Source organism: Sphingomonas sp. P2_B6, from assembly GCF_056404755.1.
In genome coordinates this window covers 110996-154398 of the sequence record NZ_JBFUDK010000013.1, presented here as the reverse complement: position 1 = coordinate 154398, position 43403 = coordinate 110996, and the positions used below count along the sequence as shown (strand labels likewise).

36 protein-coding genes (1 of these 36 cut by a window edge) are annotated in these 43403 nt (G+C 66.6%); 20 read left to right on the top strand and 16 right to left on the bottom strand.

Annotated elements, in window-relative coordinates; all coding sequences use genetic code 11:
- Window positions 1-311: 311 nt before the first annotated feature.
- Window positions 312-1955: a chaperonin GroEL gene (gene groL, locus AC1DX5_RS17985; protein ID WP_332720395.1), complete on the bottom strand. Its 1644-nt coding sequence runs from the start codon at window positions 1953-1955 to the stop codon at window positions 312-314.
- 49 nt (window positions 1956-2004) lie between these two features.
- Window positions 2005-2292 carry a co-chaperone GroES gene (gene groES / locus AC1DX5_RS17980; protein WP_372849354.1) on the bottom strand — a complete coding sequence of 96 codons (288 nt, stop codon included), beginning with the start codon at window positions 2290-2292 and terminating at the stop codon, window positions 2005-2007.
- A 266-nt stretch (window positions 2293-2558) separates the two neighbouring features.
- Here groES and sppA point away from each other — a divergent pair, with 266 nt between their 5' ends.
- The 9 genes from sppA to AC1DX5_RS17935 all read left to right on the top strand — a co-directional run bounded on the left by sppA (window position 2559) and on the right by AC1DX5_RS17935 (window position 13179).
- Window positions 2559-4451: a signal peptide peptidase SppA gene (gene sppA / locus AC1DX5_RS17975; protein WP_478016582.1), complete on the top strand. Its 1893-nt coding sequence runs from the start codon at window positions 2559-2561 to the stop codon at window positions 4449-4451.
- Window positions 4448-5008 carry an N-acetyltransferase family protein gene (locus AC1DX5_RS17970; RefSeq protein ID WP_478016581.1) on the top strand — a complete coding sequence of 187 codons (561 nt, stop codon included), beginning with the start codon at window positions 4448-4450 and terminating at the stop codon, window positions 5006-5008. The genes sppA and AC1DX5_RS17970 overlap by 4 nt, the downstream gene beginning before the upstream one ends.
- Before the next feature lie 580 nt (window positions 5009-5588).
- The gene (locus AC1DX5_RS17965; protein ID WP_478016580.1) at window positions 5589-8522 is read left to right on the top strand and encodes an isoleucine--tRNA ligase; all 2934 of its coding nucleotides are present in this window, start codon (window positions 5589-5591) and stop codon (window positions 8520-8522) included.
- Entirely contained in the window at window positions 8519-9037 is a 519-nt protein-coding gene (gene lspA / locus AC1DX5_RS17960) for a signal peptidase II (RefSeq protein ID WP_465170032.1), read from the top strand. Before AC1DX5_RS17965 ends, lspA begins: the two co-directional genes overlap by 4 nt.
- Window positions 9030-9446, top strand: a complete 417-nt coding sequence (locus tag AC1DX5_RS17955; RefSeq protein WP_465170031.1) for a DUF3035 domain-containing protein — start codon at window positions 9030-9032, stop codon at window positions 9444-9446. Before lspA ends, AC1DX5_RS17955 begins: the two co-directional genes overlap by 8 nt.
- 46 nt (window positions 9447-9492) lie before the next feature.
- Window positions 9493-9909 (top strand): endonuclease domain-containing protein, encoded by a 417-nt coding sequence (locus AC1DX5_RS17950; RefSeq protein ID WP_465170030.1) that lies wholly within the window; start codon window positions 9493-9495, stop codon window positions 9907-9909.
- The gene (locus AC1DX5_RS17945) at window positions 9894-10808 is read left to right on the top strand and encodes an ABC transporter permease (RefSeq protein WP_465170029.1); all 915 of its coding nucleotides are present in this window, start codon (window positions 9894-9896) and stop codon (window positions 10806-10808) included. Before AC1DX5_RS17950 ends, AC1DX5_RS17945 begins: the two co-directional genes overlap by 16 nt.
- Window positions 10805-11587, top strand: a complete 783-nt coding sequence (locus AC1DX5_RS17940) for an ABC transporter permease (protein ID WP_465170028.1) — start codon at window positions 10805-10807, stop codon at window positions 11585-11587. Before AC1DX5_RS17945 ends, AC1DX5_RS17940 begins: the two co-directional genes overlap by 4 nt.
- Window positions 11584-13179, top strand: a complete 1596-nt coding sequence (locus tag AC1DX5_RS17935; RefSeq protein WP_478016579.1) for an ATP-binding cassette domain-containing protein — start codon at window positions 11584-11586, stop codon at window positions 13177-13179. The genes AC1DX5_RS17940 and AC1DX5_RS17935 overlap by 4 nt, the downstream gene beginning before the upstream one ends.
- Here AC1DX5_RS17935 and AC1DX5_RS17930 read toward each other — a convergent pair.
- The 3 genes from AC1DX5_RS17930 to sseA form a co-directional block, all read right to left on the bottom strand.
- Window positions 13176-13919, bottom strand: a complete 744-nt coding sequence (locus AC1DX5_RS17930; RefSeq protein WP_465170026.1) for a TorF family putative porin — start codon at window positions 13917-13919, stop codon at window positions 13176-13178. The genes AC1DX5_RS17935 and AC1DX5_RS17930 overlap by 4 nt on opposite strands.
- A 452-nt stretch (window positions 13920-14371) precedes the next feature.
- Complete coding sequence (gene metC, locus AC1DX5_RS17925) at window positions 14372-15571, bottom strand: cystathionine beta-lyase (protein ID WP_478016578.1); 1200 nt, start codon at window positions 15569-15571, stop codon at window positions 14372-14374.
- Window positions 15572-15580: 9 nt separating this feature from the next.
- Window positions 15581-16429 carry a 3-mercaptopyruvate sulfurtransferase gene (gene sseA / locus AC1DX5_RS17920; protein WP_465170024.1) on the bottom strand — a complete coding sequence of 283 codons (849 nt, stop codon included), beginning with the start codon at window positions 16427-16429 and terminating at the stop codon, window positions 15581-15583.
- Window positions 16430-16654: 225 nt separating this feature from the next.
- Here sseA and queF point away from each other — a divergent pair, with 225 nt between their 5' ends.
- The 3 genes from queF (at window position 16655) to AC1DX5_RS17905 (ending at window position 20841) form a co-directional block, all read left to right on the top strand.
- Window positions 16655-17101, top strand: a complete 447-nt coding sequence (queF, locus tag AC1DX5_RS17915) for a preQ(1) synthase (RefSeq protein WP_465170023.1) — start codon at window positions 16655-16657, stop codon at window positions 17099-17101.
- Between the two features lie 144 nt (window positions 17102-17245).
- On the top strand, window positions 17246-19519 hold the full coding sequence (locus AC1DX5_RS17910; protein WP_478016577.1) for a glycosyltransferase family 4 protein: 2274 nt from the start codon (window positions 17246-17248) through the stop codon (window positions 19517-19519).
- Between the two features lie 44 nt (window positions 19520-19563).
- Window positions 19564-20841 carry a glycoside hydrolase family 130 protein gene (locus tag AC1DX5_RS17905; protein WP_465170021.1) on the top strand — a complete coding sequence of 426 codons (1278 nt, stop codon included), beginning with the start codon at window positions 19564-19566 and terminating at the stop codon, window positions 20839-20841.
- A 31-nt stretch (window positions 20842-20872) separates the two neighbouring features.
- Here AC1DX5_RS17905 and AC1DX5_RS17900 read toward each other — a convergent pair whose 3' ends face one another.
- Together AC1DX5_RS17900 and AC1DX5_RS17895 are read right to left on the bottom strand one after the other, a co-directional pair.
- Window positions 20873-22822: an OPT family oligopeptide transporter gene (locus tag AC1DX5_RS17900; RefSeq protein WP_478016576.1), complete on the bottom strand. Its 1950-nt coding sequence runs from the start codon at window positions 22820-22822 to the stop codon at window positions 20873-20875.
- Window positions 22823-23242: 420 nt separating this feature from the next.
- A complete protein-coding gene (locus AC1DX5_RS17895) occupies window positions 23243-23659 on the bottom strand; it encodes a hypothetical protein (RefSeq protein ID WP_478016575.1) in 417 nt (138 codons plus the stop codon).
- Window positions 23660-23836: 177 nt separating this feature from the next.
- On the opposite strand from AC1DX5_RS17895, the gene AC1DX5_RS17890 reads away from it, so the two are divergent.
- Both AC1DX5_RS17890 and AC1DX5_RS17885 read left to right on the top strand, forming a co-directional pair.
- A complete protein-coding gene (locus AC1DX5_RS17890; RefSeq protein WP_478016574.1) occupies window positions 23837-24214 on the top strand; it encodes a MarR family winged helix-turn-helix transcriptional regulator in 378 nt (125 codons plus the stop codon).
- 16 nt (window positions 24215-24230) lie between these two features.
- Window positions 24231-25496 carry an MFS transporter gene (locus AC1DX5_RS17885; protein ID WP_478016573.1) on the top strand — a complete coding sequence of 422 codons (1266 nt, stop codon included), beginning with the start codon at window positions 24231-24233 and terminating at the stop codon, window positions 25494-25496.
- Window positions 25497-25605: 109 nt separating this feature from the next.
- Here AC1DX5_RS17885 and AC1DX5_RS17880 read toward each other — a convergent pair whose 3' ends face one another.
- From AC1DX5_RS17880 to AC1DX5_RS17870, 3 genes are all read right to left on the bottom strand, one after another.
- On the bottom strand, window positions 25606-28329 hold the full coding sequence (locus AC1DX5_RS17880) for a M1 family metallopeptidase (RefSeq protein ID WP_478016572.1): 2724 nt from the start codon (window positions 28327-28329) through the stop codon (window positions 25606-25608).
- A gap of 68 nt (window positions 28330-28397) precedes the next feature.
- Window positions 28398-29615 (bottom strand): M20 metallopeptidase family protein, encoded by a 1218-nt coding sequence (locus tag AC1DX5_RS17875; RefSeq protein WP_478016571.1) that lies wholly within the window; start codon window positions 29613-29615, stop codon window positions 28398-28400.
- An 85-nt stretch (window positions 29616-29700) separates the two neighbouring features.
- Window positions 29701-30750 (bottom strand): phytase, encoded by a 1050-nt coding sequence (locus AC1DX5_RS17870; RefSeq protein WP_478016570.1) that lies wholly within the window; start codon window positions 30748-30750, stop codon window positions 29701-29703.
- An 81-nt stretch (window positions 30751-30831) separates the two neighbouring features.
- Between AC1DX5_RS17870 and AC1DX5_RS17865 the strand changes: the two genes are divergently transcribed.
- Window positions 30832-33636: a TonB-dependent receptor gene (locus tag AC1DX5_RS17865; protein WP_478016569.1), complete on the top strand. Its 2805-nt coding sequence runs from the start codon at window positions 30832-30834 to the stop codon at window positions 33634-33636.
- A 54-nt stretch (window positions 33637-33690) separates the two neighbouring features.
- On the opposite strand, the gene AC1DX5_RS17860 is transcribed toward AC1DX5_RS17865, so the two are convergent.
- From AC1DX5_RS17860 to hflK, 4 genes are all read right to left on the bottom strand, one after another.
- Complete coding sequence (locus AC1DX5_RS17860) at window positions 33691-35355, bottom strand: helicase HerA-like domain-containing protein (protein ID WP_465170012.1); 1665 nt, start codon at window positions 35353-35355, stop codon at window positions 33691-33693.
- A 102-nt stretch (window positions 35356-35457) separates the two neighbouring features.
- On the bottom strand, window positions 35458-36999 hold the full coding sequence (locus AC1DX5_RS17855) for a Do family serine endopeptidase (RefSeq protein WP_465170011.1): 1542 nt from the start codon (window positions 36997-36999) through the stop codon (window positions 35458-35460).
- Window positions 37000-37110: 111 nt separating this feature from the next.
- Window positions 37111-37986 (bottom strand): protease modulator HflC, encoded by an 876-nt coding sequence (gene hflC / locus AC1DX5_RS17850; RefSeq protein WP_465170010.1) that lies wholly within the window; start codon window positions 37984-37986, stop codon window positions 37111-37113.
- Window positions 37983-39125 (bottom strand): protease modulator HflK, encoded by a 1143-nt coding sequence (gene hflK, locus AC1DX5_RS17845; RefSeq protein WP_478016568.1) that lies wholly within the window; start codon window positions 39123-39125, stop codon window positions 37983-37985. The genes hflC and hflK overlap by 4 nt, the downstream gene beginning before the upstream one ends.
- A 70-nt stretch (window positions 39126-39195) precedes the next feature.
- Between hflK and AC1DX5_RS17840 the strand changes: the two genes are divergently transcribed.
- The 5 genes from AC1DX5_RS17840 (at window position 39196) to AC1DX5_RS17820 (ending at window position 41920) form a co-directional block, all read left to right on the top strand.
- Window positions 39196-40158 carry an Mrp/NBP35 family ATP-binding protein gene (locus AC1DX5_RS17840; RefSeq protein ID WP_478016567.1) on the top strand — a complete coding sequence of 321 codons (963 nt, stop codon included), beginning with the start codon at window positions 39196-39198 and terminating at the stop codon, window positions 40156-40158.
- A gap of 1 nt (window position 40159) precedes the next feature.
- Window positions 40160-40591, top strand: a complete 432-nt coding sequence (locus tag AC1DX5_RS17835; RefSeq protein WP_478016566.1) for a CoA-binding protein — start codon at window positions 40160-40162, stop codon at window positions 40589-40591.
- A gap of 71 nt (window positions 40592-40662) precedes the next feature.
- Complete coding sequence (locus AC1DX5_RS17830; RefSeq protein ID WP_478016565.1) at window positions 40663-41136, top strand: hypothetical protein; 474 nt, start codon at window positions 40663-40665, stop codon at window positions 41134-41136.
- A complete protein-coding gene (locus AC1DX5_RS17825) occupies window positions 41133-41477 on the top strand; it encodes a hypothetical protein (RefSeq protein WP_478016564.1) in 345 nt (114 codons plus the stop codon). The genes AC1DX5_RS17830 and AC1DX5_RS17825 overlap by 4 nt, the downstream gene beginning before the upstream one ends.
- 71 nt (window positions 41478-41548) lie before the next feature.
- A complete protein-coding gene (locus AC1DX5_RS17820; protein WP_478016563.1) occupies window positions 41549-41920 on the top strand; it encodes a hypothetical protein in 372 nt (123 codons plus the stop codon).
- Between the two features lie 7 nt (window positions 41921-41927).
- Here the strand turns inward: AC1DX5_RS17820 and AC1DX5_RS17815 are convergent, their stop codons facing one another.
- Together AC1DX5_RS17815 and AC1DX5_RS17810 are read right to left on the bottom strand one after the other, a co-directional pair.
- Window positions 41928-43217, bottom strand: coding sequence for a homoserine dehydrogenase (locus AC1DX5_RS17815; RefSeq protein ID WP_478016562.1), 1290 nt, complete (start codon window positions 43215-43217; stop codon window positions 41928-41930).
- 135 nt (window positions 43218-43352) lie between these two features.
- On the bottom strand, window positions 43353-43403 hold the 3' end of the coding sequence (locus AC1DX5_RS17810) for an isopenicillin N synthase family dioxygenase (protein WP_478016561.1). The gene runs 903 nt beyond the window's last position; only the last 51 of its 954 coding nucleotides appear in the window; its start codon lies off the right edge, out of view — the gene reads right to left on this strand; it ends in the stop codon at window positions 43353-43355.

Sequence of the window (43403 nt, the reverse complement as noted above, 5' to 3'; positions counted from 1 at the left end):
GGCTTGGAGCGCGGAACATCTTTCCCGCGCTCCAAGCCCCTCCACCATTTGCAGAAGGTGCAAATGGTCCCCCTCCCCGTTCCGGGGAGGAATGAAAAAGAAAAGGGCCGGAGGTTTCCCTCCGGCCCTTTCTCTTTTCCAGCCAGTCGGCCGGGCAGTTCTGGAATTCCGGCGCAGGCCCTTCGACTGCCTGCCAAGGCAGGCGCTCAGGGCCGGCGCTGTCGTCGGACGGGTCGGCGGCTTGCCGCCGACCCGCCGTCCTTCCTCGGGCGGCCTGCGCCAGCTTGCGCTGGCGCAGGCCGCCCTTCGGATCAGAAGTCCATGCCGCCCATGCCGCCCATGCCGCCGCCGCCCATGGGCATGGCGGGCTTGTCTTCCGGCAGCTCGGACACGGCGGCTTCCGTCGTGATGAGCAGGCCCGAAACCGAGGCCGCGTCCTGGAGTGCGGTGCGAACGACCTTGGTCGGGTCGATCACGCCGCTCTCGACGAGGTTCTCATACTGGTCGGTCTGCGCATTGAAGCCGAGCGTCGGGTCGTTGCCGTCGAGCAGCTTGCCCGAGATCACCGCACCGTCATGGCCCGCATTCGCCGCGATCTGGCGAACCGGCGCGTAAAGCGCCTTGCGGACGATATCGATGCCGCGGGTCTGGTCGTCGTTCGCGCCCTTCATGCCCTCGAGTGCCTTGGTGGCATAGAGGAGCGCCGTGCCGCCGCCGGGGACGATGCCCTCTTCGACCGCTGCGCGGGTTGCGTGGAGAGCGTCGTCGACGCGATCCTTGCGCTCCTTGACTTCCACTTCAGTCGAACCGCCGACCTTGATCACGGCAACGCCGCCGGCGAGCTTGGCAAGACGCTCCTGGAGCTTCTCCTTGTCGTAATCGCTGGTGGTGTTCTCGATCTGCTGGCGGATCGCGTCGGTGCGGCCCTTGATCGCGTCATGGTCGCCAGCACCATCGACGATGGTGGTGTTGTCCTTGTCGATCGTGACGCGCTTGGCGGTGCCCAGCATGCCGATCGTGACGCTCTCGAGCTTGATGCCGAGATCCTCGGAGATCATCTCGCCCTTGGTCAGGATCGCGATGTCCTCGAGCATCGCCTTGCGGCGATCGCCGAAGCCCGGTGCCTTGACCGCTGCGACCTTGAGGCCGCCGCGCAGCTTGTTGACGACGAGCGTGGCCAGAGCCTCGCCCTCGATGTCCTCGGCGATGATCAGGAGCGGACGGCCCGACTGAACGACGGCTTCCAGGATCGGGAGCATCGCCTGCAGGTTCGACAGCTTCTTCTCGTGGATCAGGATGTACGGATCGTTGAGCTCGACCGACATCTTCTCCGGGTTGGTGATGAAGTAGGGCGAGAGATAGCCGCGGTCGAACTGCATGCCCTCGACGACGTCGAGCTCGAATTCGAGACCCTTGGCTTCCTCGACGGTGATCACGCCTTCCTTGCCGACCTTCTCCATCGCCTCGGCGATCTTCTCGCCGACGACGGTGTCGCCGTTAGCCGAGATGATGCCGACCTGGGCGATTTCCTTGGTGCCCGACACGGGCTTGGAGCGCGCCTTGAGGTCCTTGACGACTTCGATGACCGCGAGGTCGATGCCGCGCTTCAGGTCCATCGGGTTCATGCCGGCGGCCACCGACTTCATGCCCTCGCGGACGATCGCCTGGGCGAGCACGGTCGCGGTGGTGGTGCCGTCGCCGGCGACGTCGTTGGTCTTCGAGGCCACTTCGCGCAGCATCTGCGCACCCATGTTCTCGAACTTGTCCTTCAGCTCGATCTCCTTGGCGACGGTGACGCCGTCCTTGGTGATGCGCGGTGCGCCGAACGACTTGTCGATCACGACGTTGCGGCCCTTCGGCCCAAGCGTGACTTTCACTGCGTCGGCGAGGATGTCGACACCGCGCAGAATGCGTTCACGCGCGTCACGCGAAAATTTTACGTCCTTGGCTGCCATGTGAGGCTACCCTTTCAAATTGGAAGTTGAGAAAGTTCGGGGGCTGAATTCAGCCGACGATCCCGAGAATATCCGACTCTTTCATGATCAGCAGGTCTTCACCGTCGATCTTGACCTCGGTGCCGGACCATTTGCCGAACAGGATCTTGTCGCCGGCCTTGACGTCCAGCGGGGTGATCGTGCCGTCCTCGGCGCGAACGCCGGTGCCGACGGAGACGACTTCGCCTTCCTGCGGCTTTTCCTTGGCGGTCTCGGGGATGATGATCCCGCCCGCGGTCTTCTCTTCAGCCTCTACGCGGCGGACGAGGACGCGGTCGTGCAACGGACGAAAGGTCATATGCGCTAGTCCCTTTTCAATGGGTCGATGAATCGTTGTTAGCACTCGCCTCAGGTGAGTGCCAGCACGGCGCATATGTGCCCGGCCTTGTCGCGCGTCAACCGCCGCTGGCTGAAAAATGCCACCAATCGTCGTTCCGTCGAGACGGCGCACAGAGGACCGGCCAGGGGCCAGGCTGGGGCTTCCGGGGCTGGTACGGAAGTTTACTCGCGTTCGCGCTTGCTCTAGCGGTTGGGGCGTAACCGCATGTGCAGGGGTACCGCTTAGTGAAACTCGTTCGGGGCGCCTGGAAGATCCTGGTCGGCATCAAGGACGCGCTCGTCCTGATCGCCATGCTCATCTTTTTCGGCCTTATCTTCGGCGCGCTTTCCGCAAGGCCGGGGCCCACCGTGATCCGCGACGGCGCGCTGGTGCTGCGGCTCGACGGGCGGATCGTCGAGCAGCCGGCCGAGGCCGATCCCTTCGCGGCGCTGGGCGGTTCGGCCCCGCTGCACGAATATCGGCTGCGCGACCTGGTCCGCGCGCTCGACAAGGCGAAGGACGATGATCGGGTCAAGGCGGTGGTGCTCGATCTCGACTCGTTCGCCGGCGGCTACCCCGCTGCGGTCGACGAGGTCGCCAATGCGGTGCGGCGGGTGCGGGACGCGAAGAAGCCGGTGCTCGCTTACGCCACCGCCTATACCGATTCCGCCTATCGCCTGGCCGCCAATGCCGGCGAGATCTGGATGAGCCCGATGGGCGGCACCCTGTTCATGGGCCCCGGCGGATCGCAGCTTTACTATAAGGGGCTGATCGACAAGCTCGGGGTCAACGCGCATGTCTACCGCGTCGGCAAGTATAAATCCTTTGTCGAGCCCTATACCCGCGCCGACGCCTCGCCCGAGGCGAAGGAAGAGAATCTGAAGCTCTACGGCGTGCTGTTCAGCCAGTGGCAGGAAGCGATCGCCAGGGCGCGCCCCAAGGCGAAGTTCGCCGATTTCCTGACCAGGCCGGGTGAAGTGGTCACCGCCGTCCAGGGCGATATCGCCAAGGCGAACCTGCAGGCCGGGCTGGTCGACAAGCTCGGCACCCGCTTCGATTTCGGCAAGCGCGTGGCGGAGATCGTCGGGTCCGACGGCAGCAAGCCGGCCGGCACCTTCAACACGATCAAATATGCCGCTTATGTCGATGCCAATCCCTTGCCGACCGGCGGCGCCGCGATCGGCGTGCTGACCATTGCCGGCGACATCGTCGACGGAAAGTCCGGCAGCGGCACTGCCGGCGCCGACACGGTGAGCAAGGCGCTGCTCGACGGGCTGGCGAAGAAAGACCTCAAGGCGCTGGTCGTGCGGATCGATTCGCCCGGCGGCTCGGCGCTCGCCTCCGAGGACATGCGCCGCGCGATCATGGAGGCGAAGGCGCAGAAGCTGCCGATCGTCGTGTCGATGGGCAGCCTGGCCGCGTCGGGCGGCTATTGGGTGTCGACCGCGGGCGACGTGATCTTCGCGCAGCCCAACACCATCACCGGATCGATCGGCATCTTCGGCATCATCCCCTCGTTCGAGAATACGCTGAAAAAGATCGGCGTCACCACGGACGGGGTGAAGACGACGCCGCTGTCGGGCCAGCCCGACGTGATGGGCGGCTTCACCGCGGAGACCGACACGATCTTCCAGGCGGGCATCGAGAATGGCTATCGCCAGTTCATCACCCGCGTGTCCGAGGCCCGCAAGCTCAGCCCGGCGCGTGTCGACGAGATCGGCCAGGGCCGGGTGTGGGACGGCGGTACCGCGCGCCAGATCGGCCTGGTCGATCGTTTCGGCGGATTGCAGGACGCGATCGACGAAGCGGCGAAGCGCGCCGGCCTGAAGCCGGCAGACGTCCATGCCGAATATCTGGAAAAGAAGCCGGCCTGGTTCGGACAACTCGTCCAGAAGTTTCTCGGCGACAATGACAATGACGACACCAGCGAGGGCACCGACGCCTTCACCCGGATTTCGGCCGAGCGCCGGGCGATCTTCGCCCGCGCGCTGGGCGATGTGAAGCGCATCGGCACCGGCGCCGCGATCCAGGCGCGCTGCCTCGAATGCGAAGGGCTGGGCGGCGGTTTCGGCACCGCCAGCGCGTCCGCCTCCGACATCAAGCTGCTCGATTTCGTACTCGCAAAGGTGACTCAATGATCGCAATCCGCGCCGCCCGATCCGACGACGCCGCCGCCATTGCCGGAATCTATGCACCCTATGTCGAGACCGGCACGGTCTCGTTCGAGCTCGAGCCGCCGGACGCGCGGGCGATGCGGACTCGCATGACGTCGTCCGACGGGCTCTATCCCTGGCTGGTCGTCACCAATGGCGACGAGGAGGGCGGAGTGCTTGGCTATGCCTATGCGACCAAGTTCCGCGACCGGCCGGCGTACAAGTATATCGTCGAGACCTCGGTCTATCTCGCCAGCGGCACCCAGGGTCAGGGCAATGGGCGGCAGCTCTACGAGGCGCTGGTCTCGACCTTGCGGGCGCAGGGTTTCACGCATGCGGTCGGCGCGATCGCGCTGCCCAACGACCATTCGATCCGCCTGCACGAATCGGTCGGCTTCCGCCGCACCGGCGTCCTGCGCGAAGTCGGCTACAAGCAGGGCCGCTGGATCGACGTCGGCTTCTGGCAGCGCGAGCTGAACCCGGCGACGATCCCGCCGCTCGAGCCCAAGCCGTTCAGCGAGGTGGGGCTGGTACGTAGCTGACGTCGCTCTTTCGGGCGGCTGGCCTGGCGATCAGGTCAAACAGTCGTGCCGGAACAGGTCGTTGCTTGTTGGAGTAGATGGCCTTTGTGCTCCCGCGAAGGCGGGAGCCCAGACTGGGCTTCCGCCTTCGCGGGAGCACAACGAAGCAGACATCGCGCCCGGTACCGGGGAGGCGGTCGATTCAAGCCGCTTTGGTTTGTTGATATGGCCATCGCGCCATCTCGCACGAGGCGCGAAGTACAGCATGAAGATAAACCGATACCCCTCGCGTAATTGTTACTTGCCGGCAGAATGATGCGCGACTCGTCCGGCAGTCCCCCGAAGCTGTGCGCGTTACTTGCAAGATCGCGCTCTGCCGGTGCCGCGAAAAGATTCTGCAGGTCCGAAATAGCGTCCGATTCCGGCCCCTTCGCAGGTGGGTCGCAAAATTCGTTCGTTGCTTGGTCTGGTTCGCGGGCCCATCTTGCGCGTTCCCGAACAGCATCGAGAAATAGTGTCTCTCCAACACCGCGTCTTGATCCGCTCTCGCACGGCACGGGTCTTTCAACCCATCATCCTCTCGTCTAAAGCCCGCCCACTCATGACTGACGCATCCGACACCCAGCGCGATTATCGCGACACCGTCTTCCTCCCGAAGACCGATTTCCCCATGAAGGCAGGCCTCGCCCAGAAGGAGCCCGCCATCCTCGAGCGCTGGGCGTCGATTGGCCTGTACGATCGCCTGCGCGAGCAGCGTAAGGGACGCGAGCGCTTCATCCTGCATGATGGCCCGCCCTACGCCAATGGCGACATCCATATGGGCCATGCGATGAACAAGGTGCTGAAGGACATCATCGTCCGCAGCCAGTCGCTGCTCGGCAAGGACGCGCCCTATGTGCCCGGCTGGGATTGCCACGGCCTGCCGATCGAATGGAAGGTCGAGGAAGCGTACCGCGCCAAGAAGCTCGACAAGGATCAGGTGCCCGTCGCCCAGTTCCGCGCCGAATGCCGCGCCTATGCCGAGAAATGGGTCGCGGTGCAGCGCGTCCAGTTCGAACGGCTCGGCGTGATGGGCGACTGGGAGGACCCCTACCTCACCATGAAATACGAGGCGGAAGCCGCGATCGTGGGCGAGCTGCTCAAGTTCGCCGAAAGCGGCCAGCTCTATCGCGGCGCCAAGCCGGTGATGTGGTCGCCCGTCGAAAAGACCGCTTTGGCCGAGGCCGAGGTGGAATATGAGGACGTGGTGTCGACCCAGATCGACGTCGCGTTCGAGATCACCGAGGCCCCGAATGCGCCCGAGCTGGTCGGCGCTTATGCGGTGATCTGGACGACCACGCCGTGGACGATCCCGGTCAACCAGGCGCTGAGCTATGGGCCGGAGATTGAGTATGTGCTGATCGCGGAAGGCGATCGACGCTATCTCATCGCGGAAAATTTGATCGGCGAGTTCTATTCTCGCGTCTTCTCCACTTCGTTCCCCGGCGAAGGCCGGGGCCCAGTTACGCAGGTCCCTCAACTGGACCCCGGCCTTCGCCGGGGAACAGAAGACGGAGGCGATGCGATAGGCCGTGGCGCGATCCTGTGGCGTGGCAAAGGCTCGCAGCTCGCCGGCGCCATCGCCCGCCACCCGATGCACCATCTCGGCGGCTTCTTCGCCAAGCCGCGCCCGTTCCTGCCCGGCGACTTCGTCACCACCGACGCCGGTACCGGCCTGGTCCATATGGCCCCCGATCACGGCGAGGACGATTTCCTGCTGTGCAAGGCGCACGGCATCGATCCGGTCTTCGCCGTCGATGGCGCGGGTATGTACCGCCCTGACTGGCTGTGGCTGGGCGGGCAGGGCAGCGTCATCAACAAGAAGTTCGTCGCGTCGGACGGGCCGATCTGCACCGATTTGCGCGAGGCGGGAGCCTTGCTCGCCGCGTCGGACGATTTCGCGCACAGCTATCCGCATAGCTGGCGGTCCAAGGCGAAGGTGATCTTCCGGGCCACGCCGCAATGGTTCATCCCGATGGACGAGATCAAACAGGATCTCGCCGTCGCCGAGCCAATCGAGCTTGGCGCCGATGCCGGTTTCGCGCCGATGCTCGGCCACGGCGTCGGCAATGCGCCGACCCTGCGCGAGATCGCGCTCGACGCGATCGAGCGGACGCGCTGGGTGCCCGAGCGCAGCCGGAACCGCATTCGCGCAATGGTCGAAGGCCGGCCCGACTGGGTGATCTCGCGCCAGCGCGCCTGGGGCGTGCCGATCGCGCTCTACGTCAATCGCGTGACCGGCCAGTATCTCAACGACCCCGCGGTGAATGCGCGCATCGTCGATGCGTTCAAGGCCGGCGGCGCCGATGCCTGGTTCGCGGCGGACCATCAGGCGTTGCTCGGCGAGAAATACCGCGCCGAGGATTATGAGGTGATCACCGACATCCTCGACGTGTGGTTCGATTCCGGCTCGACTCACGCCTTCGTGATCGAGCAGCGCTATGGCGAGGGTGTCCGCGCCAATCTCTATCTCGAAGGCTCGGACCAGCATCGCGGCTGGTTCCAGTCGTCGCTGCTGGAAAGCGCCGGCACGCGCGGCCGTGCGCCCTACGACGCGGTGCTGACGCACGGCTTCGCGCTGGACGGGCAGGGGCGCAAGATGTCGAAGAGCCTCGGCAATGTCGTCGATCCGCTCAAGATCATCCAGGAATCGGGCGCCGACATCCTGCGCATGTGGGTCGCCTCGACCGACTATTTCGACGATGTGAAGATCGGCAAGGAAGTGCTCGCGACGGCCTCCGACGCCTATCGCAAGCTGCGCAACACCTTCCGCTATCTGCTCGGCGCGCTCGACGGGTTCAGCGACGCCGAGAAGGTCGATACGCGGCACATGCCTGAGCTGGAGCTCTACGTGCTCCACCTGCTCGGCCGGCTCGATGTCGAGCTAAAGGCGGCGGCGGAGAATTTCGAGTTCAACCGCTATCTGCGGCTGCTCACGGATTTCGCGCAGGACGATCTGTCGGCCTTCTTCTTCGATATCCGCAAGGACAGCCTCTATTGCGATGCGCCGGACGATGCGAAGCGCCGCGCCTATCGCACGGTGCTCGACATATTGTTCGACGCGCTGGTGCGCTATGCCGCGCCGATCCTCTGCTTCACCGCGGAGGAAGTGTGGCAGGCGCGCTATCCGGACGATCAGGGCTCGGTCCATTTCCTCGAATGGCCCGTCCTGCCCGCACTCCCGGGCGACGATGCCGTCGCGACCGTCTGGGCCGATGTCCGTGCGCTGCGCGAACAGGTGACCGAGGCGATCGAGCCGCTGCGCCGCGAGAAGATCATACGCTCCAGCCTCGAGGCCGAAGTGGTGGTGCCGAAAGCGCCGCTGTCCAACGAGGCGCTGGCCGAACTGTTCATCGTGGCGAAAGTGACGACGGGCGATGCCGTGTCGGTCACCCGCACCGCTTTCCACAAATGCGGCCGTTGCTGGCGCCATCTGCCCGACGTCGCGGAAGATGGCGCGCTCGACGATCGCTGCGCAAAGGTCGTTTCGCGATGAGCAAGCTTCCCGTCACCGGCCTCGCCACCGGCGCCGTCCTGTTCGTCGTCGACCAGGCGGCGAAATATGGCATCACCGAGGTGCTCGACCTCGACGCGCTGAGCAGTGAACGCGCGATCACCCCGTTCTTTATGTTGCGTTTCGTGCCCAACCCGGGCGTTTCGCTCGGATTCTTGCGCGCGGATAGCGACGTCATGCGCTGGGGTCTGGTCGCGCTGACCGCAGCCATCGCGATCGGCGTGCTGGTATGGATGCTGCGAGAACGCAACAAGCAGGATCAGATCGCGCTCGGCCTCGTGCTGGGCGGCGCGATCGGCAATATCCTCGATCGGGTGCGTTTCGGCTATGTCGTGGACTTCGCGGATTTCCATATCGGGGCATGGCGCCCCTTTTTGGTCTTCAATGTCGCTGATGCGGCGATTACGATAGGGGTGCTCATCCTGCTTGTGCGAGCGCTCCTGGTGCGCGACAAGCCGCGGGCAGGGCGTGCTTCAGTGGAGAATATGAATGCGTAAGTTGGTGTCGATCGCAACCGGGCTCGGCCTGTCCGTCCTGCTCGCCGGTTGCGGCCATGGCGGTATGGACCGTACCCGCCCCGACGAGTTCGCCGTCGCCCGGCAGGCGCCGCTGGTGATTCCGCCCGATTTCTCGCTGACCCCGCCCCAGCCCGGCGCCGCGCGCGCCAATGACGTGAGCCCCAACGCCCAGGCGCTCGACGCGCTGTTCGGCGGCAAGTCGGCGCGCTCCGCGTCGGAGAGCGCGACGATCGACGCGGCCGGTTCCGACGTCGCCGATCCGGGCATCCGCTCGGCCGTGGGCGATCCCGGCACGACGGTGGTCGACAAGGGCTCGACCACCCGCGACATCGTCGCCGCCCCTGAAGGCGACGGCCAGGACGCCCGCGCCGCGACGCCGAATCCTTGAGCCAAAACTCCCCTCCCGCTCGCGGGAGGGGTTGGGGGAGGGCTTGTTGGACAAAGGCTACGGCAGACCGACGCTGCGGGCTCGCGAATTGCGCGCCAACGCGACGGATGCCGAACGCTTGTTGTGGGTCCATCTCAGCGCCCGAAAGGTCGCAGGCGTCCGGTTCAACCGGCAGGTCCCCATTGGTACCTTCATCTGCGACTTTGTATCGCGTGCGGCCAAGCTGATCGTCGAGGTGGACGGTGGCCAGCATGATTCAAATGCGTCGGCGGATGCGGCACGAACACGATACCTTGAAGCACGGGGCTTCAGGGTGATTCGCTTCTGGAACAACGAAGTGCTGCAGCAGATCGAGGGTGTAGTAGCTGAGATCGAGCGCGCGCTTGCGGACATGCCCTCCCCCGACCCCTCCCGCGAGCGGGAGGGGAGTAGTATCGCGCCCGAACCATGCGCGCGATCCTGATCCGCAGGCTCGCGACCGCGGTTCCGACGCTGCTGGCGGTCATCCTGCTGTCGTTCGTGCTGATGCGGACCGCGCCGGGCAGTCCGTTCGATGGCGAACGGCCGCTCGATTCCGCCACCCGCGCCGCCTTCGCGGCTGCCTATGGGCTCGACAAGCCCCTGCCCGAACAGGCGGCGCGCTACCTGGGCGGCGTGCTGACCGGCGATTTCGGACCGTCTCTGGTCTATAAGGACTTCACCGTCGGTGCGCTGATCGGGCAGGGCCTGCCGGTGTCGCTCACCCTCGGCGGCCTCGCGCTGCTGCTGGCGCTGGCGCTCGGCATCGGCGCCGCGACCCTTGCCGGGACGCATGCGGGCGGCCGGATCGACCGTGTGATCATGAGCGCCGCGACGCTGCTGACGGCGATCCCGACCTTCGTGACCGGCCCGGCCCTGGTCCTGGTCTTCGCGCTTTGGTTTCAGGTGTTGCCGGTTTCCGGCCTGGACGGCGCCGGGTCACTGGTGCTCCCGGTGGTCGCGCTGGCGTTGCCGGTCGCCGGTGCGATCGCGCGGCTGGCCCGCGCGGGGCTGGCGGTGGCGCTGGCGCAGGACCATGTGCTGACCGCCCGGGCGCGCGGCCTCGCGCCGCGCACGATCCTGTGGCGCCATGCCCTCAGGCCGGCGCTGGTGCCGGTGGTGAGCTATCTCGGCCCGGCCGCGGCCGGGCTGCTGACGGGCGCGGTGGTGATCGAGACGGTGTTCGGCCTGCCCGGCCTCGGCCGCTATTTCGTGCAGGGTGCGCTCAACCGCGACTACCCGCTCGTGCTCGGGGTGGTGATCCTTTATGCGGGCCTGATCCTGCTGTTCAACCTGATCGCCGACCTTGCCTATGGCTGGCTCGACCCGCGAGTGCGCGGATGAAGGTCGCGGGGTGGACCATCGCTGCATTGGTGCTGGCGGCGTTGCTGCTGCCCTTTGCGCTGCCCTGGGGCTATGACCAGATCGACTGGCAGGGCGTTCGCGCCGCGCCCTTCACGCATGGCCATCTGCTCGGCACCGACAGCGTCGGGCGCGACCTCCTGGCCAGGACCCTGATTGGCACCCGGATCACGCTGACGGTCGCGGCGGCGGCGGCGCTGGTCGCATTGCTGATCGGCACTGCCTGGGGCGCGGTCGCCGGCTGGGTCGGCGGGCGGGTCGACGAGGCGATGATGCGCGTGGTCGACGCGCTCTATGCATTGCCCTTCATGTTCGTCGTCATCCTGCTGATGGTCGTGTTCGGCCGGTCGATCGTGCTGGTCTTTCTCGGCATCGGCGCGGTCGAGTGGCTCACCATGGCGCGGGTCGTGCGCGGGCAGGTGATGGTGCTGCGCCACCGGCCCTTCGTCCTCGCGGCGGAAGCGGCGGGCGCCCCGCCCGGCGCGATCCTGCTGCGCCATGTCCTGCCCAATGTCGCCGGCGTCGCGCTGGCCTATCTGCTGCTGACGGTGCCGCAGGTGGTGATGGTCGAGAGCTTCCTGTCCTTTCTCGGGCTCGGCGTGCAGGAACCGCTGACCTCGCTCGGCATCCTCGTCCATGACGGCGCGGAGGACATGGACGTCGCGCCGCTCGCGCTGCTGGTGCCGGGCGGGGTGCTCGTCGGTCTGATCCTTGCCCTGACCGCGCTGGGCGAGCGCCTGCGCGATCGGCTCGCGCGGTGACGCTCTACGCGGTCGAGCGGCTGGGCGTGGCGATCGGCGGGGTGCCGCTGGTCCATGACATGAGCTTCGTGGTCGCGCCCGGCAGATGCACCGCGCTGGTCGGGGCGTCAGGGTCTGGCAAGAGCCTGTCCTGCCTTGCGCCGTTCGGCCTCAGCCCGGGCGTCACGCGCGGATCGGCGCGGTTCGAGGGGCGCGAGCTGATTGGCCTTGGCGAGGCGGATCTCCGCCCGATCCGGGCGCGGGCCGGCTTCGTGTTCCAGCATCCGTTGACCGCGCTGACACCGCATCTGACGATCGGCGCCCAGCTGACCGAAGCCGCGACGGCGCTGGGCGGGGCGCGGCCCGATCGGAGAAGGCTTGCGGCGATGCTCGACCGGGTCGGGCTCGCCACGCCCGACGCGAAGCTCGACGCCTATCCGCATCGCCTGTCGGGCGGCGAGCGCCAGCGCGTGCTGATCGCCGCGGCCATCGCGCACGGGCCGTCGCTGCTTGTCGCGGACGAGCCGACCAGCGCGCTCGACGCGCATCTGCGCCACGCGATCATGGCGGTATTGGCGCGGCTGCGCGATGACGGGCTTGGCCTGTTGCTGGTCAGCCATGATCTTGGGCTGGTCGCACACCATGCCGACACGATCGTGGTGATCGAGGCAGGGGCGGTCGCTGAGGCAGGCGCCACCGATGACGTCATGACGCACCCCAATAGCGCCGCGGCCCGCGCGCTGATCGCCGCCAGCCCGAAGCTGGACGATCCGGCGCCGGATCCGCCGGCGACGGGCGGGACTCTGGTCGAAGCGCAAGGGATTCGTGTCGGCTTTCGCGCGCCGGGCTGGCGCGGCGGGCGGATCATGGCGGTCGACGGCGCGTCGTTCGCGCTCGCCGAAGGCGAAGCGCTGGCGATCGTTGGCGCCTCGGGATCGGGCAAGTCGACCCTTGCCCGGGCGGTCGGACGGATCGGGCCGTGCGATAGCGGTCAGGTGCGGTGGCGCGGCGAGGCACTGCCTCCACGTCGGGCAATGCGGCGCGAGCACCGCGCGCGGATGCAGGCGGTGTTCCAGGATCCGGCGGCGAGCCTCGATCCGCAATGGACAGTGGCACAAAGCGTCGCCGAACCATTGCGGCATCTGATGCCCGGACTGACCGCCAGCGAGCGCCGGACACGCGCGATCGAGGCCCTCGAGACGGTCGACCTGGGCGCGGATTTCGCCGACCGGCGCCCGGCCGGGCTGTCCGGCGGGCAGGCGCAGCGCGTCGCGATCGCGAGGGCGCTGGTCGCGTCGCCCGATCTGCTGATCCTCGACGAGGCGACCTCGGCGCTCGATGTGCTGGTGGCCGGGCGCATCCTCGAGCTGCTGGAGCGGCTGCAACGGACGCGCGGGCTCGCGATCCTGATGATCACGCATGATGTCGCGGTCGCGCGCCGCCTGTGTCACCGCATTGCGGTGATGGAGGCGGGACGGATCGTCGAGGACGGGCCGGCCGATGCAATCGTCGCGGCGCCGCGATCGCCGGCGGCGAAGGCGCTGATCGCGGCGAGCGGGCAAGGAAAAGGGGACGGCGCAGGCCGTCCCCTTCCGCCCGTGACGATTGCTTAGAAGGCGGCGCCGACCGAGAACACCACGCCCGATCCGCTCAGGTTGCGGTTGCCGAGATAGACGTCCTTGTTGGTGTCGACATAGCTCGCACCAAAGGTCAGGTGGTTCCAGGTGACGGTCGCGCCAAGGCCCCAATCGGTATATTCGTCGCCGATCGAGATATAGCTCGGCCCGAAGGTGTGGCCGAGATGCGCGGTGAGGCCGATCGGCGTGTTGGGAATGCCGGCCGACAGATCGCCGGCGAGATAGAGATTGTCCTCCTTGCCGTTGCCGACACTGAGCGCATCCGCCTTGGGCGCATAGTTCGCGGTCACCTTGCCGGTGACCGGTCCCGACGTTGCGGAGACCGAGATATAAGGCTCGACGAAGTCGGTCGGCGCATGGCCACCGCCCGGATAATAATAATAGAGAACGCCGCCATCGAGCTTCACGCCATTACCGAAGGTGTGCGAATAGCCCATGATCAGGTCGAGCTCCTGGTCGCTGCCGGCAGCGACATAGTCGTCGATCGAGGAGCCCCAGACGGTCGCGTAGAGGCCCGACTCGTGGCTCACGGTGAAGGTGCCCTGCAGCGCCACCTTCTTGTCGGTCTGCGAGATGCCGCGGAAACGGTAGTCCGACACGACGGTCGCGCCGCCGGAGACGGTGAAGGCCGGCGGCGGCGCGGTTTCTTCCTGCGCGAAGGCCGGGGTGGCGGAGGCGAGCATCAGCGCGCAGAGGCTGATCGTGGAAAAGCGCATGGGTGTCCCTTTCGATTGAAAACGGGTCCCCACCTGCAGCCGACCAGACCAGGCATCTATGGAAGGCCGTGCAACGACCCGTGCCAATGTTTCCGTTCGGTAAGGAAAGATTGCCGAAACACGCTGCAGCGCACAACATAATTCTGTCACACGCCCGCCGGTTTGCGGAGCATGTTGCACCAGCGCAACAGTGGTGAGGCATCAGATCACCGGTTTTGCGGGCGATGAATAGTTGTTGACATGTATCTGACGATGCGCAAACGGGATCTGGATTCCATGGTCCCTGAACAGCCACAAGAACCGGTTGAGCATGTCGGAGCGGACCCTGCCGATCCCGGTTTTCGGGCTCGCTGATCCAGGCGAGGACGATGCGTGCAACCTGTCATTCACGCCCGGAGCTCATTTGCCGGATTCTCGCCAGCCCTGCGCATTCGACCAGGCCGCGGCAGGATTTATGCGAGCGCGGCCCGGAAGCGTTCGAGCCCGGCGGCGAGATCATGGATCAGGTCGTCGGGATCCTCGATGCCGATCTGCAGCCGCACCAGCAGGCCCGGATCGCGGCGCTTGGTCGCGGTCCGGTAGCGCGCCGGATCGACCGGCAGCGCCAGGCTTTCGAACCCGCCCCAGCTATAGCCGATGCCGAAATGCTCGAGTCCGTCGATCAGCACGGCACGGGCCTCGTCGGTCGCGTCCCTGAGGGTGAAGGAGAACAGCCCGGTCGACCCCTTGAAGTCGCGCAGGAACAACTCGTGGCCCGGACAGTCGGGCAGGGCCGGATGGAAGACGGCGGCGACCTCGGGTTGCTCCTTCAGCCAATGGGCGATCTTCAGCGCGCTCGACTGGTGCTGGGCAAGACGGATGGCGAGCGTGCGCAGGCCGCGCGAGCCGAGCCAGCAATCGTCCGGGCTGGCGATCTGGCCGAGCTGGAAGCTCGTATCGCGCAGTTTAGTGAAATGGCCGGGTGCGGCGGTGACCGATCCGAGCATCACGTCCGAATGGCCGACGATATATTTGGTGCAGGCGAGGATCGACAGGTCGATGCCGCGTTCGATTGCCTGGAAATAGAGCGGCGTTGCCCAGGTATTGTCGAGCAACGTCACGATGCCACGCGCCTTGGCCGCGGCGACGATGGCGGGGATATCCTGCACCTCGAAGGTCAGGCTGCCCGGGCTCTCCATGAGGATCGCACGCGTCTTGTCGCCGATCAACTCGGCGATGCCGGCACCGACCATCGGATCGTAGAAGCGTGTCGCGATGCCCAGGCGCTTGAGCAAGCCGGTGCCCATCGACCGGGTCGGATCATAGGCGCTGTCGGGCAGGAGCAGCTCGTCGCCCGGCGACAGCACCGAGAGCAATGCGGCGGCGATCGCCGCGACCCCCGAGGGATAGAGGAAGGTCGCTTCGGCGCCAGGCTCCAAGTCCGTCAGCGCGTCGGCGAGCGACCATTGGGTGGGGGTGCCGCGCCGGCCGTAGAACAGGCGGTGATGCGTATCGCGCCCGCCCGCCGCGCGGAGCTCCGCGACCGAGCCGTAGAGGATCGTCGATGCGCGCCACACCGGCGCATTGACGATCCCCTGGGTCCATTCAGGCCGACGGCCAGCGGAGACGACGCGGGTCGCGTCGCCCTTGGTGTGGCCGTCCTTCTCACTCATTCGATACGCTCACGCTGTTCCCATTGCCTTGGGGGTTGACCGGTCGGCGCCCCATTCGGACCAGCTGCCGTCATAGATGGCGGCCTCGTTGCCCAGCTGGTGTGCGCCGAAGGCGAGGACAGCGGCGGTGATGCCCGATCCGCATGTCGTGACGAGGGGCCTGGCCAGATCGATACCCGCTGCGTCGAATTCAGCCTTCAGCGCCTCGCCCTGTTTCCAGGTCCCGTCAGCGTTGAACAGCTTGCCATAAGGCAGGTTCTTCGATCCCGGAATGTGTCCGGCATGGGTGGCGGCACGTGGATCGGGTTCCTCGCCGGTGAAGCGCGCCGCGGAGCGGGCGTCGAGCACCTGCTCGGCACCACTGTCGAGATTGGCCTTCATCTGGTCGAGGTTGCGCACGCTCTTGTCGTCGGCCCAGACGGTGAAGTGGCGATGGCGCAGGCTTTCCTTGCCGGTGGCGACCTCACGCCCCTCGGCCTGCCATTTGGCGAGGCCGCCATCGAGGATCGCGACGTCATGCGCGCCGAACAGGCGAAGCATCCACCAGGCCCGCGCGGCGGTGTGGTGCGGGGAATTGTCGTAGAGCACGACGCGGCTGCCGTCGCCCAGGCCAAGCGACTGCATCCGGCTGGCGAATTTCTCGGGCGGGGGCAGCATCGAGGGCAGGGGGTTCGACGTGTCGGAGAGGTCGGCCAGGTCCATGAACACCGCGCCGGGGATGTGCGCCGCTTCATATTCCGCCGCCGCATCGCGCGGCGCTTCGCCGGGCAGGGTGGTGAAATAGGTGGCGTCGACGATCCTGAGGTCGTTCGCGCCCATCTCGTTCGCGAGCCATTCCGTCGTAACCAGCGAGTCCATGTGTTCCTCCTAAATAGTCCGCTCGGGGCGAGCATCCGGTGACTCCCTCCCTCCACCGTCCCGGGGAGGAAGAACGACCCAAGGCCGGAGCGCTGGGCGGAAGGAAAGGAATCTCCTGATCTCGTGTCTAGCCAGTGGCGGGGGCGGCGTCGAGCCGGAGCGCGCGATTCCGCCGTTTTCCCGCAATCGTTCCATTTTACGCGCCGGCACCCTAGATAGTCGGTCATGACTCCCAAGCATCTCGGCCAGTCCAGCGCGCTGCCCGCTTCTCCCGAAGAGGCAGTGCTCGATTATGTTCCCAATCCGCGTCCGGGGCGGCCTTATCTGGTGCGCTTCACCGTGCCCGAGTTCACCTCGCTCTGCCCGGTGACGGCGCAGCCGGATTTCGCGCATCTGGTGATCGACTATGCGCCGGGCGAGACGATCGTCGAGTCCAAGTCGCTCAAGCTGTTCCTGGGCGCGTTCCGCAACCATCAGGCGTTCCATGAGGATTGCACCGTCGGCATTGGCGAGCGGCTGACCGCGGAGATGAAGCCGATCTGGCTGCGAATCGGTGGCTATTGGTATCCGCGCGGCGGCATTCCGATCGACGTGTTCTGGCAGTCCGGGCCGCCGCCGGAGGGCCTCTGGCTACCGTTGCAGGACGTCCCGGGATATCGCGGCAGGGGGTGAGCCGTTCATTTCGGCTTAATCTTGACGTAAGTTATCGCGAATCTCTTGTTGCGTTGCAGCAATGGTGCAACCATATTGAAACTTGGCCGTTCGTGGGAGGCAATTTCGGGGCTCCCAGCCCCGTTTCACAAGAGGTTTCAATCGATGGCTCCTTCGGAAAAGGTCGTGACCCCGATCGATCACCTGGCATTGATCGGCAATTTCCTTCCCCGGAAATGCGGCCTTGCAACATATACGACTGACACGTTCACCGCGCTGAAGGGCCGATTCCCCGAGTTGAAGATCGACGTCTATGCGATGGACGACCATCCCGGGCGCTATCACTACCCCGCCGAAGTGACCGCGAGCATCCCGGACCAGGACCGGTTCGCCTATATCGATGCTGCCCGCGCGATCGAGCGCAGCGGCGCGCAGGCACTGTGGGTCCAGCACGAATATGGCATCTATGGTGGGCCGGCGGGCGAGCATCTGCTCGCCCTGCTCGACCGGGTGTCGATCCCCGTCATCGTCACGCTTCACACCATTCTCGAAAAACCCAGCGCCGATGAACGTCGGGTGATGGAAGGGCTCCTGCGCCGGGCCGCCAAAGTCATCGTGATGGCCGAGCGCGGCCGCGAGATCCTGGAGCGCGTCTACAGCGCCAATCCCCGGTCAATCGTGATGATCCCGCACGGCGTGCCGGATCGCGCGTTCGTCGATCCCGCAACGTTGAAGGAGCAGTTCGGCTGGCAGGGGCGCAAGACGCTGCTGACCTTCGGCCTGCTCGCGCCCAACAAGGGCATCGAGACGATGATCGATGCACTGCCGGCGATCGTCGCGGAGCATCCAGACGTGCTGTACGCGGTGCTTGGCGCGACTCACCCCAATCTGGTCGCCCATGAGGGCGAGGCGTATCGCGACCGGCTGAAAGCGCTAGCCGCCGAGCATGGTGTGGGCGCGCATGTCGAGTTCATCGACGCCTTTCTCGAGCATGACGACCTGATCGACTATCTCCAGGCGGCCGATATCTATGTGACGCCTTACAACAACCCGGCCCAGATCACCTCTGGCACGCTGTCCTACGCCGTCGGCGTGGGCAAGGCGGTCGTCTCGACGCCCTATGTGCACGCGACCGAGATCCTCGCGGACGGGCACGGCGTGCTGGTCGATTTCGGCGACAGCGCCGCCTTTGCGCGCGAGATCAACGCGCTGCTGGGCAGCGAGGGCGACCGCATCGCCTTGTCGCAGCGCGCTTATGCGCGGGGGCAGACGATGATCTGGCCGCGCCTCGCCGAGGTGGCGATGGGCGAGATCGTCGAGATGGTCGCGACCAAGCCGCGCCGGATCGCATCCAGGGTGCGCCTGACGGTGCTCAAACCGGATATCGCCGCGGTCGAGCGGATGAGCGATTCCACCGGCATGCTCCAGCATTCCATCTATTCGGTGCCGGATCGCCGCCACGGCTATTGCATCGACGACAATGTCCGCGCGCTGATGCTGATGACGGCGATCGACACGCTCGACGAAGGCGTGCGCGACAAATGGATGACGATCTATGCGTCCTTCATCCAATATGCCTGGAATCCGGACAAGCGCCGTTTCCGCAACTTCATGAACTTCGATCGCACCTGGTGCGAGGAATATGGATCGGAGGATTCCAACGGCCGTACGATCTGGGCGCTGGGCGTGACCGCGCGGCGTGCGACGCTGGTCAAGCATCGCGACTGGGCGGTGCGGCTGTTCGACGAGACCGCGTCGCTCGCCTTCGAGCTGCAGAGCCCGCGCGCGCAGGCCTTCGCCATGCTGGGTGCCGCCGCGATGCTCGGCGCGCATCCCGGGCATGAACTGGCGCTCAACATCTTGGAGCGCTTCTCCAATGACCTGCTCGCGCTGGTCGAGGAAGCGCGGCGGCCGGAATGGGAATGGTTCGAGATCGTGCTCGCCTATGACAATGCGCGGCTGCCAGAGGCGCTCATTCGCGCCGGCATGATGCTCGGCCGCGAAGATCTGCTGAAATGCGGTCTCTCGACGCTGAGCTGGATCGTCGCACAGCAGACGTCACCCGAAGGCCGTTTCCGGGCGATCGGCACGGAGAGCTTCGGCCGCGCCTATGAAGAGCCGCTGCCGTTCGACCAGCAGCCGCTCGAAGCGCAGGCGACGATCGATGCCTGCTCTGCCGCGTTCAAGGCGACTGGTGATGCGCGCTGGGTCGAAGAGGCGATGCGTGCCTATCGCTGGTATCTCGGCCAGAACGACCTCGATCTGCCCCTTGCGTCGGCTCAGGACGGGGGCTGTTTCGATGGCCTTATGCCGACCGGTTTGAACCGCAACCAGGGCGCCGAGTCGATTCTGGCGCTTCAATTGGCATCTTGCGCCATTTCGGGGCTTTCAAAGCGGGCCGAAAGCATGGCAGGACCTGACGGACGCGCCGCCGCATAGCCTCGCTAGCGACGTCGCCAGGACGTCATTGCGCGAGGCCATACGTGATAGAACTGTTTCACCACGCACTGCGGCTGCATGCCGATCCTTCTCGTGTCGTGGTGCGTCCCTTTCATCTGGCCTGGGCCGGCAATGGCGGGAGCCGTACCGAGCGACTGGTGAAAGAGGTGATGGAACTCGACACCGCGGCGACGCGGGCCGAGCTGGAGCTGGTGCTCAAGGACTTCGAAGCGCGCCACTGGCAGACCCGGCGTGTGTTCATGACCCGCTATGACGAGATCGAGGAAATGCTCGGTCTCGACGGGACCGAGATCGGGGACGAGAAGCGCCAGCTGATCGGCGCCTATTTCTGCCACGAATACAGCTATGCCGCCGCCGCGCTGATGAACCCGAGCGCCGTGCCGCATTTCGACCAGACCGGCATGCCGGAAGGATCGTTGCGCATCCTGATGTCGCTGCGTGCGGTGGGGGAGGGCCATATCTCGTCGGTCGCCTTCCGCGAAGGCATCATCACCAGCCGGAACGAGCTGAAGCTGGCGCCCGAACCCCCCTTCGCCACCGCGACCGATGCGGTCGGCCAGGACGAAGAGGAGCTGCCCGAGGGCGAGATCACGGTCTTTCGCCATCGCGATTCCACCCTGTCGGGCACGGTGATCTTCCCGATCACGGCGGCACAGTCGAAGGGGCTGGAGGATCTGCGCCTCGTCAAGTTCACGCATGACGACGGCTCGGCCGAATGGCTTGGCACCTATACCGCCTATAATGGCTCGTCGATTCAGTCCGAGCTGCTGCGCACCCGCGACTTCCGCGCGTTCGATCTGGTGCCGATGACGGGGCCCGCCTCACGCAACAAGGGCATGGCGCTGTTCCCGCGCAAGATCGGCGGGCAATATATGATGATGGGGCGGCAGGACGGGGAGAATCTGTTCCTGCTCAAGTCGGACACCCTCACCCATTGGGAAGAGGGCGAGAAGCTGCTGACGCCGCATTATCCGTGGGAACTGGTGCAGATCGGCAATTGCGGACCGCCGATCGAGCTCGACGAGGGCTGGCTGATGCTGACTCACGGCGTCGGCGCGATGCGCAAATATTCGATCGGCGCGGTCTTGCTCGACAAGGACGATCCGTCGAAGGTGCTCGGCCGCACGCGCGAGCCGATCCTGGCGGCGGCACATGAAGACCGCGAGGGCTATGTGCCGAACGTGGTCTATAGCTGCGGCGCGATCCGCCACGGCGACAAGCTGTTCGTGCCGTACGGCGTGGCGGACAGCTCCGTGGCGTTCGCGTTCATCGACATCAAGGTGCTGCTCGCGGCGATGTGAGCCCCTCCACTGAAGGGGAGGGGCTTTAAGGTCAACGCGCCATCGATTTGGTCCGGTTGTAGAGCAGCCAGATCAGACCGGCGAACACGACCGGCGCCGCGAACAGCGCTATCGTCGCGAAGCTCGCGCCGACCACCGCCAATGGCGCGTCCTTGCCCGTGGCGCCGACGATGCCGGCAAAGGCTACGCCGAACAGGCTTTCGCCGACGATCAGGCCGGTTGCCGCGAGCGTGCCCATGCGCTCGGCAAAATCGGGGTTGCTCTGGCGCCTGGCCCATTTGTCGTAGAAATGGCCGATCAGCGCGCCGACCGGGATGAGCAGGGTCAGCGCCATCGGCAGATAGATGCCCATGCCGACGCCGAGCGGGGGCAGGCGCATCTTGCCGGCGCGGCCGAGCATCTCATCGAGGAAGATCACCACCACGCCGATGCCGGCGCCGACGCCGATCAGCCGCCAGTCGAGATCGCCGCCGAGCACGCCCTTGGCGAGGGACGAGATCAGCGCCGCCTGAGGCGCGGCGAGCGCAGTCTCCTTGGCATTGGGTGCGCCCTGGAAGGTGAAGGCGGTGTTGAGCAGGTCGAGCACCGGCGGGATCACGAGCGAGCCGAAGATCACGCCGAGCACCAGCGCGAACTGCTGCTTCCACGGCGTCGCGCCGACCAGCTGGCCGGTCTTGAGATCCTGCAGATTGTCGTTGGAGATGGTCGCGACCGAGAAGACGATCGCGGTGGTGAACAGGGCATAGGCGATCAGCGCGTTGGTGCGTGCCACGTCCGTGCTGTGGCCGTAGATCGCGACGAGCAGCAGCGAGGCGCCGAGCACGGCGAGGATGCCGACGCCCGAAACCGGGCTGTTCGACGCGCCGATAAGGCCGGCCATGTACCCGCAGACCGCGGCGATCACGATGCCGATGACGAGGATGTAGAGGATCGTGCCGAGGATCACCGCAAAGCCGTGATCGTGGATCGGGCCGCCCGCCGAGAAGCTCCACAACAGCCAGGCGATCGGGGGCAGGGTGCCGAGGATCGACAGGCCGACAATGCCGATCGGCAGGTCGCGCTCGGTCAGTTCGAGGATCGAGCCCGCCTGGCGGGCGCGCGACGCCGCCATGGCGGAGCGGATGCCGCCGATGATCGGGCCGAGGATCTTGAGCAGGGTCCAGATCGCCGCGACGCCGATCGTGCCGGCGCCGATGAAGCGCACTTCGGAGCGGAACACGGTGCTGACGACCTTGTCGAGCTCGCCCGGTACGCCGCTGGTGAGGTAGGGCATGAGCCCGCCCCAGGCGATCACCATGCCGAGGAACATCGCCGCGCCGACCGACAGGCCGACGAGATGGCCGACGCCGATCAGCGCCATGGAGAAGCTGGTCGACGCGCCAGTCGCGCCCGAGCCGACACGGAAGTTCTTCACCGCTTCGCCCGCGACGAGCTTCATCGCGGCGAGCAGGGCGAAGCCGGACGAGACGAGCGAGCCGAGGATGATGACCTTCAGCCCCTTGGCATTCTCCTCGTCGCCATCTTCCGCGGCGCCGACCTTGAGCACTTCGGCCGCGGCGACGCCTTCGGGATAGGGCAGGTCCGATCCGGTGACGAGCGCGCGGCGCAGCGGCACCGAGAACATCACCCCGAGAATACCGCCGACCGCGCAGACCGCCGCGGTGGTCCAATAGGGGAAGCCGGTCCACCAGCCGACCAGGATCAGGCCGGGCAGCACGAAGATGATCGCGGCTAGCGTGCCCGCGGCGCTCGCGATCGTCTGGACGATGTTGTTCTCCAGGATGTTGGCATCCTTGAAGAAGCGCAGGATCGCCATGGAGATGACCGCCGCCGGGATCGAGGTGGCGAAGGTCAGGCCGACCTTCAGGCCAAGATAGACATTGGCGGCGGTGAACAGGACGGTGATGAGCCCGCCCAGGATGATGCCGCGAACGGTAAGCTCGGCGAGCGGGCGGGCGGTTGGGGTCGTGGATGCTTGCATGGCATATCGTGGCATAATCGGGCGGGTTTGGGACAGTGGTTTCTGTCGAAACCTGTCTGCCGCGCAGGATGACCTGCCCGTAAGCGCGGCAGAGGCCGCGTCCGATTCTGGCGCTGCGCATCGCTGTTATCGACCCCGTAACAGCGAAGAACAGGGAAGAATTTTATCTTTTCCGTCTTTTCGTCCGTTTTGTTGGAAATATTAGCTTTATTTTATAATAGTTTAATGGCCCTTATCGCTGTAATCCCGTAACAGGGAAACGGGTGCGCGGAACAGCGAAAGGCCGCGACCAGAACAGGGACCGGCGAGTCCGACGGGGTGACGACCAGGCTGACGCAGTTTTCATGCGGCGGATCGTGATCCACCGCGGCATAAAGTTGAATCGAGGTCGCCAGGGCCAAAGCGCGCTATGCGGCCAGATCAGGTCCGTGCGTATCGCCGCAGATACAGCCGGCCGCCCAGCCATACCGACGGGAATGCCGTCACTGCCAACGCAATCGGGTACCAGCGCGGGCCGAGGTTCAGGTTCCAGCTCGCCAGCACGCCGACGATCCCCCCCAGCGTGCCGATCACTGCCAGGATGATCGCGTGGCGCATCCGCGCGCGCGGGGCGAGCCAGGCGGTGACGAATCCGCCGGCGACGGAGAAGAGGCAGCGATAGGCAAGGGCGAGGAGATTGTGCCACGGGTTCCACATCGCGCCGCGCGGTATGATCCCGGTGGCATGCATGATCTCGTCGGTGCCGGTGTGAGTCACCACGATGAAGGCGAAGCCGGCGAGCACGGCGGCAACGCTGCGGAGATAGAGCCACAGCATGCTGGCTGGTCGATCGGTCATTCGCGCTCCCCCGGTAGTCCGTCGATGATGCCACAGCTCGCGGGAGCTGGACAGGCCGCCCGCCCGCTCATTCCCGCCGTTGACCGGCTACCATGATGCATATACATCATGTGCGTGACCTCTCTCCCTTCCGATTCTCCGTGCGCGTGCACCTCCCTGCGCAAGGCCGCGCGCGCCGTGTCGCGCGTCTATGACGAGGCGCTGAGCGGAACGGGGATGACGATCGCGCAATTCTCGGTGCTGCGGCACGTCGCGCGCGGCGGGGAGACGCCGCTGAGCCGGCTGGCCGAGGCGCTGGTGATGGACCGGACCTCGCTGTACCGCGCGCTCGCGCCGCTCGAGCGGCAGGGCYGGATCGAGGTCGCGCAGGCAGCGCGCGGGCGCGCCCGGATCGCCTCGCTCACCGACGCGGGGCGCGCCGCGATGGAGGGCGCGACCGGCCCATGGCGCGCGGCGCAGGAGCGGCTGATCGGCGCGTTCGGCGCGGACGACTGGACCCGGCTCGAAACCCTGTTGCGCGGCGTGGTCGATGTGGCCGGCCCAACTCATGACTGACCTGCGAGGAACCCGCATGCCCCTGACCCGACTGGCCGGCCGAGCGCCCTATATCGTCGTCGGCGTGACCTTCCTCGCGCTGCTCATCTCCGCCGGGCTGCGATCGGCGCCCGGCGTGATGATGGTGCCGCTCGAACTGCATTTCGGCTGGGACCGCGCGACCATCTCCTTTTCGGCGGCGGTGGGCATCTTCCTTTACGGGCTGGTCGGGCCGTTCGCCGCGGCGCTGATGATGTCGCTGGGGATCAAGCGGACCATGCTCGGCGGGCTGTTGCTGATGTCGGCCGCGACCCTGGCCAGCCTGTGGATGACCGCACCCTGGCATTATGTGCTGACCTGGGGCGTGCTCTCGGGCGTGGGCAGCGGCGCGGTCGCCTCGGTGCTGGGCGCCGCGGTGGTCAATCGCTGGTTCGCGACGCGCCAGGGGCTAGTGATGGGCATGCTGAGCGCGAGCACGGCGACGGGCGCGCTGGTGTTCCTGCCGTTGCTGGCCTGGCTGTCGAGCGCTGGCGCGTGGCAACCGGTGGCCGTGGCGGTCAGCGTCGCCTGCCTTGCCCTGGTTCCGCTCGTCCTGTTCTTCGTGCCCGAAAGGCCGGGAGATGTCGGCATTCGTCGTTTCGGCGAAACCGATGCGAGCGCGCCGCCGCCGCCGCTGAAACAGGCCGCGACGCCGATGCTTGCCTTCGACGCGCTGTTCCGTGCCGCGCGCACCCCGATCTTCTGGCTGTTGTTCGGCACCTTCTTCGTCTGCGGCCTGACCACCAACGGGCTGGTCGGCACGCATATGATCGCCTTTTGCGGCGATCACGGCATCGCGCCGGTCGCGGCGGCGGGGCTGTTGTCGATGATGGGGCTGTTCGACCTGGTCGGCACCACCGCCTCGGGCTGGCTGACCGACCGCTACGATCCGCGCAAGCTGCTCTGCGTCTATTACGGCCTGCGCGGCCTATCGCTGATCGCTCTGCCTTTCATCGATTTCGGCGCCGTGAGCCTGACGGTGTTCGCGATCTTCTACGGCCTCGACTGGATCGCGACGGTACCGCCCACGGTGAAGCTGGCCAATATGTCGTTCGGCGAGCGCGATGCGCCGATCGTCTTCGGCTGGATCATGGTCGGGCACCAGATCGGCGCCGCCACCGCCGCATTCGGCGCGGGCGTGATCCGGGAGCAGACGGGCACCTATCTGCCTGCCTTCCTGATCGCGGGCGGGTTCGGCGTGGCAGCATCGGTGCTGATCGTCGCGACCGGGTTGGCGGGGCGCCGAGTCGCGCGGGCGATCTGAGCGCACATTGTTGACAGGAGGCCTTGTGTCTCCTTGTGCTCCCGCGAAGGCGGGAGCCCAGCCTGGGCTCCCGCCTTCGCGGGAGCACAAGGAGGCTGGACGGCATGGCTTATTTGGCCAGCGCCGCCGCGATCTCCGCGCCCTTTGCCGCCTTCAGGTCGCCGCAGTGGCGGATCGATTCCACGGTGCGTTCGAAGTCGAGCACGCCGGCGCCGGCTGCCTTCACCTTCGGGCCCAATATCGTCTCGATCCGGTCGGCGCGATCGGCGCCGCATTGGAAGATCAGTGCCTGGGGCAGGCGGCTGGTGATGAACACGCCGTTGCCGCTGGCGAGCAGCGAGTCGTAATGGGCGAGGATCCATTCGCCGGCATGCTCGACCGTTCCCTCGGTCGTGGCGAGGGTCTGGATCAGCATGAGCTTGTCATAGGCGCGCAGCCGCGTGTCGGTCAGGCCGAGCAGATAATCGGCGACGTCGGTGCGGCCGCTCGCGGCCGCGGCGCCCAGCGCCGCGCTGCGCAGGACCGGATCCTCGCTCGCCAGACCGGTCTCGATCAGTTTCCGCGCGGCGGGAACGCCGCCCTTCGCCACCGTCACGGACAGCGCCGTGGCGAGATAGGCCTGGTCGAGCGCCTGCTTGTCGCCCGCCAGATATTTCTCCGCGGCGGCCTGTAGCGTCGCGGTCAGCGCCGCATCATGGCCTTCGCGCACGACATAACCGACCAGGCCCTGGCGCAATTGCTGCTTGCCGGGACTGTCACCCTTGTGGGCGCCCGCTGACGGATCGAAGCCGATCGCGGCGAGATGCGGGGCGTAGGTCGTGGCCATCAGCCGGCGATAGGCAGCGTCGGATTCCGGCGCGATCAGACCGCGCAGTTTGAGCCCGGCGAGGCGCGCGGCACCGTCGACGCTGAGACCGGCATCCGGATTGGCGGCGAGGTTTTTCGCGGCAGTGATCAGCCAGGCGGCAGGGGCCTTGCCGGCGCGGAACGCGGCCCAGAGGCTGTCGTCGGCGGCCAGGCCCTCGGCCGGATCGATCGCGGCGAAGGTGCCGATCAGCGCCTGCCAGTCCTTTGGCTCCAGGTTGAAGCGATAATAGCCGGTGCCGCCGACATTGGGCATGATCACGCCCTTACTGGCCGTGGCGAGCGTGGTGACCGGCTTGTCGAGCAGGGTACAGCTCTTCGTCGTATCGACGCGCAGGCAGAACGGGATGGTCCATTGCTCGGGCTTGGGCGTGCTGCCGAGGAACGCGTAGCGCGACTGAGTCGCGACCAGCTGGCCGCCCTTGTGTGCGATGTCCACGACCGGCACGCCCTGCTGATCGACGAAGCTCTTCATCGCGGTCAGCACGCGCGGGTCCTTCGCGCCGTCGGCGAGCGACTGGAAGAACTGTTCCGAGGTCGCATTGCCATAGGCGTGGCGCTTCAGGTGGAGCCGCACGCCGGCCTTGAACTTCTCGTCGCCGAGATAGGCGGCGATCATCGAGATGACGTGCCCGCCCTTGCCATAGGTGATGTTGTCGAACGCGCCGTCGATCTGGCTGTTGTCAGTGATCGCCTGGTGAATCGGACGGCCGACCTCCAGCGCGTCGGTGTTCATTGCGCGGAAGCCTTCATCGAGCGCGCCGACACCGATATTGAGCTCGGGCCGCCATTCGTTGCCGATGCGATAGCCCATCCAGTTGGCGAAGCTCTCGTTCAGCCAGATATCGTCCCACCAGGCCGGGGTGACGAGATCGCCGAACCATTGGTGCGACAGCTCGTGCGCGACGATCATGCCGAAATCCTGTTTCTGGCCGGTGGTCGCGCCCGCATCGAGCAGGATGATGCCGTCGCCATAGATGTCGGCCCCGGCATTCTCCATCGCGCCCGGCATCACCGGCGACGCGATCTGGTCGAGCTTGGGGAAGGGAAAGGGCTCGCCGAAATATTTCTCGAGCAGGCTGACGATGCGCGGCGTCTCCGCCATGACATAGCCGAGCTTGCCGGCATGCGCGCGGGTCGCGACGGCGCCGAGCGGCAGTGGAGCGGCACGCTCCGGGGTCGGCGGGACCATGCCCTTTTCGTGCAGGAACGGACCAGTCACCACCGCGACGAGATAGGTCGGCAGCGGCCTGGTCGGCTCGAATTCATGCCGTGCCATGGCGGCGGGCGAGGTCGTGCCGGTCGCTCGGGCGTGCTTCGCCGCCGCGGAGTCCGGGTCGATCGCGATCGGTGTGACCCTGGTCTCGCGCGTGTTGGTGACGACTTCGTTACCCGCTGCGGTGAGGACCGACACGGTGAAGGGCGTCTTGAAGCCGGGCTCGTCGAACGACGGGAAGGCGGCGCGGGCGTCGATCGATTCGAACTGAGTCCAGCTATACCATTGATCGGCGACCTTGATGCGATACAGGCCCGAGGCGCCGTCGCCGAAGGTGCCGTCATAGTCGAAGCTGAGGGTCGCCTTGCCGGCGGGCAGGTCGCTGGCGAAATCGAGCCGGGCGACGCCCGTGGCATCGACCTGAGTCCAGCGCGCCGGGATCTGCTTGCCGCCGACGGTCGCATAGGCGCCCTGCACGCGGAGATCGCGGCCGTGCAGGTAGAGGGTCCTGGTCGCCGCCTTCACCGTGACGTCGATCTCGTCATGGCCGGAGAAAGTCGGCTGATCGGGCAGGATGGTGAAGGTCAGGCGGTACGCGCTCGGTATCGCGGCATCGGACAGCTTGCCCCTGGGCGCGGCGGCGTCCGCGACGATCTGCGTCGCGGCGGGCGGGGCGGCGGGCGTCGCAGCGGTCTGGGCGAGCGCGCTGGTGGACAGGAGCGACAGGCAGGTCGCGGCAAAGACGGCACGCATCGGAAAATCCCCCAAAAGGTGAGGCTTGGCTAATAGAAGGTCAGCTCGGCGGCAAGCGGCCCGGCGAGTCAATCGAGCCCATTGTCGAGGAATCGCTCGGCAACCGCGCAGTGCATCGCCACACCGCGCGCCATGACCTCCTCCTCGATCGTCATGCGGGTATTGTGCAGCGGCGGATTGGCCGGGGCATCGCTGCCTTTGGGCGCTACGCCGAGAAAGGCCATGGAGCCGGGAATCTCGCGCAGGACATAGGAGAAATCCTCGCCACCCATGATCGGCGCCTGCATCGTGCGCCAGGCGTCGGGCCCACCCAGCTCCTCGGCGACGCTGCGCATCAGGCCCAATGCGCGCGGATCGTTCATGGTGACGGGATAGCCGTCGTCGATCACCACCTCGGCGGTGCAGCCATGCGCGAGCGCGATATGCTCGGCGATGCGGGTGAGGCCCTCGCGCGCCTTGGCGCGGGTGGCGTTGGACAGCGTGCGCAAGGTGCCCTTCATCTTCACCTCGTCGGGCACGATGTTGTAAGCGGAGCCGGCGTTGATCTGCGTGATCGACAGCACCGCCGGATCGCTGACCGGAATGTGGCGCGCGACAAAGGCGCTGAGCGCGGTGACGATCTCGCAGGCGACCGGGATCGGATCGATCCCCTCATGCGGCATGGCGGCATGGCCGCCCTTGCCGCGGACGGTGATGTTGAGCGCATCGGTCGAGGCGAGCAGCGCGCCCGGGCGGCTCCAGAACATACCGGCCGGCGCGTTGGGCATGATGTGGAGGGCGAAGGCGGCTTCGGGCCGGGGCTCGTCGAGCAGCCCGTCCTCCATCATGTAGCGGGCGCCGTGATAGCCTTCCTCGCCGGGCTGGAACATGAAGACGACCGAGCCCGACAGCCGGTCGCGCCGCGCGCACAGCGCACGGGCGGCACCGACCAGCATGGCGCTGTGCGCGTCATGGCCGCAGGCGTGCATCGCCCCGGGCACCTGCGAGGCGAAGGACAGGCCGGTCTCCTCCTGCATCGGCAGCGCATCCATGTCGCCGCGCAGCAGCACGGTGCGGCCATTGTCGCGACCGCCGCGCAGGATCGCGACGAAGCCGGAGGTGCTCGTGCTGTCGCGGAGTTCGAGCGGGAGGCCGGCGAGAGCGGCCTTCAGCTTCTCGGTGGTGCGGTCGCAATGCAGCCCGATCTCCGGGTCGGCATGGATCGCGCGTCGCAGCTCGACCACATCGGCCAGCTCGGCCTCGGCCGCGGCGCCCCAATCCTGATGAAGATCGAGAGTGGCGTCCATCGTACGAGTCCTTTGCTGCATTGCCGAAGGGTGAGCCTACGCCTCGGGCAGCGCCGCTTACAAGCCCAGCCCTACAAGCCCAACTCTACAAGCCCAGGGCCGCCTTGATCTGCCCCCAACGCACCAGCTTGAAGTTCTGCGCCCGGGGCGGGTTGACCCCGTCCTGCGCGATCATGATGCCGTCGGGGAAAGCGGGGCCGAAATCGCCGGTCGCGATCTCGATGCCGTCAGTCTCCTCGGTCGCGCCGAAAATGCCCGGCGCGATGCGATAGCGGCCGACATAGCTATCATCGGCGAGGCGATAGACGGCATAGGCATTGTCGCCCTGGCTGGAGACGACGAGATAGCCGCCATCGCCTTCCTGGGCGATCGCCACGCCTTCGGCATCCGCCACGATCTGCTTGCCGTCCGCGGCGGCGATCTTCACTGGCTCGACCGGGCCGTCGGCGCGCGCGTCGAATCGCCAGAGACCGACATCCTCCTCGGCGACATAGAGTCGCGCGGTACGCGGGTCGGCGACACAGCCTTCGGACTGAGTGGCGAGCTTCATGGTGCGGACGATCTCTGCCTTTGGCATCGCACCGGTCACATCGAGCGCGAGCTGGCGGATCGTGCCGTCCTTCGCGACCATGAAGGCGTAGAGCGCGGTCGGTGCGCGGTATAGGCACATGCCGTACGCCTCGCCCGCGCCCGCCGCCACCTTGCCCAGCGCGGTCAGCTTCGCGGACACAGGATCGAGCGTGAACAGCGCGACCTGCGCGTTGAGCGGATCGTTGCGGTCACTCGCCGCGACGATGATCCGGCCATCATGCTCGGCGAGCGCGACATTGTTGACGCGGCCGGCGTCGTGGAAGTCCCGGACCTTGCCGTCCAGGCCGTAGACATAGAGCCCTGCCTTCTTGTCGGTGCCGACGATCAGGCTTGCCGCCGGGGTGGCCGCATTGCGCCAGATCGCGGGGTCATCGGCCGCGTCCGCATTGGCGGTGGCGACCGCTTCGGTCTCTCCCGATGCCTGGACGGTCGCTGCGGGAAGGGCGTTCGCGATGCGCGTGGCCAGGCTCGTCTCCGTCGCCGTGCAACCAGATAGCAACAAAAGAGTCATTGAAATGTAACGGATATCGCACTTCCAGGTCATGTTCGACTCCTACCGGCGGCTTCGAGGCGCCCGTTCGCACGCGCCGCATAACCGGTCAATTCAGCACAAAGGGGGTCCGTCATGGTTCGCAGGGGAACATTTCTAGGGGGCTGCGCGCTTGCCGCGCTCCTGACACCGATCAATGTCGCGGCAGCGCAGGATGTGCCGGGCGCAGCACCGGCGCGGGGCGAACCGGCATCCGACGACACGAACGATATCGTCGTCACCGGCTCCCGCCCGATCGCGGAATCGGAAGCGTCCGCGCTCGCGGTGCAGAAGAATTCCGTATCGCTCGTCACGGTCGCCGCGGCCGACAGCGTCGGTCGCCTGCCCGACCAGAACATCGCCCAGGCGACCGGACGCCTGCCCGGCGTGGCGGTCGAGCGCGACCAAGGCCAGGCGCGTTACATCTCGCTGCGCGGCGCCCCCAATTACTGGACCACGCTATCGTTCGACGGGATCAACATCGTCAGCCCCGAAGGCCGCGATGCGCGGTTCGATTCCATCCCCTCCGCGATCGCGTCGCAGATCGTGGTATCGAAGGCGGTGACCCCGGAAATGCCGGGCGAGACGGTGGCGGGCAACGTCAACGTCATCACCCGCTCCGCCTTCGACTATTCGGGCGCGCATTTCGCGGGCAAGGCCGGGTTCGGCATCGCCGAGCTCGGCAACCGCAAGCAATATGAAGGGTCGGCCGTCGTGTCCGACCGCTTCAACCTGGGCGGCGGCGAAGTCGGCGTGCTGCTCTCGGGCAGCTATTACCAGCGCGAAATGGTCACCGACAATTTCGAGAATGATTACGAGCGTGTCGCGCAGGATACGCGGCCCGGCAATGCGACGCGTTTCTGGGCGCATGAGACGGAGAACAAGCTGTACCGCCTCACCCGCCGCAACTGGTCGGTGTCCGGCCGCGTCGACTACAAGCCCGATTCCGACAACACCATCTCGCTGCGGTCGATCTACACGATCTTCACCGACGATGAGGCGCGCGACAATTACCGTTTCGATCTCGACGACCGCCAGGGCGACCTCGTCGCCAACAGCGCCGCCTGCCCGACGACGGTCAACACGACCCCGACGACCAGCGGTTACGCCGATATCTGTATCGGCAACACGCCGCAAAAGGGCACGGTCTACGGCATCGATATCCGCCAGCGCTCGACCCTGCGCGCCTTCCGCCAGTCGATCTTCACCAACACCATCGCCGGGGATCATGATTTCGGCGACAGCTGGCACCTCGCCTGGGTGGGCAACTATACCCAGTCGAAGGACGATCGCTCGGTCGTCGGCGAAATCGCCTGGGACAGCCCCAGCACCCGCACCCTGCGCCCTACCGTCAGCTATGATTTCAGCGACCCGAATTTCTCGCGTCTGACGCTGTTCACCACCACCCAGTTGAGCGGTCCGACGCGCTATCAGGCCGGCACGCAAGTGACCGCGATCGACAGCTTCACCAAGCCGCCATCGTCCTTCACCGTGCTCGATGCGGTCGACACGACCGATGCCTATACCGGCAAGCTGGTCCTCTCGCGCGAAACCGCGCTGTTCGGCGGCGACGCCGTGTTCAAGGCAGGGTTCCAGTTCGATCAGCGCACCAAGACCGCCGACGAAGAGCAGATCCTGCTCAGCACGGCGGCGCAGTTCGCCACGGTCGGGCTGCCCAACGACTTCAACCAGTTCGCGCTGAACGATCCCTTCGCGGGCAAGATTCCGCTGGGCTACAGCTTCCATTATTTCGACACGGACAAGATGCGCGCCGTTTCCGAGGCCGCCCGCGCCAATTTCACTTTCGCGCCCAACACGGCCAACAACTACAAGGTTCGCGAGCAGGTCTATGCCGGCTTCGTGATGGGCACGGTGAAGTATGACTGGGGTTCGGTCCTCGGCGGCGTCCGCGTCGAGCATCTGAAGAACCGCGGTGAAGCGATCAAGCTGGTTGGCACGACTCCAAGCGGATTGGTGACCGCAGAGTCGAGCCAGACGTTGGTCTTCCCAAGCCTGCACTTCAATTTCAACGTCGATGACACCAAGAAATTGCGTCTCTCGTTCAACTCGGGCGCCGCGCGGGCTGACTATGATCAGCTACGTCCAAACATCGTCATCAGCGACCCCAACCAGACGATTTCGAGCGGCAACCCCGACGTGAAGCCGGAACGCGCCTATGGCGTTGACGCCTATTTTGAATGGTATGTGCGGCCGCAGGGCTATCTGATGGCCGGCCTGTTCTACAAGAAGGTCAAGGATGTCCTGTATCGTCAGACCCGGAAGTTCGGCTCAAACGAGTTGGACAGCGGCGCGAATATTCGTTCGGGCTATGACTTTTCCAGGATCACCAATGGCGGCGACGGGCGCGTGTTCGGCGCGGAGGTGGCGGCCCAGCTCCAGATCGAGCCCTGGACCAGCGATCTCGGCCTGCCCGGCTGGATGGGCGGCTTCGGCATCTCCGCGAACCTCACGGCCAATGACAGCGAAGTGACCAAGCCGGCGATCGGCACCATCCCGGCGCGCAAGGTACGCCTGCCCGGCACGTCCGACCTGATCTACAATGTCGGCGCCTATTACGAGAAATACGGCCTGTCGCTGCGCGTGCAATATCAGCGCCGTAGCGCCTGGCTGGACGGTATCGCAGACGACCTGACCGATGCCGGCGACACCTATTGGGCGGCGGACGACGAGATGGACATCTCGGCGCGCTACGCGATCACCAAGAATTTCGAGATCTACGCCGATGTCTCGAACGTGCTCAACCAGCCGGGCCGCCGTTACTCGGAGCCGGGCAATCTGCTGACCGCCACCGGCACGCCGAGCGCGACCAGCACGATCCAGACGATCGAATGGGAGCGATTCGGCCGGCGCTATTCCGGCGGGGTGCGAGTCAACTTCTAAAGCCTGGCCATCGCAAGCTGGCCCTGATGCGGGAGAGGGGCGGTGACCGCGCGGTTATCGCCCCTTGAACAGCCCGCCCAGAATCCCGCGCACCAGGCCGCCGACGATGCCGGCGCCCGCGCCGCGCGACGATCCGAACACGGCCTTCGACACTTCGGTCGCGACCGAGCGGCCGACCGCCGAGGAGGCGGAGCGGGTGGCGGAGGTGATGGCGCGGTTCCAGGGCGAGTTGGCGGCGGCGCGTTCGGCCTCCTTCTGCTGCTGGGCGGCGAGCTTCGCCTGGCGGTCCGCCTCGCGTTGGTCGGCGATGCGCTGGCGTTCGGCTTCCTTGGCGGCGCGGGCGTCTTCCTTGGCCTGGAGCGCGGCGGCCTTGTCCGCTTCCGTTTTCGCGGCGGCCTCGGCGGCGGCGGCGCTGGCTTCCTGCGACTTGGCGGACAAGATTTCCTCGGCCGATTCCCGGTCGATCAGCGTGTCGTATTTCGACCCGATCGGGTCGGTCTGGATCATTACGCCGCGCTCGACCGGGGTGACTGGGCCGACGCGCGAGGCCGGCGGCTTGATCAGGGTGCGCTCGACCGGCGCGGGCGCGCCATCGGGCAGGAGCAGCGAGACCAGGGCTTCGCCGACCTTCAGTTCGGTGATCGCCTTTTCGACATCGACGCCGGGATTGGCGCGGAACGTGGTCGCGGCCGACTTCACCGCTGCCTGGTCGCGCGGCGTAAAGGCGCGCAGCGCATGCTGCACGCGGTTGCCGAGCTGGCCGGCGACGGTATCGGGGATGTCGATCGGGTTCTGGGTGATGAAATAAACGCCGACGCCTTTCGAGCGGATCAGGCGCACGACCTGCTCGATCTTCTCGAGCAGCGCCTTGGGCGCATCGGCGAAGAGCAAATGCGCTTCGTCGAAGAAGAAGGCGAGGACCGGCTTGTCGGGGTCGCCGACCTCGGGGAGATGCTCGAACAGCTCGCTCATCAGCCAGAGCAGGAAGGTGGCATAGAGCTTGGGGCTCGCCATCAGCTTGTCGGCGGCGAGGATGTTGACGATGCCGCGGCCCTTGTCGTCCACGCCGATGAAGTCGCTCATCGTCAGCGCCGGTTCGCCGAAGAATTTGTCGCCGCCCTGGCTGCGCAGCTGGAGCAGCGAGCGCTGGATCGTCCCGATGCTCTGCTTGGAGACATTGCCGAGCGTGGTGGTGAGCTCGTCGGCGCGCTCGCCGCAATTGACCAGCATCGCCTGGAGATCGTCCAGGTCGAGCAGCAGCATGGCCTCCTTGTCGGCGACATGGAAGGCGATGGTCAGCACGCCTTCCTGCACTTCGTTCAGGTCCATCAGGCGCGACAGGAGGAGCGGGCCCATCTCGCTGACGGTGGTGCGGATCGGGTGGCCCTGCTCGCCATACAGGTCCCAGAACTGCACGGGATTGTCGGCGTAATGCCAGTCGTCATAGCCGATCTCCTTCGCGCGGGCGGCGAAGATCTCGTGCATCTTGGAGGTAGGGGAGCCGGCCATGGCGAGGCCGGACAGGTCGCCCTTCACATCGGCGACGAAGCACGGGACGCCGGCGGCGGACAGGCCGTCGATGATGCCCTGGATGGTGACGGTCTTGCCGGTGCCGGTGGCGCCCGCGATCAGGCCGTGGCGGTTGGCGCGCTTTAGCTCGAGCTGCTGGCGCTGCCCGTTCGCATTGCTGCCGATGAAGATGCTGGTGCCGTCCGCCATAAGGTCCTCCGGAGTTGGGCCGGCGGTATTGCGCGATTCAGCGCGGGACGGAAGGTGCGGCCGTTAAATTCCTCCCCATCGCCGATGGGGAGGAAAAGAGGCTTACTTGATCTTGACCGCCAGGAAGCGGCCGGGATTCTTGCCGCGCTGGACCAGCAGCGCGATCGAGGTGCGGCCGGCCGCCTTCGCCTGAGTGATGACCCCGGCGAGATCGGCGGCGGTGCGGGTGGGCACGCGGTTCGCCGAGATGATCACGTCGCCGCGCTGCAGGCCCTTGGTCGCCGAGTCGCTCGACTGGTCGACATCGACGATCACCAGGCCCTGCACCGTCGGATCGAGGCTGAGGCTGCGCGCGATGTTCGGGGTCAGCGGCTGGACCGACAGGCCGATTGCATTCGCGCTGGCCTGCTGGCTTTGCGTGCCGCTCTCGGGCAGGCCGTCATCGTCGTCGCCGCCGTTCAGGCTGGCAAGCGTCTCTTCCGATGGACGCGTGCCGACCAGCGCGGTGAGCGTCTGGCGCTTGCCGTCGCGGATGATCTCGAGCGGGACGCGCGTGCCTGGCGCCGTGTTGGCGACGAGATAGCTGAGCGTCTGATCGGGAGTGACATCCTTTCCGCCGACGCGGACGACGACGTCGCCCTGCTTCAGCCCGGCCTTGTCGGCGCCTTCGCCCGGCTCGACCCGCGCGATGATCTCGCCCTGGTTGGCGGGGAGGCCGAACGCACCGGCGATATCCTCGGTGATCGGCTGGATGCCGACGCCGAGATAGCCGCGCTTGACCGCGGTGCCCTTCATCAGCGTGTCGATGATCGGCTTGGCTTCCTCCGCCGGAATGGCGAAGCCGATGCCGACATTGCCGCCGGTCGGCGACAGGATCTGCGAGTTGATGCCGATGACGTTGCCGCCGAGATCGAACATCGGGCCACCGGAATTGCCCTGGTTGATCGACGCGTCGGTCTGGATGAAGCGGTCATAGGCGCCGCCCTGGCCGGTCACGCGGTGCAGCGCCGAGACGATGCCGGCGGTGACGGTCGAGCCCAGGCCGAACGGATTGCCGATCGCGACGACCCAGTCGCCGACACGGGCGCGGGCCGAATCGCCGAACTTCACGAAGGGCAGGCCCTTGGCCTCGATCTTGAGCAACGCGAGATCCGACGCGGGATCTCGGCCGATCAGCTTGGCGGTATATTCCTTGCGGTCAGTCAGGGTGACCTTGATCGATTCGACCGTGGCGCCCTTGGCACCGGCTGCGATCACATGGTTGTTGGTCACGACATAGCCGTCGGGCGAAATGATGAAGCCCGAGCCGAGCGACTGCGCCTCGCGCGTGATCGGCTGGCCGTTATTGCCCTGGCCCTGACCCTGACCCTGGTTGAACTGGCCGAACAGGTCGCCGAACGGGGTGCCGGCGAACGGATTGGTCTGCTGCACGGTCACGCGCTGCGTGGTCGAGATGTTGACGACGGCCGGCTGGAGCGTGGCGACCATGTCGGCAAAGCTCATCGGCGCGCCGGCCTTGGGGGCGGTGGCGGCTATGGTGCCGGGTTCGTTCTGCGCGACCTGACCTGCTGGCGGTTCCAATGTCATGGCGGCGGCGGCGCCGCTCAGCAGCAGGGCACCGGTAATGGCGTAAGCATAGCGCACTTGGGTCGTTTCCTCTCGTCTGCCGTATCGCGACAACCGCCCGTTTTGCGGATGGTTGCTGAACGGCGATTGAATATGAACCGTCTGAAAGCTTCCGGGGAAGATTCAGACTCAGCGGCTCCCCTTGAATTCCTTCAGATAGGCATTGTCGGTCGACAGGACCATCGACGTCGTGCCCTTGGTCGTCGGATCGCCGTCCGCGCCGAACGTGTGCCGATAGGACTGCATCGCCCGGTAGAAGTCGTAGAAGCCCGGGTCCTTGCTGAAGCTCTCGGCATAGATGCGCGCGGCGTTGGCGTCGGCTTCGGCGCGGATGATCTGCGCCGCCTTCTGGCCCTGCGCGATGGTCGAGGCGCGTTCCTGCTGGCGCGCGGTGCGCATCCGGGCGAGCGCGCTTTCGAGCGGGCTGCCGTCGGGCAGGTCGGCATGCTTGATGCGGACGTCGACGATCTGAACGCCATACTGGCCGGCGAGGCGCTGCAGGCCGGCCTGGATATTGTCCATCACCTGGCCGCGTTCCGGGCTGAGCAACGCCGCGAACGGACGCTTGCCGAGCTCGTTGCGCAGCGCCGAGCCGAACAGCGGCTGCAGCGCGTCGATCACGCGCTGTTCGGTGTTGGACGAACTGCCGGTCGAAACCACTGCCTTGAGCGGATCGACGATCCGGAAACGGGCATAAGCGTCCACCTCGAGCCGGAGCTGGTCAGTGGAGATGACCGGGGTATTCTCCAGATCGACGTCGAGCACGCGCTTGTCGACCCAGACGAGCCGGTCGATAAAGGGCACGCGCGCGATCAGGCCGGCGCCGGTGCTGCCGAACTTCTCGTTCGGGCGCCAGCGGTTGATCGCGTCGCCGACCGGCTGCTCGAAGCGCAGGATCACTGCCTGCTTGGTCTCGGGCACGATCGCGAACGTGCTCGCGGCGAGGATCACCAGCAGCATCAGCGAAATGCCGATCGCGACCGGGTTGCGGAAAAGGGCGTTCATTGGCCGCCTCCCTGCACTGGCGCGGGGGTTGTCGCGGTCGCCGCTGGAGCATCCGGCAAACGGCGGGCGGTGCCCGACAGCGGCAGATAGGGAACGACGCCCGAGGCTTCGACGATCGTCTTGTCGGTCTTGGCCAGCACGGCCTCCATCGTCTCGTAATACATGCGCCGGCGGGTCACCTCGGGCGCGAGCTTGTATTGTTCATACACCTTGTCGAACGCGGCGGCCTCGCCCTGGGCATGGGCGAGCACCTGCTGCGCATAGCCGCGCGCCTGGTTGGTCATGCCCTGCGCTTCCTGCTGGGCGGCCGACACCGATTTGAAGTCGTCCATCACCTGCGACGGCGGGGCGGCCTGCTTGATCGCGACGCCCTGGATGCGGATGCCGGCATTATAGCTGTCGAGAATCTGCTGCATCGTGTCCTGCACGCGCAGCTCGATCGCGTTGCGGCCCTGGCCGATCGCGTCGTCGAGCTCGGTCGTGGCGATCACGGCGCGCATCGCGCTCTCCGCGGTGGCGCGCACCGTCTCGACCGGATTGGCGATCTGGAAGGCGTAATCCTGCGGATTGCTGATGTCCCAGCGCACCGAATAATTGAGGTCGACGATGTTCTGGTCGCCGGTCAGCATCAGATTCTCGCCCGCGCCGCCTTCGGCCGGGAAGGTTTCCGTGTTGATCTTGCGCACGTCGACCTTGGTCACGCTGGCGAAAGGCGCCGGCGGGGTGAGGCGGATGCCCGGCTCGATCGTGCCGGCATAACGGCCGAGATAGGTGACGACGCCGCGCTGCTGCGGGCCGATCGCGTGGAAGCTGGTGAAGACCAGCCAGGCGAGCACGACCAGGCCGATGCCGATCGTCCACAGGGTCCTGCCGTTCGGCGTGCCCGGGATGCGCGGGCGGCCGCCGCCCGATCCATTGCCGCCACCGCCGCCGCGGGCACGGCGCAGAAACTCGTCGAGCGCGCTGGGGGCGGCGCCGCGCGGCCGGCCCTGCGGCGGCACCGACCAGGGGTTGCGCGGGCCGCCGTCATTACCGTCGCCCGAACCAGCCTTGTCCGGACCACCGCCGCCCCAAGGGCCTTTCGGATTATCGGACTGAAGGATGGTGAAGCGCTGTAGCCAGCGGGGAAGGGTCGTCATGACTCCTTTATAGGACCGTAGCGGCGGAAAAACAGTGGCAAGCGCCGTTAACGCCCCTATCTGCGCAACGATGACCGATATCGCTGCCCTGAACGCCGCTCTCGACCCCATTGCCGGAAAGCGCGCGACCGCGCGGATCGAGGGCGACAAGGCGAGCATCTTCCTCGACGTGACCGGACTGGACGAGGCGGGCCGCGAGACGATGGAGGCCGATGTGCGCGCCGCCGCCGAAGGCGTCCCGGGGGTCGCGACCGTCCGGATCGCGCTGACCAGCCAGCGCACCCGCCGCCTGCTGATCGCGGTGGCAAGCGGCAAGGGCGGCGTGGGCAAGTCGACCGTCTCGGCCAATCTCGCCATTGGCCTGCAGGCGCTGGGGCGGCGCGTCGGGCTGGTCGATGCCGATATCTATGGGCCGTCGCAGCCGACCCTGATGGGCGTGCAGGGATCGCGGCCGACCGCCAAGGACAAACTGCTCGAGCCGGTGGCGACGCCCTATGGCGTGCCGCTGCTGTCGATGGGGCAGCTCGTCGCGCCCGACCAGGCGATCGCGTGGCGCGGGCCGATGGCGGCGAACGCGCTCGGCCAGTTGATCGATGCCGACTGGGCAGCGCAGGACACGCTGGTGATCGACCTGCCGCCCGGCACCGGCGACGTGCAGCTGTCGATGATCCAGAAGCACAAGCCGGCCGGCGCGGTGATCGTCTCCACGCCGCAGGACCTGGCGCTGATCGACGCGCGCCGCGCGATCGACCTGTTCGCCAAGGCGGGCGTGCCGGTGATCGGCATCATCGAGAATATGGCGGGCTATATCTGCCCGCATTGCGGCGATGTGTCCGATCCGTTCGGCCGGGGCGGCGCGGAAGCCGCGGCGGAAGAGCTGGGGATCGAGTTCCTCGGCCGGATCCCGCTCGACATGGCGATCCGGACGGCGTCCGACGCGGGCGTGCCGCCGGCCAGCGGGAACGGTGTCGAGTCCCTGGCGTTCTCGGGCATTGCCCAGCGCGTGTTCCACTGGATCGAACAAGGACGATAGCATGCCACTGACCAGCGATGCGGAGATCAAGGCGCTGCTCGAGAGCGTGCGCACCATTGCCCTGGTCGGCGCCTCGGACCGGCCGGATCGGCCATCCTACCGGGTGATGCAGTCGTTGCAGGCGCATGGATATCGCGTGATCCCGGTCAATCCGCAGATCACCGGCGAGCATATCCACGGCGAGTTCGTGTTCCGCGAGCTGGCGCAGCTCGGCGATCCGATCGACATGGTCGATATCTTCCGCAATGCCGCCGCTGCCGGCGACGCGGTCGACCAGGCGATTGCTGCAGGCGCCAAGGCGGTGTGGATGCAGCTTGGCGTGGTCAACGAGGAAGCGGCCGCCCGCGCCGAGGCGGCGGGGCTGAAGGTCGTGATGGACCGCTGCCCCGCGATCGAGATTCCCCGGCTGGGCGTGGCGCCGATCGCCGATTGACCGGCGCTGGTCGCGCTTGCGCGCGGGAGGGCCACACTGCATGATGACCGCGACTTCGGGAGTCGCGGATCATGCTGGCATTGCTCACGATTCTGGCGCTCCAGGCGGCGCCGGCCACCAGGCCCGAGCCGGAGCGATGGTCGATCCTGGTGCCCGTGGCGGACGAACCGTGCCGGCCTTCCCGCAAGACCGATGGCGAAGACGGGAACGGCGCCGCCCAGACAAACAGCAACGGCGATGTGGTGGTATGTGGCGACGCGCTGCCGAGCCAGCGCCTGCCGCTTCCCGGAGAAGCCGTTTCCGACGGCCCGGTGCCCGTCAATCGCGACCTGACCGGTCGTGGCGCGCTGGCCGCGGAAGGGACACCGTGCGCGGTTCGGCAGGGCGGATGCCAGTCGAGCTTCGGGCCGCCGATCATCCCGATGATCGTCGGCGCGGCGGGGCTGGTGAAAGATGCGCTGAGGAAGCACCCCGACAAGACGGGCCGGATTCCGATCCCGCTCGACGATCCCCAGCCACCGGCAACCGCCACGTCCGCGAAATGATCGGCACCGCGCTGCTGATGCTGCTTCAGGCCGCCCCGGACGAGGCGCTGGTGCGGTACCGCGAGAAGACGGCTGCCGGGCCGCGTTGCGCCGCCGCCGCGGACCCGGCCGAGGTGACGGTGTGCGGGCGGCGCGACGCCGATCGCTACCGGGTACCGCTGATCGAGCGCGACCCGGCCGACCCGAAGAATGAAGGCGTGCCGATGGAGCGCGAGCGCCTGTTCGCCCGCACCTCCAATTGCGAGGAAAAGTCGGTCTTCCTGGTCGGCTGCGGGAAAGCGGGCGTTTCGGTCGGCACCAATGGCTTCCATTTGGCCGGGGAGCGTCCGCTCGCGCCCTGACAATATGCGCAACCTATTGAAGGTCCGGCAGTTGTGATTCCCGCAGGCGAACAGGGACTCCAAACATGATTATGCTCACCATGTTGCTGATGGCGGCTCCGCCGGTTGCGGATCACGTGCGGGTGAAACGTCCGGCGGTGGTGCGCACGGTGAAGGCCAAGCGCAAGGTTCGGCGCCTGCGCAGGCCGATCTCGATGTCGGTGATCAAGCCTCGGACGCTCGGCTGTGCCGGCGACCCGATCTGCGTCACGGGGAATTCCCAGTCGCGCTATCGCCTGCCCCTGCCGCAGACGCCCGAACCGACGACCAAAGATATGGCGCTGGCCGAGGACGGCACGCGTTGCGCGCTGATCGGCCAGACGATCTGTCCGCGCCGGACCCGCACCATCATCCATATGGGCGAAGCGGCGCCCGGGGTGCCGGCCTCCGCCGTGATTAAATGACCGCGTCTCAGCCGAGGATGTGCATCCACATCGGCTGACCGGCGAGGCTCTGCGACCCGCGCAGCTTCTCCAGCGCCTGGGCTACCGCGCGCTCCGGCCCTTCATGGGTGACGATCGCGACGAGCACGGTGCCGTCTGGCATCGCGCCGCGCTGCATCAGGCTTTCGATCGAAACCCCCGCGTCGCGCATCGCCGCGGCGATCTCGGCGAGCACGCCGACCTTGTCGGCGACGGTGAAGCGGACATAGGCGCGGCCGCGGCGTTCGCCGGTATCGGCCGGCGTGTGCACCGCCAGCGCCCTGGCGGGCATGGCATAGGCCGGGCCGAACTCGCCGCGCGCGATGTCGATCAGGTCGGCGACCACGGCCGAAGCCGTCGGGCCGTCGCCCGCGCCGGCGCCCTGGAACAGCAGGCGGCCGACGAAATTGCCCTCGGCCACGACCGCGTTGGTCGCCCCGGTGACGTGCGACAGCGGATGGCTGGTCGGCACGAGATGCGGATGGACGCGCTGGAACAGCCCGCCCGGACCGTCCTCGGCGATGCCGATCAGGCGCACGCGGTAGCCAAGCGCCGCGGCCTCGGCGATATCCGCGCCGAGCAGGTGGCGGATGCCGCTGGTCGCGACATCGGCAAAGGCCGGGCGCGTGCCGAAGGCGAGGCTGGCGAGGATCGACAGCTTGTGCGCGGCGTCGACGCCGTCGATGTCGAAGCTGGGATCGGCCTCGGCAAAGCCGAGCGCCTGCGCTTCGGCCAGCACTTCGGCAAAGTCGCGGCCCTCAGCCTCCATCTTGGACAGGATGWAATTGCAGGTGCCGTTGAGGATGCCATAGACGCGCGCGATCTCGTTCGCGGCGGCGCCTTCGCGCAGGCCCTTGATCACCGGGATGCCGCCCGCGACGGCCGCCTCGAACTTCAGCGCGACCTTGGCGGCTTCGGCGGCTTCAGCCAGCTCCAGCCCGTGATGGGCGAGCATCGCTTTGTTCGCGGTGACCAGGCTCTTGCCGCCGGCGAGCGTCGCGCGGGCAAGGGCGAGCGCAGGGCCATCCGACCCGCCGACCAGTTCGACCACGACGTCGGCGCCCTCGTAACGCGCGAGCGCGCTGGTGTCGTCGACCCATTCGAACCGGCCGATATCGACGCCGCGATCCTTGGCGCGGTCGCGCGCGGAGACCGCGACGATCTCGATCGGCCGGCCGGCGCGGCGCGCAATCAGCGCGCCGTTCGCGTCGATCAGCCGGATCACGCCGCCGCCAACGGTTCCAAGCCCGGCAAGTGCGACGCGTAGCGGTTTGGTCATGTCAGCCCCAATTCGTCATGCTGAACTCGTTTCAGCATCCATGCGCGATCATTCGCCGCGCGCGTGCGGCCTATGACCGCGCTTGGACCCTGAAACAAGTTCAGGGTGACGTTGATTTTCTTGAGGCCGCCCCGGTTACTTCTTCACCAGGCCGATCTCGACCAGGCGCTCGTGCAGATAGTCGTG

Coding starts and splice junctions, on each gene's coding strand:
- AC1DX5_RS17885 (WP_478016573.1), top strand. CDS start 24,231: ATGCCCCTGACCCGACTGGCCGGCCGAGCGCCCTATATCGTCGTCGGC.
- AC1DX5_RS17820 (WP_478016563.1), top strand. CDS start 41,549: ATGCTCACCATGTTGCTGATGGCGGCTCCGCCGGTTGCGGATCACGTG.
- groES (WP_372849354.1), bottom strand. CDS start 2,292: ATGACCTTTCGTCCGTTGCACGACCGCGTCCTCGTCCGCCGCGTAGAG.
- AC1DX5_RS17860 (WP_465170012.1), bottom strand. CDS start 35,355: ATGGCGGACGGCACCAGCATCTTCATCGGCAGCAATGCGAACGGGCAG.
- AC1DX5_RS17880 (WP_478016572.1), bottom strand. CDS start 28,329: ATGCGTGCCGTCTTTGCCGCGACCTGCCTGTCGCTCCTGTCCACCAGC.
- AC1DX5_RS17870 (WP_478016570.1), bottom strand. CDS start 30,750: ATGACCTGGAAGTGCGATATCCGTTACATTTCAATGACTCTTTTGTTG.
- AC1DX5_RS17830 (WP_478016565.1), top strand. CDS start 40,663: ATGCTGGCATTGCTCACGATTCTGGCGCTCCAGGCGGCGCCGGCCACC.
- AC1DX5_RS17835 (WP_478016566.1), top strand. CDS start 40,160: ATGCCACTGACCAGCGATGCGGAGATCAAGGCGCTGCTCGAGAGCGTG.
- AC1DX5_RS17875 (WP_478016571.1), bottom strand. CDS start 29,615: ATGGACGCCACTCTCGATCTTCATCAGGATTGGGGCGCCGCGGCCGAG.
- AC1DX5_RS17900 (WP_478016576.1), bottom strand. CDS start 22,822: ATGCAAGCATCCACGACCCCAACCGCCCGCCCGCTCGCCGAGCTTACC.
- AC1DX5_RS17955 (WP_465170031.1), top strand. CDS start 9,030: ATGCGTAAGTTGGTGTCGATCGCAACCGGGCTCGGCCTGTCCGTCCTG.
- hflC (WP_465170010.1), bottom strand. CDS start 37,986: ATGAACGCCCTTTTCCGCAACCCGGTCGCGATCGGCATTTCGCTGATG.
- sseA (WP_465170024.1), bottom strand. CDS start 16,429: ATGGACTCGCTGGTTACGACGGAATGGCTCGCGAACGAGATGGGCGCG.
- AC1DX5_RS17825 (WP_478016564.1), top strand. CDS start 41,133: ATGATCGGCACCGCGCTGCTGATGCTGCTTCAGGCCGCCCCGGACGAG.
- AC1DX5_RS17965 (WP_478016580.1), top strand. CDS start 5,589: ATGACTGACGCATCCGACACCCAGCGCGATTATCGCGACACCGTCTTC.
- groL (WP_332720395.1), bottom strand. CDS start 1,955: ATGGCAGCCAAGGACGTAAAATTTTCGCGTGACGCGCGTGAACGCATT.
- AC1DX5_RS17930 (WP_465170026.1), bottom strand. CDS start 13,919: ATGCGCTTTTCCACGATCAGCCTCTGCGCGCTGATGCTCGCCTCCGCC.
- AC1DX5_RS17910 (WP_478016577.1), top strand. CDS start 17,246: ATGGCTCCTTCGGAAAAGGTCGTGACCCCGATCGATCACCTGGCATTG.
- queF (WP_465170023.1), top strand. CDS start 16,655: ATGACTCCCAAGCATCTCGGCCAGTCCAGCGCGCTGCCCGCTTCTCCC.
- AC1DX5_RS17940 (WP_465170028.1), top strand. CDS start 10,805: ATGAAGGTCGCGGGGTGGACCATCGCTGCATTGGTGCTGGCGGCGTTG.
- AC1DX5_RS17895 (WP_478016575.1), bottom strand. CDS start 23,659: ATGACCGATCGACCAGCCAGCATGCTGTGGCTCTATCTCCGCAGCGTT.
- lspA (WP_465170032.1), top strand. CDS start 8,519: ATGAGCAAGCTTCCCGTCACCGGCCTCGCCACCGGCGCCGTCCTGTTC.
- AC1DX5_RS17840 (WP_478016567.1), top strand. CDS start 39,196: ATGACCGATATCGCTGCCCTGAACGCCGCTCTCGACCCCATTGCCGGA.
- AC1DX5_RS17945 (WP_465170029.1), top strand. CDS start 9,894: ATGCGCGCGATCCTGATCCGCAGGCTCGCGACCGCGGTTCCGACGCTG.
- AC1DX5_RS17970 (WP_478016581.1), top strand. CDS start 4,448: ATGATCGCAATCCGCGCCGCCCGATCCGACGACGCCGCCGCCATTGCC.
- AC1DX5_RS17865 (WP_478016569.1), top strand. CDS start 30,832: ATGGTTCGCAGGGGAACATTTCTAGGGGGCTGCGCGCTTGCCGCGCTC.
- hflK (WP_478016568.1), bottom strand. CDS start 39,125: ATGACGACCCTTCCCCGCTGGCTACAGCGCTTCACCATCCTTCAGTCC.
- metC (WP_478016578.1), bottom strand. CDS start 15,571: ATGAGTGAGAAGGACGGCCACACCAAGGGCGACGCGACCCGCGTCGTC.